Genomic DNA, 57,671 nt, shown 5'->3' with positions numbered 1-57,671 from the left:
CGTAGCCGGAGTACAGCTCCACAAGGCTGTCTGCGTCGGCAATGGCCTCTGCCGCGCCCTTGGCATCGTACTTGGAAAGGTTCAGCGCTGCGGTGGGGGCGTCAAAATCAAAGACAGCGGGGCCGGCAAGGTTGTTGGCCGGCAGCAGTCCGAGGATCTTGGAAACCGTGGCAGCCACTTCGGCAGCGTCCTTCACGACAACCGCAGCCACACCGGCCTTGGCGGCAAACTCCGAAGTGCCGGCTGCCTTGACCTTGTCCTCTGCATTGAAGGGTGCATTGAGGAACAGTTCCGCATCCTTGGCCATCACGCAGACATCCGCCGCCGCAGCCTGCACCGCGCTGGTGCCGGCACAGGTGCCGATCACCGCCGCGATCTGGGGCACAACGCCGGAGATCCGGGCAATCTGGGCCGTCAGACGGGAGTTGGCGTTGAGAAGTTCCAGGCCGCCCTCGATCTTGGCACCGTTGGAGTTGTAGAAGGTGACAACGGGGTTGCCGGTCTCGGCAGCCATCTCCAAAACGCGGATGGTCTTGTTGATGTCCTGCACGCCGACGGGTTCACCGTTCTGATACACCGCATAGACGCTCTGGCCGTTGGCACAGCCGAACGCGGCACTGACGGCGCCGTCGGTAAACAACGGAGAATAAGATCCCTCGTCAAAGAATTCTGCAAGGATGGTTTCCTTGCCGGGCTTTTTTGCTGCCATATACTGACCTCCTGTCGGTTCTATAAGCAAGATGGTTATCACATGCCATATGCTTTGATTATACTACTTTGTAGAAAAATAGACAAGAGACTTTTTACAAAATTCATCCCATTTTCCCGATTTTTTTGTAGAAATCAGGGGATCAGCCGCGCCGTTTGAGGGGGCCGGGCCGTGCAGCGGGGGCTGCGGAAGCCAGTTTTGCGCTGCCGGACTTGATCGCGGCATTCCGGAGTGCGGAGACTTCGGACCGCTTGAGTTCCCGGTATTCCCCGGGCTGGAGCATTCCCAGCTTGACCGGGCCCTCGGCGTTGCGCTTCAGGCGGATCACTTCCAGGCCGACCGCTTCGCACATCCGGCGGATCTGGCGGTTGCGTCCTTCATGCAGGGTGATCTCCATCACGGTGCGGCCCGGCTCGTCGGTGACAACATGGATCACCGCCGGCTTGGTCTTGACGCCGTCATCCAGCACCACGCCGCTGGACATCTTGACGATCTGTTCCTCCGTAGCGCGGGGCCGCACCGTGACACGGTACAGTTTGCCCACGCCGCCCGAGGGATGCGTCAGCAGATTGGCGAACGCACCGTCGTCGGTCAGAAGAAGCAGGCCTTCGCTGTCCTTGTCCAGCCGGCCCACCGGATAGACACGGCGGTCCAGTCCGGTCAGCAGATCCATGACCGTCTTGCGGCCGCGCTCATCCGAGGCGGTGGTGATGTAGCCGCGCGGTTTGTTGAGCATCAGATAGATATACTGGCGCTTGCGGACCACCCGGACATTCTTGCCGTCAATGCTGACCTTGTCGAAATCCGGGTCCATCTTGTCGCCCAGCGTGACCGGGTGACCGTTGACCTTGACGCGGCCTTCGTCAATGAGCTTTTCGGCCGCACGGCGGGAACACACGCCCTGATCCGAAAGCACTTTCTGAATTCGTTGCTGTGCCATAATACTCCTCTTCAGGATTCGCTTTTCGGCTCTTCGGCCTTGGCGGCATCCTCTTTCTTTTCTTTCTTGAGCAGTGCGGTAAGCTTGTCCACCAGCTCGGGCAGCGCGTTGATGGCGTTATCCAGCGGGCTGACATGCTCCATCAGCTGAACCGTCCGGACATTGCCGTTGCTGATGACGAGGAACGCGATGGGCGCCACCGAAACGCCGGCGCCGGAACCGCCGCCGAACATCTCCTTGGTCGCCTTCTGCCCCACGTCGGAGCCTCCCGACACAAACCCGAAGGTCACACGGGAAACCGGAATGATGATGGTTCCCTCCACCGTGATCGGATTGCCGATGATGGTGTTGGCATCCACCATCTGGCGGATTTTTTCCATCGTAATGCCCATCAGGCCTTCAATCGGATGTTCTGCCATTGTAAATTACCTCCCTAAGATTGGGTTTCTTGTGTTTTCGTGGAATCCGATCCCGGGTCCAGAATGGTGGGATCGCGCAGAATCTTGATGATCAGACGTGCTCCGATCGTCAGCACCGCAACCGGCGGTGCCAGGACCTCGAACGAAACACGCCGCTGATCGGTCTTCTGACCGGTAAAATCCGGTTCTATCCAGAGGCTGTCGGCATGAATCCGCAGATGGTCCCGGGCAATGGCCAGTGCGGTATTCCAGGCCGCCATCTCGGTCCCGTACAAAATGGCCGTGGAGGCCGCCGTCTCTCCGGTGACCGTCCAGAACACATACAGCCGCCGCACCCTGACCCGGCGCAGCATCCGGCCGCCGTGCGACATCAGCAGGCGGAACAGACCATGCAGGGTTTTGCCGGGATCGCTGCCCGCCGCGTCGATCATGCGGTCGGTCACATCCGGCTTGGGTTCCGGTTTTTCGGGAGCCTTTCCTTCCGTCTGCGGGGCAGGTTCTGCCGCAGGAGGCGCCGGTGTTTCCGGCTCTGCGGTTTCCGGTTCTGGCTTGCGGGCATGACGGGGATACATCCGTTTCCGCAAAGGGCCGAATTTGGCCCAGACCTCCACCGAACCCGGCCGGTAGGCAAAGCGGAACCCCATGGGCGTGACGAGAAAGACCGCCAGCGCCAGCAGAATCAGAAGCAGGACGATCCCCAGTCCCTTGCCCAGGATCAGAAGAACCGCCGCGGCGCCGTTCACGGGACACGCTCCGTTTCTTCGGTGTCCTCCTGAGGCTCCTCCTCATGCAGCGGCGGAAGGTCCGCCAGGCTGCCCAGTCCGAATACCCGCAGGAAGGTATCGGTCACGCGGAAGGCCACCGGCTTGCCCGGCAGGTCCAGCCGTCCGGCCTCCTCGATCAGTCCGCGCTCCATCAGTTTGGAGACTGTGGAGGAAGAATCCACCCCGCGGACCTGCTCGATGAAGCTGCGGCTGACCGGCTGGTTATAGGCCACGATAGCCAGTACTTCCAGCGCGGCGGCCGAAAGCGGCGCATTGCGGCGCGTATCCAGAATCCGCTTGACGACCTCGCCGTAATACGGGCGGGTTGCCATCTGCCAGCGGTCTCCGTCAAAATGCAGCAGCGTCAGGCCGCTCTGGGTTTCATCATAATGCTGCTGGAGCTCGGTCAGGATCTGCTGTGCCTCTGCCGGCTCCACCCGCATGGCTTCTGCCAGACGCGCCGTTTCCACCGGCTCCGCGTTGGCAAAAAGCATGGCTTCCATCATTCCGGTTTTTGTAGGATCACTCATGAGAATCAACCGATTCCTCCTTCTGTTTGCGGCGCGGATGTCTGGTACGATCCATCCGGAGATCGCCGTCTGCATCAATGCTCAGCCGTCCGGCCCGGATCAGTTCCAGCAGGGCCAGAAACGTTGCCACGTTGGTGCTGCGGCTCTCCTCTTTGCTGAACAGCTGCCCCATCCGGTGCAGGCTGCCGCGCAGCATTCCGCGCAGCATGAATGCCACCCGGCTTGCCACCGACACGAACGGTGCGGTCACCAGAGGTTCAAAGCGCTCCTGGGTGGGTTTTCGTTTGCGCAGACTGCGGCCCATCAGGCTGTACCACGCCTGAACCAGCCGGTCGGGGTCCTGCTTGCGGGAATACTCCGCCACGCCTTCAAGTTTCTGCGGCGTACGGACTGCCGTATACAGATCCCGCGCCCGGCTTCCCAGCTCGGCGGCGATCTTCTTGCAGGTGCTGTATTCGATGAGCCGCCCGGTCAGTTCCGCCTTCATCCGCTCGGCTTCCGGGCTGCGGGGCAGCAGCAGCGCACTTTTCATCTGGACCAGGTGTGCCGCCATATCGATAAAATCACTGGAAATTTCCATCCGGTTGTCCTGCATCGTCTGGATGGCCGCGGTGTATTGTTCGATCAGCTCCATGATATTGATATCATAGAGGTTCATTTTATTTTTGCCCACCAGATAGAGAAGCAAATCCAGCGGGCCCTCAAAATCTTCCGTTTTAAAGGTCAGAACTTCCATTCCTACTCCTTACCCAATTCCGAACAGGGGCTCCACAAAGCCCGTCAGCCGCAGCAACAGCTCCCAGACAGCCGAAACACAGACCCCCAGCGGCCGGTCCAGCACGCCGAAGAGAACCAGGAACAGCACAGCCGCCATGATATACCGCTCATACCGCTGTACCCGGAAATACAGTTTGTCGGGCAGGAAGAGCAGCGCAATCCGGCTGCCGTCAAACGGTGGGACGGGAATCAGGTTGAACACGCCGAGGCTGATGTCCATGGCGATCATGTAATACAGGAAATCCAGAACAACCTGCGGCGCACCGCCCCAGGTTGCGTAGAAAACACATTTGTAGACAATTATCGAGAGATAGGCCAGCAGCAGGTTGGAAATCGGCCCCGCTGCCGCGGAGATGGCCATGCCCCGTTTGGGATTGCGGAAACGCATCGGTTTGATGCCCACCGGTTTTGCCCAGCCGACACCGCCGACGATCATACAGATGGCCCCCAGCGGGTCAAAATGCCGCACCGGATTGAGAGAGAGTCTTCCCGCATTTTTGGCGGTGGGGTCCCCCAGCCGCCAGCTGACCAGGGCATGCGCTGCCTCGTGAAACGGGATCACGATCAGCATGACCACCGCACGGATCAGATATTGATACAGAACTTCCGGACCCAGCAGACCGTTCATAGCCACCTCGTCGTTTGGCCGCATACAGCGACAGTTATTTAGGATATTATACCGTACAAACCGCACAAGCACAAGGGCAGGCGCCGGTTTTTGCGGCAAAAATGCGGCGGGAATTGAAAAAAAGCACCTTCCCGGAAAGATTTTTTGGAAAAAACTCTTGCATTTTTCCGCAAAGTTTGGTATGATATTACAGCTATGTTAAAGGAGGTGCAAGCAGAATGGCCAAATGTGCATGTTGTGGCAAGGGTGTCGCTTTCGGCATCAAGGTTTCTCACTCTCATCGTCGGAGCAATCGTACCTGGAATCCCAACGTCAAGCGCGTCAAAGCGATTGTCGATGGTTCCCCGAAGTATATCTACGCCTGCACCCGCTGCCTGCGTTCGGGTAAGGTTACCCGCGCGGTCTGAGAAAGACGCAAAATTTGCCGGTCACGACGTATGTGGCCGGCATTTTTGTGTTTATATCCCATTGCTTTGGAGGTTTATATGCTGCCAACCGATCCCGTAATTCTGTTAAGCTATGTGAATACCAGACTCCGCGACCAGAACGAGAGTCTGGAAGATTTCTGCCTGTCGGAAAATGTTGAGGAAGATGGATTGTGTGCGAAACTCGCCCAGGTGGGGTATGAATACAACAAAGAGCGCAACCAGTTTGTATGATGAACCCCACGGTTGAGAGAGGATGTTTCGTGTGAATTTTGTATTTGTGTCGCCCCAGTTTCCCAAAACCTACTGGAATTTCTGTGATCGCCTCAAGCGCAACGGTGTGAATGTGCTGGGCATCGGGGACACGCCTTACGACGAAATCCCTGTGGAACTCAAGGCCAGTCTGACCGAGTATTACCGCGTGGACAGCATGGAGAATTACGACTCCATGGTCCGCGCCATGGGATATTTCACCTTCAAGTACGGCAAGATCGACTGGGTCGAGAGCAACAACGAATACTGGCTTGAACAGGATGCCGCCCTGCGCACCGATTTCAATATCACCACCGGCGCACAGAACGACTTTATCGACCGCATCAAATTCAAGAGCCGCATGAAGGAAAGCTACCATGCGGCCGGCGTGCCGGTGGCACGTCATCATATGGTCAGCGATCTGGCCGGTGCCAGAGAGTTTGTCAAGCTGGTGGGCTATCCGGTGATCGTCAAGCCGGACAACGGCTGCGGCGCCGAGGCCACCTACAAGCTGAAGAACGACGCGGACCTGGAGGACTTCTACAAGAATCTTCCCGAAGTTCCCTATATCATGGAAGAATACATCGACGGCACCATTGTGAGTTTCGACGGCGTTGCCGACAGCCATTGCGTACCGATTTTCTACACGTCCAACGTCTTCCCCACCCCGCTGATTGACATTGTCAACTCGCAGGGGGATCTGGCGTACTGGACCCAGAAAACCGTTCCCGCCGACCTGAAGGATGTGGGCTTCCGCACCATCAAGGCGTTCGGCGCCAAGAGCCGCTTCTTCCACTGCGAGTTCTTCCGCCTGAACCAGGACAAGCCCGGCATCGGGCAAAAGGGCGATTATGTGGCTCTGGAAGTCAACATGCGTCCCGCCGGCGGCTATACGCCCGATCTGATCAACTATGCCAACAGTGTGGACTGCTACCAGATCTGGGCCGACATGGTCTGTTATGACGAGGTGCGGCATCAGAAGCTCAACGGCCCGCATTACTACTGTGTGTATGCCGGCCGCCGCGACTGCCACACCTACAAGCACAGCCACGACGATATTCTGGCAAAATACGGCACCAAGCTGAAGATGTGCGACCGCATTCCCGACGTGCTGGCGCTGGACCTCGGCAACCAGATGTATGTTGCCAATGCCGAGACCGCCAAGGAGCGCGACGAATTCATCCGCTACGTCCAGGAACGGGCCTGACACCGTTTCTTCGCAGCTTCCGCCTTACAGAAAAAGCCCCCGGACAGGCAGAACCTGTCCGGGGGCTTTTGTCATGGCTGTTCCACCGTGACGGATTGTTTTCCGTAATATTCGGCCAGACCCCACTGGTCCGGTCCCGGCACCACATCGCTGAAATACAGCAGATACGGCTTCTCGTCCTCCGTCAGACAGCGGATTGTCACATCCGCGGTTCGGGGATCGCTCAGCAGCCCGGCCCGCTCGTCCAGCGCGCGGGCATAGGCCTGCGGTGTTCCCTCCGCCAGTTCATAAGCGGCTTCGAGACTGGTACCGAAATGGTTGTCCAGCCCTTCCTTGACGGTATGCCCGCCGATGCAGGCCATGCAGATCAGCATGGCAGCGGCTGCGGCGCCGGTACGACGTGGATGCCGGCTGAGCAGTGTCTCCGCCTTCCGGGTCTGCGGGAAGCCTTTCTGTGCCAGACGGATGACCTCCGTCATATAGAACAGCGACAATTCCAGCACGAAAGTCATCCAGACCACATTGATCAGCCGACCGGGGCCGATGCCGCCCATGGTGTAGGACGGCAGCCAGAGCATTCCCCACAGCACAAGGAATCCGGCCGCAGGAATCACCCAGGGGCGCGGCAGGCGGAAAGAATGACAGGCCGCCAGTTTCCATGCCGGCACGGTCAGCAGGGCGAGCAGACAGAGCAGCGGAACGTCCAGCCACCGGATCAGGCAGAAGAGAACCAGCAGAAAGCTCTTGACGATCGCTTCCGGCATGGATGCCGAGCTGAATCCGGCGTAGCGGACCGCCGTGCCCGGCGAATTGAGGTTGACAAGAAGTCCGGCAAGACCGAAGAAAAGGGGCAGCAACGCCCAGGGGCGCTTTTTGAAGAGCCCGTACAGCACCGCGTACAGTGTGAGCATCAGGTTCAGCAGGGCGGCAACCTGATGCCCGCCCGAGATCACAACGGCCAGCAGACCGGACAGCAGCATCCAAGCCAGCGGCCGCCGGCATCCGGCTGACACGGCAAAGAGGATGCCGGCGTTCAGCAGTGTGAGGGCAAAAAACGGCAGGTAATTCATCGCGCCGTTGAACCAGAAGAGCCCTTCCACCGGATTGGGCATTCCCTGCACAAACGCATAGGTGAAGAGCAGCGCAAGAGCCGGCGCCCACAGACGGCTGCCGGAAAACCGGCCGCGCACGACGAGGTGCAGCATCCCCCAAAGACAGAGGAAGAGGATGCCGACGACGAGAAAGGTCGTCAGTCCATACCACGATTCCCCGAAAATGGCGGGCTGCAGCGAGAGCAGGAACGCCGAGGAATACAACCCCTGCCAGGTATTGAAATAGGAGATATCGGTGTCGAGTGCCGCCCGGAGCAGCCTGCCGGGAGAGAATCCGTATTCCACCGCCACCGCATGGGTCTGCAGAGAATAGCCGAAATCGTCCGCTGAGGGCCGGTTGTAGAGTGCCACCGCAAACACCGGCAGCATGAGCAGCACGATCAGGATGACAAATCTCCAGAACGCACGGCGATCGGCCCGGGTGTTTTTGTGCTCCATCAGGCCTGTCCCAGCGTCATGCCCAGGAAGTAAACCCACTGCTTCTCCCACCAGGGCCAGTCATGCGAGACATCGGTGCCCCAGATGTCCACGATCGGATGGATGCCCTTGCTTTCCAGGATGGACTGCAACTCGCGCGTCGAGTTGAGCAGGTCCTCCTCCCAGGCGCCCTGACCGCAGCACATGATGAATTTATCGGCCTTGGCATAGAGTTCCTTGTAGGGATGGTCCTCCGGGAAGTTGCGCATATAATCGCAGGGGCTGTTGCGATAGACCAGATCATCCATGTAATCGCCGAAGAACATCCGGGACTTGTACAGGCCGCTCAGGGCAATGGTGCCGTTGAACAGATCGGGGCGGCGCAGGAACAGATTGACCGCGTGGCCGGCGCCCATGCTGGCACCGCCGGCGAGAATCCGGCCGGTATGGTCGGGGCCCTGCTCACGGTTGATCTCCAGGATGCGGGGAACCAGTTCCTCACAGATATAATTGTACCAGCGTTCCTGCATCTCGATGCGCGGACGCTCCGGGCCGTCATTGTCCCAGCTTTCGCGGTCAATGCTGTCCGCCGTGAAGATCTGCAGCTTGCCGGCGTCAATCCAGGGCGCCGCCAGGTTGCACATGTTGCGGTCCTCCCAATCATAGAACCGGCCGCTCTGGCAGGGGAAAATCACAATCGGGCGTCCGGCATGACCGTACACCTTGAATTCCATACCGCGATCCAGATAGCGGCTGTATTCCTTATAATAGCGAATTTGCATAGTGATACGCTCCCATCCCGCACGGAACCCCCGTGCGATTATTTATAAAAGAACTTCTTGTTGAGGCTCAGCAGGCCGACGAATGGATGCAGGAATCCGGTCCGAGAGGAACGGAACAGCCAGTAATAGACCACCGCCAGCGCTTCGCGCAGATAGCATGGCAAGATACTGCGCAGCGGAATACCGGCAGGCAGCGCGTGGGCCGTCTCAAAGCCGGCCATCTCGGCATACCGTCCGCCCCGATAGCAGTGGAACGCATTGGTCACATAGACGATCGGGTCGGATGCCGTGACGCCGTACCGGGCAAGAATCTGTTTGGAGAAGAGAAAGTTTTCCTCGGTGGAGGTCGACTTGCATTCCGCAATGACCCGGTCCGGGCTGAGGCCCTTTTCAATCAGATAGTCACGCATGGCCTGGCCTTCAGGCACCCATTCGTCCCGGCCTTGACCGCCCGAAGTCACAAGGATCAGATCGGGGTGTTCCTTGGCGTACTCATACGCCTTGTCCAGCCGGTAACGCAGCAGCAGGCTGGGTTTGTCGCGGCGCAGCCCGGCTCCCAGGACAATCATCGCCCGTTCCTGTCCGGTTGCGGGGTTGGTATAGCCGCTGACAGCCACAAACCCGACCAGCACAAGATACACCACACCGACGACGACAAGCACCCAGAAGGAAATCCGTCCCACGGTCGTTGTCTCGAACCAGCGGCAGAGCGGATCATGCCAGACGGCAAACACGGCCACCCCGGTCGTCAGCAGCCAGACCAGCAGATTGCCGGCGTTGAAGTTGCTTGTCATCGCCAGCATGACCGAATAGGCCACCAGTGCCGCTGCGAGCAGTCGCAAAACGATCATTGGCATTCCTTTCTTTGCGGGTTACTTCTGAATCTCGTCCCAGACGCCGCAGCCGTCCAGGCAGACCTGCACGCCCAGTGCGTCGCAGACCGTGTTGGCGATCGTGCCGAAGCAATACCGCGTGCCCAGGTCCACACCCTGACGCAGGGATTTGCCGTAAATCAGGTACGGAACATACTCGCGGGTATGATCGGTCGTCTTCTGGTAAGACGGGTCACAGCCGTGGTCCGCGGTGATCATCAGGATATCCTCTTCTCCCAGCTTGGCGAGGAAGCCGGGCAGCCAGTCGTTGAATTCCGCCGTAGCTGCCGCGTAGCCGCCCACGTCCCGCCGGTGGCCGTACAGCATATCAAAATCCACCAGATTGACAAAGGCAAGACCCTCGAAGTCGCGGTCTGCCAGTTCCATCGTGACGGCAAGCCCTTCGGTGTTGCCGGAAGTGCGGATGGTCTCGCTGACGCCGCGGCCGGCAAAGATGTCATGGATCTTGCCCACGCCGATGGTGCTCTTCCCTGCCTTTTGCAGGAGATCCAGCATGGTCTCGGCCGGCGGCTCGAGGCTGAAATCGTGGCGGCGGGAAGTGCGGGTAAAGTTGGCGGCGCAGTCACCCACAAAGGGCCGCGCAATGACACGGCCGACGCCGTACTTTCCCTTCAGCAGCTCCCGGGCCTGCGCACAGATCTCGTACAGCTTCTCGACGGGAACCACGGCTTCATTGGCCGCGATCTGGAACACGCTGTCTGCCGAGGTATAGACGATCAGGGCGCCGGTCTTCATATGCTCTTCCCCGTAGTCCTTGATGACCTCGGTTCCCGAGTAGGGTTTGTTGCACAGAACCCGGTACCCGGTCTTTTGGGTGAAGGCATCCAGGACCTCCTGCGGGAAACCGTCGGGGAAGGTCGGCAGCGGGTCGGAACTGACCAGTCCGGCAATCTCCCAATGCCCGATGGTGGTATCCTTGCCGGCGCTTGCCTCACGCAGCCGCGCAAAACAGCCGATGGGGGCCTGGGACGGCTGTCCGCAGTGCACACCCGCAATATTGAACAGGCCGAGCTCCGCCAGGTGATCCCCCTTGAAACGGGGATGACCGGCGATTGCGGCCAGCGTATTGGTGCCCGCATCGCCGAATGCCGGGGCATCCGGTTCGGCGCCGATGCCAAAGCTGTCCAGTACAATCAAAAATACACGTTTTGCCATGGGGAACCTCCTTTGTCCGGGGGACAAAAACATCAATTATCTGCATTATACCCCATTATTTCCGAAAAGTAAAATGGAACCTGCCCGTTTTCTGCCCGTCTGAGGCGTACAGTCCTGGTGAAAATGCGCAAAATCCGCCCGCAATATTTTACTTTACTCTTGTGTCGCCCACCCGATTTGTATTATAATGGGGTGTATATGAGGTTTAAATGATTGATCCAATCAGGAGGGGTATTATGCGTAAAACCAAAATTGTATGCACCTTGGGTCCGGCTACCGATCAGCCGGGCGTTCTCCGCGAACTGCTGGAGAATGGCATGAATGTTGCCCGTTTCAACTTTTCTCACGGCGACCATGCCGAACACAAGGGCCGTCTTGATCTGCTCCGTTCGCTGAGCGAAGAGCTCGGCGTCCCGGTTCCGGCCATGCTGGATACCAAAGGCCCTGAAATCCGTCTGGGCGAGTTTGTCAACGGCAGCGAAAAGCTGACGACCGGTCAGCATTTCACCCTGACTTCCCGCACGGTTGAGGGCACCAACGAGATCTGCTCCATCTCCTACAAGGATCTGCCGCACGACGTCACGCCGGGCGGCCGCATCATGCTGGATGACGGCCTGATCGCGCTGAAGATTGAAAATGTCTCCGACACCGACATTCTCTGCGTGGTCGAGAATGACGGCATCATCAAGACCAAGAAGGGCGTCAACGTTCCCGGCGTCCATCTCTCGATGCCCTATATGAGCCAGCGTGACCGCGACGATATCCTGTTCGGCATTGAGCAGGGCTTTGACCTGATCTCCGCCAGCTTTACCCGCAACGCGCAGGACATCATGGAGATCCGTCATCTGCTGGACGAACACAACGCCCACATGCGGATCATCGCCAAGATCGAGAACCAGGAAGGCATCGACAACATCGACGAGATCCTGACCGTGGCGGACGGCATCATGGTGGCCCGCGGCGATATGGGTGTTGAGATTGACTTTGCCGAGATTCCGGCCATTCAGAAGCACCTGATCGACCGCGCCATGCAGTGCGGCAAGATCTGCATCACCGCCACCCAGATGCTGGATTCCATGATCGTCAACCCCCGCCCGACCCGTGCGGAGATCACCGACGTTGCCAACGCCATCTACGACGGCACCGGCGCCGTCATGCTGTCCGGCGAGACCGCTGCCGGCAAGTACCCCGTGGCAGCCCTGAAGGCGATGTCCATGATCGCCGAGACCACCGAGAGCGATTCCAACTACGATTCTCTGTCCCATCACATTGACTTTGATTCCGCTCATCTGACGATCAGCGCCGCCGTCAGCCATGCCGCCTGCACGACGGCTGCCGACATTGGTGCCACCGCGATCATCACCGCTTCCAAGAGCGGCGAGACCGCCCGTCTGCTCAGCCGCTTCCGCCCCGACACCCAGATCATCGCCTGCGTGCTGGATGAGAGCACCTGCCGTCAGCTGAACGTCTACCGCGGCGTTACCCCGCTGATGATGGAATATGCCCATTCCACCGATGAGCTGATCTCCATGTCCGTGGACGTTGCCAAGAATGCCGGTCTGATCCACAACGGTGACCGCGTCGTCGTGACCGCCGGTGTTCCGGTCGGCGTTTCCGGCACGACCAACATGATCAAGGTTCACATGGTCGGCAACTCTCTGCTGGCCGGTGTCGGAATCGGTTCATGCAGCAATGCCAAGGGCGAGGTCTGCGTCTGCCGCAACGCCGCCGAAGCCGCAAAAAAGTTCAAGCCCGGCCAGATTCTGGTCGTTCCCTTCACCACCAATGATGCGCTGCCCTATATGAAGCAGGCTGCCGGCATCATCACCGAGGAAGCCGGCATGAACAGCCATTCCGCCATTGTCGGCCTGACGCTGGGCAAGCCGGTCATCGTCGGCGCCACCAACGCCATCCGCACCCTGAAGGACGGCATGATGGTCTCGATGGACTGCGCCCGCGGTGTCGTGGAGGAAATGTCCGAGTAAGGAGTACCTTCATGGAACGTATTGCAAGTTTCTGCGTTGACCATACCACGCTGGAGCCCGGTATGTATCTGTCCCGCAAGGACGGCGATGTGCTGACCTGGGACATCCGGATGAAAAAGCCCAACTGCGGTGTATATCTCTCCCCTGCCTGCGCTCATACGATTGAGCATCTGTTTGCCACCTATGCGCGCAACAGCCAGTGGAGTTCCCATGTGGTCTATGTGGGCCCCATGGGCTGCCTGACCGGCTTTTACCTGCTGACCACCGGATTGACCGATGCGCAGGCCCTCGCGCTGGTACAGGAATCCTTTGCCTGGATGGCGGACTATGACGGTCCGATTCCCGGTGCTTCGGCCACCGAATGCGGCAACTATCTGATGATGGACCCCGTTGCCGCCCGTGTGGAGTGCCGCGCAATGAAAGCGGTTCTGGACGGGTTGGACGCCGACCATCTCCGGTACCGTTCCGAGCAATAACAGAAGAACGGCCCGTGCTTTTCTTGCGGAAAGGCGCGGGCCGTTTTTTGCAGCCTATGACAAAACCCTCCCCCGTGCACCCGGCACAGGGGAGGGTTTTCTGTCTCAGCGAATGTTCAGATTCAGATCAGGGCAGCGGTGATGAGGCTCATCTTGTAGACTTCCTCGGCGTCGCAGCCGCGGGACAGGTCGTTGATGGGCGCATTCAGGCCCTGCAGGATGGGGCCATAAGCGGCGAAGCCGCCCAGACGCTGGGCGATCTTATAGCCGATGTTGCCGGCATTGATGTCGGGGAAGATAAAGACATTGGCCTGGCCGGCGACGGTGGAGCCAGGAGCCTTCAGCTTGCCGACCTCGGGTGCAACGGCGGCGTCGAACTGCAGTTCGCCGTCAACCTTCAGCTCGGGATGATCGGCCTGCACGCGCTGGGTGGCGTTGCGCATCTTATCGACGGAGTCGCCCTTGCCGGAACCCTTGGTGGAGTAGCTCAGCAGAGCCACCTTCGGGTCAATACCGAAGATCTTGGCGGTGCGGGCGGTTTCCACGGTGCACTCCACAACCTCGTCCTCGGAGGGATCGATGTTGATGGCGCAGTCGCCCATGGCCAGGGTCTGGTCCTCACGGACCATGATGAAGCAGGAGCTCACGGACTTGATGCCGGGCTTGCACTTGATGAGCTGCAGCGCCGGACGAACGGTATCGGCCGTGGAGTAGGTGGCGCCGCCCAGCAGGCAGTCCGCCTTGCCCATCTTGACCAGCATCGTGCCGAAGTAGTTGGACTTGGCCAGCGCGGCGCGGCACTGCTCTTCGGTCATCTTGCCCTTGCGCAGTTCGACCATCTTGGCGACCATTTCATCAAAGCCTTCGTAAGCGGTCGGATCGCAGATATCTGCGCCGGTGATATCAAAGCCGCCTTCCGCGGCAGCCTTCTTAACGGCCTCCGGCTCGCCCAGCAGCAGAACCTTCAGAGACTTCTCTGCCAGCAGCCGTGCCGCGGCAGACAGGATACGGGCATCCGTACCTTCGGTGAATACGATGGTCTTGGGATTCGCCTGCAGCTGTTTTTTAAAGGTTTCAAAAACGTCCATGACAATACCTCCGTATCTATTCCTTATGCGGCAGAAAACTTCCGCACAAATCTACAGTATGATTATAGCACCCTTTGCTTCCTTTGCAAATGGTAGGAACAAATTCCTTCCACGTTTTTTGCAAAATTGGTGCGAATGCACATAATTCAGCAAAATACATTTCTGTTTTTCATAAAAAGTGCAGCCGATTTGTTAAATTCTTGTTGAAGTCTCCAAGTCGTCCGTTTCTCCGGGCGCCGGATAGCCATATGCGTGGTAAAACGCACGGATATCCTCTTCGCTGCGGACAATCACGGCCTGCAGCAGTCGTCCGCTGCCCGGGTCCTGGAATCCGATCAGGGTCTCACCGGTGCAGATACTGCTCTGTGTGGCGATGTGGCGCCGCCCGAGGCCCTGCGGCGGGTCCTTCGGCGGCGTTTTTCTGCGTTTCCAGAACATAAAGCGCCTCCTTTCTCCTTCTGAGTTTACTATACGCGGAAACCTGAGCCATTGCAAGCAGAATCTGTGGGTTTCCTATTGCATTCCGCGCCGTGTTCCGCTAAGATTACCTTAGAGTATTGGAAAAGGATGGAGACATATGGCGAATTCAGCGCAGGCGGCCGCCGTCAGCCGCCGGGTCGGATACCTGACCTTCTTTCTCAGCGGCATCTGCGCCATCAGCAGCGGCGTGATCGTGAGCATCCTGCAGGAGCAGTACGGGCTGGCGTACGGTCTGACCGGAACGCTGATCTCCTGCATGAGCATCGGCAACCTGATCGCCGCTTTTCTGGCCGGCGTCCTGCCCGGCAGAATCGGGCTCAAGCACACAATCCTGCTGTTGGGGCTCGGGTACGGCATCGGCTATGGCATCATGGGATGCACCGGTCTGGCGATTCTGCTGGCCGCCGCCTTTTTTCTGGTGGGGCTTGCCAAAGGCAGCGTGCTGAATGTCTGTACAATCTTAGTCAGCTCCAACGTTTCCAACCGCACCCGCGGAATGAATGCCCTGCATTCCTGTTACGCTTTCGGCACACTGCTCTGTCCCCTGATTGCGGCCGCGGCGTTGGGTGTGGGCGCCTCGCTGCCCATGCTGACGCTGGCAGTGCTCGGTCTGGGGATGTGGGGACTCTTTTGCTTTGTCCCTGCGGATACCGGAGAAACCAAAGCCGCTGCCCGACAGACGGACTGGAGTTTCTTCCGCAGCCGCAAATTCTGGCTGCTGACGGCGCTTCTGTTCTGTCAGAACGGTGCCGAGACCAGCGTAACCGGATGGCTCGTAACCTATTTCAAGGACTGCGGCATTCTGAGCGCTTCGGTCAGTCCCTACACCGTCACAATTCTGTGGGGTGCCACGATGGTGGCACGCCTGTTCCTGTCCTTTGTCTGCCCGCCCAAGAACAGCTACCGCGCCATGATGGTGATGGGCCTGGGCTGCACGGTCTTTTACAGTGGTCTCATGCTGGCGCACAGCCAGCTTTTTGCCCTGCTGCTCCTGCTCTTCTTCTCGCTGTCCATCGCCGGCATGAACCCCACCGCCGTCGCTGCGGCGGGACGCATGACCAGTGTGACGAGCATGGGCGTCATGCTTCCCTGTGCCAGTCTGGGGGCCATCGTCATGCCCTGGCTGATCGGCATTGTGGCTGAATTCGCCGGCATCTCCGCCGGCATGGCGGTGAACGTTCTGCCCTGCCTCGGCATGTTCCTGTTTGCCTGGCTGGTCAAGCGCACCTCGGAACGCCGGGAGGAACGCGAAGCCGTATAAGGGTTTTAAACGGAAAGGATTGTTTTCAGGAGGGAATCGATATGATACAGCATTTCAAATTCGGTCACATGCTGCCCACCGACAGTGTGGTTCTGGATCTTCCCGTTCAGTCCGGAGAGATACCGTTCCTGACGCGCGACGGGGACGGCTGGCGCTACGCAATGGATGAGCGCGACATCGTCTATGGTCTGGGCGAGATGGTCCGCAGCATCAACAAGCGCGGCTGGCATTATCTGACCAACAATTCCGACCAGCCCCATCACACCGAGGACAAACAGTCTCTGTACGGTGCGCACAACTTTTTTATTGTGAACGGCACCGGCGGACGTCCCACCTTCGGCGTATTTGTGGACTTTGCCGGCTGTGTGGCGTACGACATCGGCTATACCGAACATTCGGTGCTGACATTCCGGACCGCAGAGCCTGACTATGACCTCTATCTTCTGACCGACGACAGTCTGGCCGGGATCTGCCGGGAACTGCGTCGTCTGGTCGGGCGCAGCTACATTCCGCCCAAATGGGCGTTCGGCCTCGCTCAGAGCCGGTGGGGCTACAAGTGCGAGGAAGATGTGCGCCGGGTTGCCGATGAATACCGCCGCAATCATCTGCCGCTGGATATGATCTGCATGGATATTGACTACATGCAGGATTTTGCGGACTTCACCGTCAACCGGGAGCGATTTCCCGACCTGCCGGCCCTGGCGGCGGACCTGAAAGAGCGCGGCATCCATCTGGTTCCCATCATTGATGCCGGCATCCGGGCGGACGGGCAGAACGATGTCTGCCGGGAAGGGCTTGCAAATGACTATTTCTGCCGCAAGGAGGACGGCACCCCCTTTGTGGCGGCCGTCTGGCCCGGAGACGCCTACTTCCCGGATTTTCTGCGTCCGGAAGTCCGGGACTGGTTCGGCCGGAAGTATCAGGCGCTGACCGATCAGGGCATTGACGGATTCTGGAATGATATGAACGAGCCTGCCCTCTTCTACACGCCCGAACATCTGCAGGACGTTGCCCGGGAAGCCGGCGCACTGGCCGCCAAGGGAAATCTGGACATGTATGATTTCTTCCGGTTGCAGGAGCTGTTCGGCAGTCTCTCCAACAATCCCGACGATTACCGGAGTTTCTATCACCTGATCGACGGGAAGCCGGTGCGCCATGACCGTGTACACAATCTGTACGGCTATCAGATGACCCGGGCGGCCGGCGAGGCCTTTGCTGCCATCCGCCCCGGCATCCGCACGCTGCTGTACAGCCGTTCCAGCTGCATCGGCTCCCATCGCTACGGCGGCATCTGGCTCGGTGACAACGATGCCAGCTGGGCACAGCTGCTGGAAAACGTCCGTCAGATGCCCAGTGTCCAGATGTGCGGATACCTGTACAGCGGCGCCGATCTCGGCGGTTTCGGCGGGGACACCACCCCGGACCTGGCTCTGCGCTGGCTGCAGTTCGGATTGTTCACCCCGCTGATGCGCAACCATTCGGCGCTGGGAACGCGGGATCAGGAATACTACCGGTTCCGGGATCTGCTGCCCGCTATGCGCCGGATGCTGGAACTCCGGATGGCCTTGCTGCCCTACCTGTACAGCGAATTCATGAAGGCCGCTCTGCGGGACGGGCTGTATTTCCGGCCGCTCGGTTTTGATTTTCCGGAGGACGAGTGGGCCCGCCATACCGACGATCAGCTGCTGCTGGGCGAAGGGCTGATGGTGGCGCCGGTCTGCACCCAGAATGCCATCGGACGCTCGGTCTATCTGCCCGAGCCGATGAAGATGCTGCGCATCCGCAGCCTGACCGATTACGACGAGGAAGAGCTGCCCGCCGGGCATCATTATGTTGCCTGCGGTCTGGAGGAAGTCCTGATTTTCCTGCGGCCGGGGCATCTGGTACCGCTGGTCAGACCGGCCGAATCCGTTGCCGCACTGGATGAAAGCAGCTTTACCTTCTGGGGGTATCTGCCCGAGGGACAGGATACGGGTTCCTATGAGCTCTACACGGATGACGGCAACACGACGGACTACGACCGGCCTGAACACTGGCGGATTCTTCGCGCCTGAAAACGTATCTCCTCCATGATGAACAGAAAAAGCCTCCCGGCTTTCGCAGATGCTGCGATGCCGGAAGGCTTTTTCCTGTATAGAGGGAATCGATTAATCGAGAAACGCTTCGTTGAGCTGGACGCCAAAATCATGTGCAATGGCACGCAGGGCATCATCCGTGATGGTCTGCAGGATCGGGCGGCCGGTGGAGAGCACCTTGACATAGATCTCTGCGCTCTTCTCAATGGTATGTGCGAGACCGAACGCCGTGTCGTAGTCCGGGCCGGACACGAACAGGCCATGCTGCGCCCAGACGGCGGCCTGATAGGTCTTCATCTTTTCGGAGGTTGCCATTGCAATGGCGGCGCCGCCCGGAACCATCCAGGGGCAGACGCCGACGCCTTCCGGGAACACCACCGGGCACTCGGTAGCGCTCTGCCACAGCGGACGGGTGAAGTCGCGGTCATTGAGGGGCAGGACGTAGGTCAGCGCGATGACGTTGGTGGCGTGGCAGTGATAGATCACGCGGTTGGCACCGTTGGTGGCTTCCTTGCGGACGCTGTGGTTCATGAAATGGGACGGGAACTCCGACGTGGGTTTCGCACCGTTTTCAAGGCCCCAGACAATGCGCCAGCTGTCGCCCTCGTCATTGATCTCCACGATGCCGATGTTGGCGGCGGGGTCCAGAATCACATTGCGGAAATACTTGCCAGAACCGGTGGTGATGAAGTACTCCCCGGCCAGGTTCTTGGCCTGAACGCCCATCTTGACCCAGGGACGGGGCTGCGCGTCAAAGTAAGGGCGGCAGGCGGCCACGTCCTCTTCCGTCATGCGGTAGGTCAGATTGCCGCCGTTGCGCTCGTGCCAGCCCTGCTGCCAGCCGTCGTCACACATCCGGATAAAGCCCGCCATTGCGGGAACCTGATACAGTTCGTTCATCGAAATACGCTCCTTTATATATTTCAGATCATCAGAATCAAACACGCTTCAGCAGAACTTCCTGCTCGTACTTCTTGACTTCGTCGTACCATTCGCGGCCCGTGGGAACGCCCTGACGGCGGCAGTATTCCTCCCAGACATCCGCAAACGGCAGCGTCTTGACCTCTTCCTGAAGCATCAGACGGCCCGTAAAGTCGCCGGCATTCTGCATCGCCTTGAGCTCAGTATCCGGCTGCAGCAGCGCGAACAGCAGGCTCTTCTCAAAGTTGCGGCTGCCGATGACCCAGGCTGCGATCCGGTTGATCGAGGCATCAAAGAAGTCCAGGCCGACCAGAACGCGGTCTATGGCATCGTTGCGGACAATCTCTTTGCAGATCTCGCGGGTCTCATCGTCAAAGGCAACCACATGGTCGGAGTCCCAGTTGACACCGCGGGTCACATGCAGCGGCACATATTTGAAGAAGCACAGCATGGCGCTGATCTTATCGGAAATATATTCCGAGGGATGATAGTGGCCGGCATCCAGCAGGTTGTACACGCCGGGATGCTGCGCAGCGTATGCGGTGTAGAATTCATTGGAACCGGTCGTGTAGCTCTCGACACCCACGGCGAAGAACTTGGACTCGACACAGTCGATGACATTGTCGTAGTGCTCGGAGAAGATCTCATCCAGAGACTCCTTCAGCCACTTGCGGGGCTGCATCCGGTCTGCCGGGGTGTCCTTGTAGCCGTCGGGAATCCATATATTGTTTTCGACGGTATCGTTCAGGGCCAGGCCGATTTCGTGGGCGATGCGGCGGCTTGCCTTGCAGTGGTCAATCCAGAAACGGCGGACCTCCGGGTCCGGGCTGGACAGGCTCAGGCCGTCCTTCATCATGGGATGGCTGAAAATCGTGGGGTTGAAGTCAATGCCGAGGCCATGTTCCTTGGCGAACTCCACCCAGGGTGCAAAATGCTTGTATTCCAGCTTGTCGCGGTCCACCCAGGGATTTTCCTCGGTGAAAATTGCATAGCAGGCATGCAGATTGATGCGCTTCTTGCCGGGGATCAGGCGGATGGCCTCAAGGAAGTCCGACTTGAGTTCCTCAAAGTTCCGGGCACGGCCGGGATAGTTGCCGGTGACCGCCAGACCGTTGCCGGCGCCGCCCTCGGGGTTGTCGAAACCGGTGACATCATCGCCCTGCCAGCAGTGGATGGAAACCGCCTTCGCCGCAATCTTTTCCAGTGCCGCTTCGGTATCCACGCCGTATTCGGCATATTTCCGTTTTGCCTCTTCGTAACTCATTGGGGAAGTACCTCCTTGATTTCAAAGCTGTTTTTGATCGCATCGCGTGCGGACTGCAGATCCGGATAAATTCCCGCCGCGATGAATTGTACCATCAGGTTTCCGAGAGCCGTTCCCTCGGTGGGGCCCGCAAAGACCGGCAGTCCTGCGGCGTTGGCGGTCATCTGGTTCAGGTACATATCCTGGCTGCCGCCGCCCACAATATTGATGCTCGTATACCGTTTTCCGGTCAGCGTCTGCAGTTCATCAATCGCCTTGCGGTAATCGCGCGACAGCGAATTGTAGATGGTCTGCATGACCTCGCCGACGGTTGCGGGGACCGTCTGTCCGGCGTCGGCGCAGGCCGCCTTGACTTCCTCGATCATGGAAGCGGGCGCCAGGAAACGCTGGTCTCCGGTGCTGACAATTCCGGCAAAGTCGTGTGCGCCTTCCGCGGCGGCAATCAGTTCCGGGAAGCTCGGCCGGGTACCGGTCTGCTCCCCGAGTTCGCGGCGGACCGACTGAATCATCCAGAGGCCCATAATGTTTTTGAGATACCGGTACCGGTATTCATAGCCGCCCTCATTGGTGAAGTTGGCAGCTTCACTCTCAGGGCCGGTGATCGGGGTGAGATTCTCAACGCCGAGCAGGCTCCAGGTACCGCTGGAAAGGTAAACCGCCTTGTCATCCCGGGCCGGAACGGCGAGGAACGCGGAGCCGGTATCATGGGTGGCCGGCAGAACGACCTGGCAGTCAAAGCCGACATAGCGGCTGACTTCTTCCCGCAGATGTCCGAGCACGGTACCGGGTGTCCGGATCGCGCCGAAGATCTTGCGCGGCAGGCCCAGTTTCTCGATCAGCGCGTCGTCCCAGGTCTTGCTTTCGGCGCCGACCAGGGCCGTCGTGGAGGCATTGGTATACTCGTTGGCCATCACACCGCACAGGCAATAATTCAGGTAATCCGGAATCATCAGGAAATGCTCCGCCGCCTGCAGCTGTTCGGGATGTTCGTCTTTGAGCGCGCAGAGCTGATAGATCGTATTGAACGGCTGGTACTGGATGCCCGTGCGGCGGTAGAGTTCCGCAAAAGGCACCACCGGTTCCAGCTTCCGGCGCTGGTCTGCGGTACGCTTGTCCCGATACGCGACGGCATCTCCCAGGCGGTTGCCCTGGCCGTCAAGCAGCACAAAGTCCACGGCCCAGGTATCGATTCCCACCGTGACCGGCGCAAAGCCCTGGTCATGGGCTGCCTTGAGGCCTTCCACCACCTGTTGGGCAAGGCCGTCAATGTCCCAGCAGAGATGGCCGTTGCGTTCCTGCAGGCGGTTCTCGAACCGATAGACTTCCTGCAGCTTCATGCGGCCGTCCTGGACGGTTCCGACAATATGCCGGCCGCTCGACGCGCCAATATCCACGGCTAGATAACAGGATTGCATCTTTTGCTCCTTTTTGGTAAAATGATTTCAGATTCATTTCACCCGTAATTCTTTCTGTCTTTCAGTATACGCGCCGCGGAACAAGGTTTCCATGGCTTGAATTGTACTGTTTTTTGTGAAAAGTCTACTCGACCGGAGGGCTCTGGATGCTGACCTACAACATGGATGTGGAACCGCGCAGCCGATGGCTGCGCACAACCCCCGGCGCGGCGGCACTGGCTCAGCCATATCACTGTTCCGAGGCCGGTTTGTTTTACGGTCTGGAGCGGTTTGCCACGGCCCGGACCGACAAGGAGAGCTACATCCTCTTTTATACGCTGGAGGGAGCCGGCCTGATCGAACAGAACAATACCCAGGTCACGCTGGAAAAGGGCAACATGCTGTTGTTGGATTGCCGGACCCCGCAGAGTTACTGCACCGCCCCCGGCCAGAGCTGCTGGTACCATTACTGGGCACATGTGGACGGACCGGGTGTCAAGGCCTTTGTTCCCCTGCTGATTCCCGGGCAGCATCTGTGCGCCGTTCCGCTTCCCGGCATGGATGTCCGCAGTTCCTTTGACCGCGTATTGGATGGCGTCCAGGCCGAGACCAGCGTTTCCGCCATTGACAACGCTCTCGCCATCCACCAGATGCTGGCCGCCATGGCACGCCAGCGGCTGAGCGGCGGAACCGGTTCCAACCGCGCCACCGTCGAGAGGGCCGCCAACTACCTGCGCGAACATTATTCCGAACCGCTTTGCCTGGATGAACTGATCCGTGCCGCCCATATGAGCAAGAGCTACTTTCTGCGGCTGTTCCGGCAGTACATGGGTACCACCCCCTACAATTATCTGCTGTGCTACCGGATCACCCAGGCCAAGGATCTGCTGGTCCTGACCGATCTGCCGGTCGGTACGATTGCGCGCCAGGTCGGGTTCGCGGATGAGAGCAACTTTTCGACCCGGTTTTCCGCCATGGCCGGGCAGAGTCCGCTGCAGTATCGCCGCAGTGCCCTGCTGAAAAAATAAAACTATAACAAAAAGAGGCTTCCCTTGCGGGAAGCCTCTTTTGTTGGGGTTACTGGAGGATACCGGTCACAGGATCGAAGGTGTAGGAGACATCGTCGATTGTGGTTGTACCCTTTGCCATGGCACCGGTGAGATAATCGAAGTAGTAGGTACCGGCTTCGGTTGTCTGCCAGCCCTTGACCATCTCGCCGTTCTCATTGTAGCGGACCCACTTGCCGGTTCCGTCCGGACGGTCGGCAAACTGTCCTGCGAAGGACTCCTGATAGACATCCTTCGACACGGCTTTCTTGCCCTGGTCAATCGCATCCAGCCAGAACCAGGCGTCAACCGCGGGATCATAGATTTCCTTGCCGCGGCCTTCGGTGCCCTGACGGATACCGCTCTCATACCAGTAGTCATTGCCGTCGATGGTACGCCACTGCAGATTCAGGCCAATGCCGGTGATCTCATCGAACCAGCAGTCGGTCTGCGTTTCGGTGCCGTCCTCTGCCGTCTCGATGACGGTGCGGTGACCCTTGAGCATTGCGCCGTAGATCGGATCGAAGTAGTAGGCAACGTCCTCCTGCGGCACATACCAGCCCTTGATCATCTTGCCGTCCGGGCCGTAATGGCACCATTTGCCGGTCATCGTTTCGGGATCATCGGCATACTCGCCGGCAAAGCTGTCCTGATAGACATCCTTGTCAACGGCCATGGCACCGCCGTCAATGGCATCGAGCCAGTACCAGCCGTCGGTCTCGGGATCATAGATCTCCTTGCCGCGGCCTTCGGTGCCCTGCTTGACACCGTTCTCGTACCAGTACATCCGGCCGTTCTCTTCCTGCCAGCCCATCGACTCAATCGGGGCGGGGGTCGCAGTCGCTTCGGGGGTCGGGGTAGTACCGGGTTCCGGCGTGGTGCCAGGCTCCGGCGTCGTACCGGGTTCCGGCGTCGCACTGGGTTCGGGAGAAGCGCTGGGCGTAGGCGTGGGCGCGGCCTCGTAGCTGTACCGATAGCCGTTGTCCTTGGCCCACTGTTCCGCATAGCTGCCTTCCTCGACAACCAGCGTCAGGAGCTCCTTGTCGCAGCGGTCGAACGCGTAGGTGTCGATCGAGGTGACGGAAGCGGGGATTCTGACCGTTTCGAGGCGGCTGTCGCTCAGGAAGGCGCGGGAGCCGATCGTGGTCAGGCTTTCGGGCAGCGTGACATCCTTCAGATACCAGTTGCCGCCGAAGGCATGATGGTTGATCTGCGTGATCTGAGAGGGTTCCTCAAAGACCAGCGTCTCGCAGTGAGACAGATGCCAGAAACCATAGTTGCCGATGTTGGTCAGGCCCTTGCCGATGACCAGTTTCTTGACCTGATCGTTTTCGAGCCAGGGGTTGACGCTCATCGACGCATCGCCGATCAGCGCACCCTCGCCGTCCACCTTCATGGTGCCGTCCGCGTACAGGACGAACTGGATGTTGTCACCCTGTTCGCCGCAGACACCGGCATCGAGGATCTGATCGTTCGGAACGAACTGGCCGTCCTTGAACTCACAGTTCTCGCCCAGCAGTTCGTAGGTTCCGTCGTAGACATAGCCGTTACGATCGAAGTAGTAGCGGGTGACCACAGCTTCCTCCGACAGGCGCAGGTAACCGGTGGAGTACTCACCGGCAACAAAGTACATCTTTCTGCCGGATTCCTTCTCGGTGAACCAGCCGTTGCACTTGGCGTCGGTGGCCTTCATGGTCGTGCCGCAGATGTCGCAGGTGACCGTGCCGTCCTTGGCATCATAGACGCCATTCCAGGTATGGCCATCCTTGCAGGGAGCCTTATGGGTGATTTCGCAGGTATCGATGATCGAGCCGTCGGCGTCCTTCGCCGTGATGGTCATCACGCCGTCATCCGTCGTGGAGGAGCTCGTGGCGGTGACATCCAGGTACAGCGCGCTGTAATCCTGGCTGATCATGTCGAAGTTGAACTCCGGCGTGTCAACCGCCGCGTAGTTGATGTCGCGGCTCTTCTCGCCCAGGTCGCCGCAGATGAAGTAGGTCGTGCCGTTCTCTTCATCGACCTGACCCGCGGTCATGGGTTTGGTTCTTGCGTAAGAATGGTCGTGGCCGGAGAAGACGACATCAATGCCGGCTTCATCCGCCGCAGCGGGAACAATCTGGTTGAAACGGCCGCTGCCGCCGTTGACGTTGGTGTAATACGGAGGCTGATGGATGGACAGGACCTTCCACTCCGCATTGCTGGCCTGCGCGTCATTCACCAGCCAGGCAAGAGCGGACTCCCAGTTGGCGCCGTAGTTGATGGTGGCAACGTAGACATTTCCGTAGGTGTAAGAGTTGTAGCTGGCGTTCTGATAGCTGAACAGCTTCTGGGCCGCAACACCGTTCTCGTCGCCATAGTATTCATGGTTGCCGAGCGTGTGCATCATGTCGATGCCGGCGAACTGCTGGCCGAAGACATTCTGGATCTCTTCCCACATCGCGTAGTTGCCGCCATTATCGACATAGTCGCCGGTCTGGACGCCGAAATCAGCGCCCGCCACGGCCGTGCCGATCTTGTTGAGCAGATCCAGGGATTCCTGATCGCTGTCGATGTTGCCGCTCATCTGGGTATCACCGATGACGAAGAAGCGCGTGCTCTCGGTATTGTTCTCGGTCTTGAAGGTCGCCACGTCGGACCAGTGCTCTTCCTGGCCGTCGCCGACGCGGTAAGAGTAGGTCGTTCCGGGAGTAAGGCCGGTCAGCTGGACCGAGTTGATGTAGGCAGCACCCTTGTCGGTCGTGAAGGCCTGGACCTCCGACGTACCGGTGGTCTGGGACTTCTCTCCGTCACCGATCCAGTATTCGACAACGGCCTTGTTGTCACTGGCGCTCAGGCTGCTCAGCCAGGTGATGTTCTGGGTGGTGGCGGGATCGGCGGAGGCGGGCAGAGAGATGCCGGCCGGCTTGCCGTCTTCACTGCCGGAAGCAGCCATCACCGTGATCTTGGTGGTGAAGGAGGAATGCTGATCCTTCTTGGCATTGACCTGGAAGCTGTCACCAGCCTGCAGGGTCTTGGTGATTTCGGCACGGATCTGACCGTTGTCGTCCGTCGTGCCGATGGAGCTGCCGTTGACAAAGACTTCGACGCCCGCCTCGGGACCGTTGGGGCCTTTGACGGTGAGCAGCGTGTCATAGCCGGCAACCGCCACAGCGGCTTCCACCGTGTAGTAGGCGCTGATGCTCAGCTTGACATCGGGCTGCGCGCTGGAGCCCTTGCTGCCGTCGGCGTTCACATAGTTCGTGGACGTCACCGTATAGGTGAAGAAGTCAATCTCGGGGTCAACCGTTGTGGGAACGCTGAAGGTCAGCGTCGCGACTTCGGTCGCATCCGCGTTCGATGCACCGTTGTTGGTGGCCTCAATGTACATCTTGGCCTTCTTGAAGCCGGTGACCTCGTAGGTGGCCTTGCCTTCCCAGCCGTTGGTGAAGTTCACAACCGGCTCACCGAAATCGGAATTGAGCTGGAGGACTTCCATCGTGAAGGACTTCACGGAACCGGTGGTGGTGATGGACATCGTGTAGTCGTTGCCCATCGTGACCGTATCGGGACCGGAAAGCGTCACGCTGCTGTTGGTGCCGGTGCCGCTCTGGATCGTGAAGTAGGCCGTCTTGGTGCCCCAGTTGCCGAAGGCATCGTAGACGGTGACCTGCACACTGTGCAGACCGTTTTCGAGATTCAGACGGGTCAGGGCGGAAGTCGTGCTGCCGTCCAGCGTCACGCTCTCGCCGTCCACCTTGATGGTGGTGCGGGCGGCATCGATGCCGGAACGGTTCTGGCTTTCCTGATCGTCAAAGTTCGTGGAGATTTCCACATCGTTGGTATCGATGACAACATCGTTGCTGTTGGAGATGTCAACACCGTTGACCTGAATGTCCGAAACATAGGGGTTCACAAGGTCATCGAGGTTGGTACCGTAGACAAAACGGTAGTTGTCAAAGTAGAGCGTACCGGCATACCGGCCGCCACGGCCGCTGCCCGGCTGGTAGCTCAGCCAGAACAGACCCTGGCCGGGGATGATGGCCATCGGGTGGTCGTCGTAGGCGTACTGGGCCAGGCTGCTCATATCGGCGCAGCAATATTTCCATCCGGTCCAGTCAATGTAGCTGTACTTGTACTTGCCCTGCTCATCCTTTTCGCGGTCTGCCGGGACAAGGGACAGGTTCTTGGTAACATAGTCGCTGCCGTTCCACACCATGACATCCGCGTACAGTGCGTAGCCGTAGGCACTGCTGTCCGCATACACCCAGACGCCGAGTTCGGTGGGGGCGCCTTCGATGTCGTACTTCTCACCGCAGTAACGGATATAGAAGTTGGCGTTGGAGGACTTATCGTAGCTGGCGTAATCATAGTTGAGTTCCAGCGCATAATCGCCGAAACGCACCTGGCCGCCTTGTTCCACGTTGGTGGTCGTCACACTACCGGCCTCGTAGGTGGTAATGGAGCTGTTGGGCCAGAGGTAGAAGGAATAGCCGTTGGCACGGAAGATGTCCGCGGCCGGGACGGCGTTATCCCAGTTGCCGGTGAACACGAAGGGAGGCTGATCCGTGGCATACTGGGGATTTCCGGTATAGGTGCCCGAAGTGATGACGTCTACCGGTTCGCCGTTGCCCATATAGCCCTGGGTATCACCGGAATTCACAAACGTCGGGCTGCCCCAATGATAATGCGCACCGGTCAGCGGGCCATTTTCGTTGGGCTCAAAATCCATGGCGACGATCGGCATCTTGCCGACCTCCACCTCGATGCTGGCGGTCAGTTCTTTGCCGTCCTGGCGGCGGTAAGAGACGGACACCGTGCCCTTCTGGGTGGAGGTTCCGTTCACGGCCGTGAAGATATTGCCGCTCATCGTGCCGAGCGTTCCGGTATCCCAGGTAAAGCCGGCCGCCGAGAGGTTCAGCTCACGGTTGTCGCTGCGAGCCTTGAAGCCAAGGTCGTTCTGTTCGCCGAAGTCCAGGCACAGAGAGGGAGAGCTGAAATAGATTTCATCCGGCTCCACGATCCTGACGGTGCTTTCGCCGACATTCTTGCCGCCCTGCATCAGCTGAACCGTCACGTCGCCGAGTTTGCCGTTGGAAGTAAACACACCGCTCTGGGCATCAATCTGGCCCTTGTCCTTGGAATCGTCGGCCAGCTGCCAGACCAGGTCGCCCGGCAGTTCGGCAGGGTTGCCGCTGGCGTCGACACCATCCGCCGTAAACTGCACCGTACCGCCCGGCGTATACCACTCGTTCTTCGGGCTCACCGTGGCATGCTCAAACACGCCGTCACCCTTGGCGGTGGAGACAACCAGCAGCGCCGAGGAAACCGCGCGCTCGCTGCCGTCGGAGGGGCTGTTCTTGATGGAGAGCCGGCCGCTGCCTTCACGCTCGGTCAGAAGCGTGGCAGAGCCGCCGCCATCCAGGTACAGCGCATCCTTGACGCCCTGGGAGATCAGGTAATCGGCCAGGTCGTACAGCGTCATACCGACGGATTTGGGTTCCTGACGGCCATCCGCCAGGAACAGAACGACAGTGCCGTCCTCTTTGATGCCGATGCTGTTGCGGGGCATCAGCGAAGTATCACTCTTGTTCTGAACGTTCTTGCCGTTTTCGACCAGCGTGAAGGGGCCGGAGATGGACTCCTCCACGTCGCTGCGGTCGGTGCCGGCCTTGCGGATCACAGGCGTACCGTCCTTGAGGACCGCAAAATACGGCTCACGGTTCGCGTTGTTGGGGTTCTGCTCCACACCGTTCATGATCATGGAGCCGACAGGCTGGCCGGTCTGCATGTTGAAGTAGTCGCCGTTGGTCGCAGCCACAACATTTTCGCCCGGGTTGGACTTTTCGTAGGCCGCCGCCTGATCGGAAGTCTTTTCAAGACCCCAACCGGAAACCGCCCAGCTGGAGCTGTCCGTTCCGTTGTAGTAGCCCTTGTAGCTGGACTTGAGCTTGACCGTCGAGTTGGACAGATCAATCGTGGTCATGTAACCCATGATCTGGCCATCCGAGCTGTTCAGGATCACGTCCGTTTCCGTCACACCGGGGGCAACCGCATAATTGGTGGAAGCCACCACGTCAATGCTGCCGTCGTTGGCCATGTACGTGGTGCTCTGCGTAACGGCAGTTTCCGGAGTCTCCGCCAATGCAGCGGAGGGGAACAAAACTGCCATCATGCACAGCGCCATAACCGATGCGACAAAGCGATGGAACTTTGTATTCATCCTTCTTCTCCTTTGTCTTTTGTTATCTATATGAACCGCCAGGGCGGGAAAACCGGAGATGAATTCTTGGCTTTCCGATTTTTCCAAAAGCTCATACGGATTTCACAAAATGTACATAAAAAATATTAGCACTATTTCCGACTCCTTTCAATTGCTTCTTGTTAATATCTGCCTAAATTTCCTGTTTTACACAAATTCCGTTCCCGCTTTTTGTGGTTTTATTTTGCCATTTCAGGCAAATCCGGCGACAAAAAATGACCCGACGGTCAGAGACCGCCAGGTCACGAGAAAACTTATCAGGATTCGCTGCTTTTTTTCTGCATTCGGAGCAGACTGTACGGCATCAGCGGGGCGGTGCAAGGGATGGTAAACCGCATCATCGGGTGCGGTGTTGCCTCGATTTTCTCCCCTTCCTCGTTCCGGATCCACTCGGGTGTCAGCGTGAGCACACTGCCATCCGGCTGCAGGACTTCGAGGGTATCTCCCAGGCAGAACTTGCTGCGCTGCGTACAGGAGGCAATGCCCCCTTCCCAGGAATCCACCGTGCCGATAAAATCCCACTCCCGCACATAGGAATGGCTGGGCGTCTGCAGCGCCTGTTCCCTGCCGAAATAGAATCCCGGCGAATAGTGGCGGTGGCTGGTCCGGTTGAGCTCCTCGAGCGCGTCATCCGGCAGGGTGAAGTCCTCCGCCATGGGATCGCGCAGATAGGCATCCAGCGCCTTGCGGTAGGCCGCCGTGACGGATGCCACATAATAGAAGGTCTTGGCGCGGCCCTCGATCTTGAGGGAATCCACCCCCGCCTTGCAGATCAGGTCCAGGAACGGCGCCGTGCACAGGTCGTTGGCGTTCAGAATATAGCTGCCGTCCTTGTCCTCCCCGATCTGCATATACTGGCCGGGGCGTTTTTCCTCCACCAGGTAGTATTTCCAGCGGCAGGGCTGTGCGCATTCGCCACGGTTGCCGCTGCGCCCCGTCAGATAGCTGGACAGCAGGCACCGGCCCGAGACACTCATGCACATTGCCCCATGGACAAAGGCTTCGAGTTCCAGTTCAGGCGGGGTATGGTCGCGGATCTGCGCAATATCGGTCAGCGTCAGTTCCCGTGCCAGCACCACACGCCTGGCGCCCATCCGGTACGCCTGGGTCGCGGCCGCATAGTTGGTGATGCCCGCCTGGGTGGAAAAATGGACGTCGGTATCCGGCGCATACTGCTTGGCGAGTGCCAGCACGCCCAGGTCGGCGATGATGAAGGCGTCCACCCCGGCCTGTGCGGCATCGCGGATATACGCGGGCAGCTCGGCCAGCTCGTCATTGGTGGGCAGCGTATTGAGCGTCAGATAGACCTTTTTGCCCCGTGCATGGGCGAAAATGCAGCCCTCCTGCAGTTCTTCCATGGTCAGGTTGACCGGGGCCGCCCGCATGCCGAACTGCGGCAGTGCACAGTACACGGCATCGGCACCATAGAGGACGGCGTATTTGAGTGTTTCGAGGCTGCCGGCCGGCGACAGCAACTCCGGGCGTGAAAGCATGAGCAGTGCTCCTTTATAATCAATGTTACCAGCCTGCCTTGGCGCAGTTGGCGAGATGTTCGTCCGCCGTCTTGGCGTAGAAATACTGTCCCGGGTAGTCTCCGTTCGGATTGCCCGTCACGAAGAAGTAGTAGCCCTCGGCCATGAATTCCTCGTCGGGATTCAGTGCGGCATCGATCGCGGCATATCCGGGGTTGGAGATGGCGCCTGCAGGCAGTCCGCTGATCCGGTAGGTGTCATAGGCGTTGAGCACATCCTCCGGGATGGCGCCCGCCTCGGGCCAGCCGTAATACTCCGCCGTCGGCGAGTTCCACAGATAGTTGTTGTCGGAATCCTGCATGATATAGCTGCTGGCGTTGGATTCCAGCTTATGATCCGCCCATTCGGGATCGGTGGATTCCAGACGGTTATGGAAGCAGGCCGAGACCTTGGCATCCTCCTCCGGCAGACCGGCCTCCTCCTGGATGAAGCTGGCCAGAATGACCACATCATTCATCGAGGTACCCTTTTCGTTGATGGTATCCCAGAGTCCGCTGGTCTTGGCGTCAAATTCCTTATAGAAGGTATTGACGTAATTGTAGACGGTATCGTCCTGATAGAATTCATAGGTGTCGGGGAACAGATACCCTTCGCACTTCATCAGGCGGCCGGGAGAATCGGGGATCTCGGTCCAGAACCGGTACTGGCTGAAGTCCGAACCGTCATCGCCGTTGGCACATGCCAGGAAATCATCGACCGAGCACAGACCGCTGTCCTCCATCTTCTGGGCGATGGCCACTGCAGTGGAGCCTTCCGGGAAGGTGATCTGGACGGTCTTGCGCTTGACCTTCTGATAGGTCAGCTCATGCAGAATATCGTTGTACGGCATTCCCGAACGGAGTTCAAAGTCACCGTACTGCAGTTCATTCGCCTTTCCGCTGTACTTGGCATACAGTTTGAAAAGCCAGTCATATTCGATGATGCCGTTTTCCTTGAGGACGTTCGTGATGTCCGCCACCGTGGAGCCCTGTTCAATCGTGATGGTCTTGCTCTCGCCGAGTTCCCGGTCACCGTCCACCTCTCCGTAGAACTGGGTCACTTTCCAGGCGCCGAAGGCCACCAGCGCAAGCAGAATCACAATCACAAGACAGCCGACCGGGAACCGCTTTTTCGGCCGTTCCTCTTCCTCGGGTTCCTCACTCTGCGGGAGAGTCTCCTGCGGCACCTCCGGTTCGGCGGGCTGCTCCGACGGCTCTTCGTAGTGGGGCGCAGCGGGTTCCCGGGTCGGGAAATCCTCCGGTTTGGGGATGTCCTCCGGCTCCGGTTCGGGGATGGGCCGTGCTTTCGGTTTGACGGCCGTTTCCGGCTGCGGCTTCGGGGCAGGCTTTGGCTGCGGTCTGGCGGCAGTTTCCGGCTGCGGGGCCGGCGGCTCTTTCGGTTCGGGCGCCGGCTGTGCCTGCGGCTCGGGAGCGGCTTGCGGCGCCGGCTCGGAGGCAGCCTGCGGTTCGGACTGCGGCGTTGCCTGCTTGGCTTTGGCCGCCTGCGCCGCCCGGTAGGCCGCCAGCTGACGCAGCTTTTCCAGCTGTTCCGGGGTCAGCTGTGACAGAGCCTCCCGGATCTTCGCCTCACGGGCCGCAGCGGCCGCCTTCTGGTCCTGAGTCGGCGTGCTCTGCCGGGAATCGTCGGTGGTTTCGTGGGACGGGGCGGCCGGAGACGGCGCTGCGCGATGAGAGCCGGCCCGTGACTTGCGCGACGAGGCAAACGGTACCTGTCTGCCCTGCGACGCCCCCGTGTTCTGTCCTGCATGGTATACCTGCCGTTCCGGCTGGGAACCATCGTTTTGCGGGGTACCCGCAGTCTCTTCACGATTAATTCTCATAATACTACTCCTTTTACTTCCCGGTCAGAAGCACAATCCTGTTCTTTCCGGTTCCGCCATTCAGAGCAGAAGGCGGAAGTAGACATCCGTTACCGGGAACGGACGATTCAGAAAACAGATCATTCCGTAACCGCAGCGCTTGCCCTCCCCCAGATACAGTGTCTGGTTTTCAGCAAGGAGAATGCTCGCCCGTGTGGCACCCGTCTGCTCGCGCGCGGCTTGCAGCAGGATGTCGGCGGAATGGTCGTTGTCCGCCTGCAGTTCAATAAACTGCAGGACATCGTCATTCTGGCAATACAGGCCGTATCCCCTGGGATTGGACACGATGGTCAGTCCCTGCCGGTACAGCCGTTTGATCATCTCACTGATCGAGGACTCGGGCAGCAGCACGCAGCCGGGCTGATAGCGCTGCCGGGTATCAATCAGGCGGCGCACCGTCATGGCGTCAAAATCCGCCCGGGCCCAGAGATTGTGGGCAATGGGTTTGCGGATGATGCGCAGCGGAAAGCGGTTTTCAAATCCCATCTCTCCGAGCTTTCTGGCGGCGCGGGAGTTTTCCGGCGCCGTCACCGCAAAATCACAGCCGTTGGCTCCGTAGGCACGCATACAGGTGCTCAGCAGCTTTGTCATCAAACCGCGGCCGCGCAGTTCGGGGATGGTTGCCATCCCGCAGAACCACACCCCGCGGTGATGCCCGCATTCCACCGGCACCGCGCCCAGCATGGCGGCGATCCGGGGTTTCTGCTGTGCCACATCCTTGGCGAGCAGCAGCAGATTGTCCAGCCCGATGATCCCGCACAGCCAGTCCTCGGCCTGCTGCCGGCTGCCGCCAAATGCCTGACGGCGGAAAGCAATCAGTTGTTCCAGGTCCGCCTCAGTCGCTTTGCAAAGCATGGTGTTTCCTCTTCCTGTATCCAGCACAGTTTACAATATTTGTTCCAGATTCGCAAGTACCTCGGCATGAATTTCCTCCATGTTGCGGATGGTCTTGATGCCATCCTCCATCTTGGTGCATTCGATGCGCTTCCAGCCCAGCTTGCGTGCGCAGTATTCCGCCGCGGCGCGGGAACGGGCCAGGTACTCGGAGTCCCGCTCCTGAATATCCATCTTGGTATCATCGCCATGGTAGCGCGCATTGAGCAGACGATGGCTGACCTCGGGGTCCACGGCCAGATAAATCACCGCGTCGGGCGCCGGCAGGCCGAGTTTCTTGTACTCGAAGTCAAACAGCCATTCCAGGAATCCGTCCCAGTGCATCGGCGGGAGTTTAGAGCACTGGTGCACGGCATTGGAGGTCGTGTACCGGTCCGAAATGATCAGCCCGTTCTGCCGGTAGCTTGCGCCCCAGTCCGTCTTGTAGCTGGCATACCGGTCCACCGCAAAGAAGGTGGATGCGGCATAGGCGTTGACGTCATCGGGCTTTTTGCCGAACTTGCCGGAGAGATACATCTTGACGAGCGCCGAAGAGTCGCTTTCATAATCCGGGAAGGTGATTTTGAGCGGGTCATACCCTTTTTCCTTGAGGCTCTTGCAGGCCAGTTCGGCCTGCGTCGCTTTGCCGGACCCGTCCAGCCCTTCAAAAATGATCAGCTTACCCATTTGCTTGTACCTCCCGTTTCAGTTCCATGTATTTCCGGCGTACCGCCTCCTGTTCCCCGCAGCACATCTGTCCTTCGGGGCAGGGACCGGTCAGGCAGCGAGGCCCGGCCGCGGCAAAGATATGCGGCGCCAGCGGATAGACAAGCCGCAGCATGGCATCCGCCACGGCGCGGATCTCCCACTGGGCGCGGTTGCAGCAGCGCAGGTTGAAAAAGTTCAGCAGGCTGCGGCAGTTCATCGTCATGACCATCTTGGTTTCACAGGCGTTGGGGAGCACAAAGCGGGCATCCTCGTTGGCTTTCTTGCTGGCTTTGGCGCGGGCCTGCTGTTCGGTCATCCCCTGCTCCATCAGGGTCCGGGTATGCTGTTCTTCCAGCGTATGGACCAGAGAGAGGTATTGGGCAGCGTCCTCATTCATGGCATCTATAAATTTCTGTTTTGCCTCGGGGATGGCTTGGATCTCCGGCGGAATCACATACCGGAAATCCTCCAGCCGCACATAGCGCTGGCTCTGCACGCTGAACGAGGCAATCCGATGGCGCGTGACCTGCGCCAGAAAGGTCCTGGATACGCCCTCGATGCCAAAGGTGAAACTGGCGTGTTCGATCGGGCTGGCATGGCCCATATCGCTGAGCTTTTTGAGGAACGCCGCCGTCTTGTCGGGCGTCAGCCCCTCCAGAAGGGTCTCGATATGTGCATCGGAGTAGCACAGTTTTGCCGCAGCGGCAACGGTTTTTTCGGGGTCGTTGGTGTGGGCGATCAATGTCACCAGCATGAATTTTCCCTCTTTCTTGCTGAACTTATTTTTGGCTGAGTTTGGTCAGAGGCGCATAGTTGGCCATCGTCTTTTTCACGCCCACACGGTCGAACTGAATCTCGACGATACAGTCGCCGGCCACCGGCGTGACTTTGAGCACCTTGCCGCGCCCGAACACCTTGTGATCCACAAAGTCTCCGGGTGCAAACGATGCCGCTTTTTTGCGGGGTTCGGCCACCGGGGTACGCTGCAGCGTCGAGCCGCCGCCCGCCGGGGCTGCCGGGGTGCCGGAATGGGTGTTGACGCGGGAGGAACCGTATCCGGCACCGAAGCCGCTTTCCTGTACAGTATGGCGTCCGCCGGGATAGTTGGGGCTTTCATGGCCGCCCGAGGCAAACCCGCTGCGGAAACCGCCGCTGTACCGCGCACCGAAACCGCGGTTGTACTCGCTGTTGAGATACCCGCGAGAGGCGCCCGAGTAGCCGCTGCGTCCGCCGGGGACGTTCGTGCTGTACGTCCCGTAGCCGGCACCGAACCCGCCGCTGTAGGCAAGTTCGGGGCTTTCCGTCTCATCCATGACGGAAGGGTCGATCTCGCTCAGGAAACAGGACGGCGGATTGCGCCGCGTCTGGCCGAAGATCATCCGGCTGCGGGAGGACGAGAGATACAGCTCCTTCTTGGCGCGGGTGATGCCCACATAGCACAGGCGCCGCTCTTCCTCCATTTCCTCCTCACTGTACCGCGCAAGGTCTCCGGGGAACACGCCGTCCTCCATGCCGATGATGAAGACATATGGGAATTCCAGGCCCTTGGCACTGTGCATCGTCATCAGCGTCACGGAGTCCGCCTCCTCATCGTAGGAGTCAATGTCCGCGATGAGCGCCACTTCCTCGAGGAAGCCCGAGAGGGTGGCTTCCTCACCGTTCTGGTCCACATAGGTCTTGACGGAGGACACCAGCTGGCCCAGGTTTTCCAGGCGGGTTTCCCCTTCTTCCTTCTGCGCCTTGAGCATTGCTTCATAACCGGTTCTGCGGATCACTTCGCCGGCGAATTCATCCAGCGGCAGCGTTACCGACAGATCGCACAGTTCCCGGTACATCGCATAAAAGCTGCCGAGTGCCGAGGCCGAGCGCGCCAGTGCCGGGAAGGTTGCGGCATCACGGATGATTTCCAGCATGGGAACCCCGCGGGAGGACGCCAGCTCGGCAATCTTGTCCACCGTAGTGGCACCGATCTTGCGGGCCGGTTCGTTGATGATCCGCCGCAGACGCACATCGTCGCGGGGATTGACGACAACCGCCATATAGGAGTTGATGTCCTTGACTTCCTTGCGGTCAAAGAAGCGCTGGCCGCCCACAATGCGGTACGGGATGCCCGCGCGGGCAAAATATGTTTCGATCGGGTTGGACTGCGCGTTCATCCGGTACAGGACGGCATGATCTTTCAGGCTGGCGCCGGCACGCAGGTTCTGACCGATGATCTCGGCCACATGGCTTGCCTCGTCCTGCTCGGACGCCGCCGTGTAATGATGCACCTTATCGCCCTCGCCGTTCTGGGTCCACAGGGTCTTGCCTTTGCGGCCGTTGTTGTTGCGGATGACGCTGTTGGCCGCATTGAGAATGTTGGTGGTGGAACGGTAATTCTGTTCCAGGCGGATGGTCTTGGCGCCGGGAAACACCTTTTCAAAGTTCAGGATGTTCTCGATCGTAGCACCGCGGAACTTGTAAATACTCTGGTCGTCATCGCCGACCACACAGACATTGTTGCTGCCGCCCGCCAGCAGGCGGACCAGATGAAACTGCGCCACGCTGGTGTCCTGGTATTCGTCCACAACGACGTAGCGGAATTTCTTCTGGTAGTATTCCCGCGCTTCGGCATCGGTTTTCAGCATCTGGACCGTATGATAGATCAGGTCGTCAAAATCCATGGCACCGGCCGTGCGAAGACGTGCGGCATAGGCCGAATAGATTTTGCTGACAAGCGCCGCCTTGGTGTCTCGCGGTGCCTCTGCCGCCACATCCTTGGGGGAGAGCAGCTTATCCTTATACCCACTGATCTGGGCGATGGCGGATTTGATCGGCAGGAATTTGTCGTCGATCATCAGTTCCTTGTAGACCTGTTTGATGACGCGCTGCTGATCGTCCGAGTCGTAGATCGTGAAGCTGTTGGGGAACCCGATGCGCTCAGCGTCCCGGCGGAGAATCCGCACACAGGCCGAGTGGAAGGTGGAGGCATTCACGTCACCGCCCATCGTGTCGCCGAGCATCGTCTTGAGGCGTTCCTTGAGTTCCCCGGCCGCCTTGTTGGTGAAGGTGATGGCCAGGACATTCCAGGGACGGGCCGGTGCAACGCTGAGCAGCGGCATCAGGGACTGCGGAACCGGTTTGCCGGAGTCAACGGCGGTGCGCAGCTGGTCGACATCGGACTGGGTGACGGGACGGCTGAGTTCCGTGGAGCCGTAGGCACGCCCGAAGCGGATGATATTGGCAATCCGGTTGACCAGCACGGTGGTCTTTCCGGACCCGGCGCCGGCCAGAATGAGCAGCGGGCCTTCGGTGGTGAACACCGCCTGCTGCTGCATCGGATTGAGTTTTGTGAAGCAGGACGCAATATATCGGTTGCGAAGAGACAGAAATTCGGAAGTGATCGTATCGGGCATAGTCAACCTGTCCTTATCATTTGATAGAGATCTGTTTGCGTACAGTATAGCACATTTTTTCAGCCGGAAAAAGAAGTCAGGCCATTCTGCAGACGGCTGTGCCACACCTTGGGCGTGGCATCCCGGAATCCGGCCGTGAGATACTTGCCCAGCGAGAGGCTGGCGGCGGTGCCCCGTGCAACGCAGTTGAGGGGATCGGGCGCAATGGCCACATCGACGTGCAGTTCACCGGCCAGATATCCGGCCAGGCCGCGCAGCATCGAACCGCCGCCGGTGAGCAGGATGCCCGTCTTGGACACATCGGCCGCCAGTTCGGGCGGGGTGCTTTCCAGAACATTATGGGCCGCCGCCACAATCCGGGCCGCCAGTTCCCGCACCGGTTCATAGAGATCGCGGGTATAGATCAGGCGGCGGGCGGGCAGATTGGTTTCCCACGAATGGCCGCGCACCTCCATGACCCCTTCAAATTCGCTGATGGAGCAGCAGGCCACCTGTTTTTTGAGTGCCTCGGCCGTGAGCGGGCCGATGGCAAGGTTGAATTTTTCCTGGACATACTGGGCGATGCAGTTGTCGAAGGCATTGCCCGCCACCGGCAGGCTGGCCGCCCGGACGCGGCCGCCCATACTGATGACGGCAATGTCGGTGGAGCCGCCGCCGATGTCGATGACCATGCAGCCCATCGGTTTGCGGATATCGAGTCCCGCGCCCAGCGCGGCGGCCACCGGTTCATCGACCAGGAACACCTGCCGTGCCCCGGCCGACATGACCGCTTCCACGACAGCGTCCGCCTCGATCCCCGTGATGCCCGCCGGGACGCAGACTGCCACCCGGGGTTTGATCAGGCGGGAGCGGCACACCTCGTTGATGAACCGCACAATCAGCTCGTTGGTCATGCGGTGATCCTGAATGATGCCATCCCGCAGCGGGCGTATCAGATCAATATAGGAAGGCGCCCTGCCGACCATCCGCAGTGCTTCCTCCCCCACCGCCAGCACCGTATTGCTGCGGGTATCCACGGCGCCGATGCTGGGCTGATGAAACACCACGCCCTGTTCTTCCGTTGCAATGATGATGGAGGTTGTTCCCAGATCCAGACCGATGTCATACTGTTTCATCAAAGGTTGTCTCCTTGCATTTGGAAAAATGAAGTCACGCCGCGCTGCTTGTCCCGCGGCAGTTCCTCGTCGGCGGCAAAACAGACAGCGTCCACCGACACCGCCCCGGCCGCGATCAGCGCCAGCGCACAGGCCGAAACCGTGGACCCTGTGGTGATCACGTCATCCACCAGAAGGACGCGCTTGCCCGTCAGATCCGTCCCGGCCCGGCAGCCGTAGGCGTCCAGCGTGTTCCTGCGGCGCTGTGCCGCGTCAAGGGATTTCTGGGGCCGGATCTTCCGGGTCAGGATGAGCGGATGCTCGACCGGAATGCCGAGGGTCTGACCCAGGCGGCGGGCCAGCAGTTCGGGAAGATTTTCTGCCAGTCGGCGGCGCTGCCGCGGCGGGACCGGCACAATCCGGTGATAGAGCGGAAACCCTTCCACCGCGCCGTACCAGGGACGCCTGCCCGGAAATTCCGCCGGATCGGCGCCAAAGACCAGCACCGCCATCAGATCTGCCATCTCACGCGCATACCATGGCCGGCCGAACCGCTTGCAAAGCAGAATACTGTGCCGCACACAGCCATGGTAATAGAATGCTCCGGCCGCCGATGTCAGCGCATAGAAGAAATGTTCGGTGTCCGGCAGGCGGGGCGGTGCATGGCGCAGACGCTCCGCTTCGGATGCACAGCGGCGGCAGACCGCTCCGTTCCAGGTATCGCCGTGCAGGACCTCCCCGCACAGGACACACCGGCGCGGATACAGCGCGGCCAGCAGCCTTTCGCCATATTTCGATACCGCCGCGGCGTTCACGATTTGCCTCCGGCTGCTTCTTTCAGCAGATAGCGCAGGCCGCTGTACCGCATATTCTGCCGCACATTGGCGATCATACTCTGTTCGGTGCGGCGGGTCCCGGCCAGAATGCAGAGTTTCCGGGCACGGGTCACGCCGGTATACAGCAGGTTGCGGTAACACAGCCGAGCCGGCACATCGGCCACCGGCAGAATCACCGCCGGGAATTCCGAGCCCTGACTCTTGTGGACCGTCACCGCGTAGGCGGGTTCCAGCTCGTTGAGCTGATCGGCGCCGTAGACATATTTGCGGTCATCCATCAGCACTGTGACGGCGCGGCTGTCGGGGTCCACCGCCGTGACGATGCCCATATCGCCGTTGTAGGCCCCTACCCCGGCTTCGGCGCCCTCCCGTTCATAGGGAATGTCATAGTCGTTTTTGATCTGCATGACCTTGTCGCCGCAGCGCAGAATCCGGCCGCTCTGTTCCCAGCTGATCTGGGGTTTGTCCGGCGCCGGAGGGTTGAGAATCGCCTGCAGCTTCCGGTTCAGTTCCAGGCTGCCCGTGGGCCCCACCTTGGTGGGACAGAGCACCTGAATATCCTTGACGGGGTCCAGGCCGTAGGTTCTCGGGAGCCGGACGCTGACCAGGTCGCAGACCAGTTTCTGACAGGCCAGGCCGGAGGACTCGATCATGAAAAAGTCATCCTCCTTGCCTCCCCGCTCCGGCATTTTTCCGTTGACGATGCGGTGGGCATTCTGGACGATCAGGCTTTTGCGGGACTGGCGGAAAATTTCGGTCAGCCGCACGGTGGGCAGCACATCCGCCTGCAGGATTTCTCCCAGAACGCTGCCAGGTCCCACGCTGGGCAGCTGATCGGCGTCGCCCACCATGATGATGCGGGTATGGTACCGCATTGCCGCCAGCAGTGCCTGAAAGAGCTTGGCGTCCACCATGCTCATCTCATCCAGGATGATCACATCAAACGGCAGCAGATTCTTTTCGTTATGGATAAACCGGACCGTGCCCGTTGTGTAATCCACCTCCAGCAGGCGATGGATCGTCGAGGCATTGTGACCGGTCAGTTCGCTCAGTCGTTTGGCAGCCCGGCCGGTCGGGGCGCAGAGCGCCACCCGGTCGTAGATGCCTTCGTACAGGCTCAGGATGGCCCGGACGGTGGTGGTCTTACCGGTGCCGGGGCCGCCGGTCAGCACCATGACCCGGGAGGACAGCGCCAGCCGGATGGCTTCCCGCTGCAGCGGCGCATAGGCAAATCCCTGCGTCATTTCCAGCACGCGGATGTCGCTGTCCAGCGTGGGCGGTGGCTCTGTCGGGTAGGAGGACAGCTCCCCCAGCCGCGCCGCAATGTCCTGTTCGGCGCTCAGCAGATCGGGCAGATAGATGTAATCCACGCCCTCAAAGGTCCGGCGTCGCATCTCTTCGCGGTCGATGAGATCCTGCAATGCGGTGCCGACCTGTTCCGGCCCCACCTTGATGAACCGGGACGTGGTCTCGATCAGTTTGGCCTCGGGCAGGCAGGTATGACCGTTGTTGGCGTTGTGGCGCAGCGCGTAGAGCAGTCCGGCTTCCAGACGGATCTCGGTTTCCTGCCCGAATTCCAGCTGTGCCGCAATGGAATCCACCTGCCCGAACTTGAGGTTGAGCGGTTCGTTGCACATCAGATAGGGGTTCTGTTTGAGAACCTCGACCGTATGGGCGCCAAAGGTACGGTAAGCGGTGACCGCCATCTGTGCCGACAGCCCGATCCCTGCGAACCAGGCGATCACCTCCCGCACACCGAACATCCTGCGGAACTCGGCGGAGATGGCCGCCGCTTTCTGGGGTGTGATTCCCTTGAGTTCGCAGAGCTTTTCCGGCGTGTCGGCAATCACGTTGAGGGTCTCCTCGCCGAAGCGGGCAACGATCTTTTTGGCCGTGGAGGGTCCGATATAGGGCAGGACGCCGCTTGAAAGATAACTGAGCATCGCGGCGGTATCCTGGGGGAGCGAGGCTTCACAGGTTTCGGCATGGAACTGTTCCCCGTAATTGGGATGGGTGACCATGTAGCCGTAGGCCGTGACGGACATGCCGTTGTCCACACTGCCCACATTGCCCGAAACCACGACGTCCGTTCCGCCGGCATCCACTTCAAAGACCGCGTAACCGCTGTCCGGATTTTCGTAGATCACATGCTCCACAACGCCTTCCAGCTTGAGCAGTTGTTCCGGATGCTCCGACGCCATGCAGCGCTCCTCCTTTCCCGACAGGACACAGTGTCCCAAATTATCCTATTTATTATAGCCCATTTGTCCGTGTTTGGCAAACCGTTGACTTTTTTGGCGCTTTTCGCTATGATAAGGAAACCGTTTTCTGTTTTTTACGCAGCTGCGAAAAGAGGACTTATGAAAATTGCAATCATCGGGTTTTCCGGCAGTGGAAAGTCCACCCTGGCGCAGGCTCTGGCAAAAAAATTTAACATTCCGGTTCTTCACTTTGATCAGATACAGTTTCTTCCCGGCTGGAAGGAACGGACCGGGCCGGAAAAGCTCGCCATGACCCGGGAATTTCTGGACCGGAACGCCGATTGGGTCATAGACGGCAACTACACCAACCTGCTGTATGAACGGCGGATGGCGGAGGCGGACCAGATTGTGCTGCTGGCCTTCAACCGGGTGAATTGTCTGTTCCGCCTCTGGCGCCGGTATCGCCGGTATCGCGGCCGGACCCGGGAGGATATGGCGCCGGGCTGTCCCGAAAAGCTGGATGCCGAGTTTCTGCGCTGGGTGCTCTGGGACAGCCGGACCGGCAAACGGACCCGGAGTTACCGGGATGTCCGGAACCGCTATCCCGAAAAGCTGGTGATCCTGCACAACCAGCGGGAGCTGGACCGATATGCCCGGTCCCTGGGACTGCAATAAAAAAGGAAGCCCTTCCCGACAGGAAAGAGCTTCCTTTTTATGATACAGAACCGGTGTCACAGCAGTGCCGAGAGCGCCGCCCAGACCGGCGGCACGAGGAGAGCGGGCAGGAAGTTGGCCGTTTTGATATGGAAGGTTCCGAGAAAGTTGACGCCGATGCAGGCAACCAGGACATATCCGACCGCGCAGAGCTGGTGCAGCAGCGTTCCCTGAAGCACCGGCGCCAGAACTCCCGCCAGCAGCGAGATGCTGCCCTGATAGAGCATCACCGGGATACAGGCGAAAATCACGCCGGGGCCCATCGTCGCGCCGAGAACAATGCTCGAGATGCCGTCCAGCGTACTTTTGACCAGCAGCACGCTCGCATTGCCGCGCAGGCCGTCGTCGATGGCACCGATGATGGCCATGGCGCCGACACAATAGATGAGTGTGCCGTTCACAAAGCTGGCGGCGAAACCGGTCAGATGCAGACGCTTCTCCACCAGGTCGGAGAGGCTGGACAGATGCTCCTCAATCCGGAGGGTCTCCCCCGCCAGAACGCCGAGCACGAGACTGAACACGAGCACCAGTTCCCCCGAGGAGGAAAGCGTGCCGTCCGCATTGGCTGTGACCATGTTGGTGATGACGCCGTTCATGCCGATGACGATCACCGCCAGACCCATGGCCTGATGCAGCGCCCGCTCCAGGTGCGCTGGGATTCCCTTCTTCACAAGCAGTCCTGCACCGCCGCCCGCCACAATGGCCGCCGCATTCACGATTGTACCTAACAATATCCCCATCCCCATCTGGTAATTTTTATGCAAAATATTATACAGTTTTATGGGGCGTTTTGCAAGGGCAAGCAAAGACCCCGGCCCGGGATGTAATTCCCGGGCCGGGGCTTTTGTTTCATTCTGAAACTTTTTTACAATTCTGCCAGCGCAGCCTTCAGAGCCTCGACGCGGTCGGTATTTTCCCACTTCACACCGAGATCCTCGCGGCCCATCTGGCCGTAGGCTGCGAGTTTGCGGTAGATCGGCTTGCGCAGATCCAGGTCGCGGATGATGGCCGCCGGGCGCAGATCAAACACCTTGCGCACCGCCGCCTGGAGTTTGTCCTGGTCCACCGTGCCGGTGCCGAAGGTCTCCACCATGACGGAAACCGGTTCCGCCACGCCGATGGCGTAGGCCAGCTCCACCTCGCACTGATCGGCAAGGCCGGCTGCGACCACATTCTTGGCCACCCAGCGGGCTGCGTAGGCCGCCGAGCGGTCCACCTTGCTGGGGTCCTTGCCGCTGAACGCACCGCCGCCGTGGCGCGCATAGCCGCCGTAGGTATCCACGATGATCTTGCGGCCGGTCAGGCCGGTATCGCCCTGCGGGCCGCCGACGACAAAGCGGCCGGTCGGATTGATGAAATACTTGGTGTTCTCATCCAGCAGCTCGGCCGGGATGGTGGTGCGGATGACCTGTTCCAGAATATCGGCATGGAGCTTTTCCTGGCTGACATTGGGGCTGTGCTGGCTGGAAATGACCACCGCGTCAACACGCACCGGTTTGCCGTCCTGATATTCAACAGTCACCTGGCTCTTGCCGTCCGGGCGCAGATACTCCAGCGTGCCGTTCTTGCGGACCTCGGTCAGCCGCTTGGCGAGTTTGTGTGCCAGGCTGATCGGCAGCGGCATCAGTTCGGGGGTCTCGTTGCAGGCATAACCGAACATCATTCCCTGGTCGCCGGCACCGGCCACCTCATCGTTGGTGCCCAGCGCAATGTCGGGGCTCTGGCCGTCAATGTTGGTGATGATTCCGCAGGTGTCGCAGTCAAAGCCATACTTGGCGCGGTCATACCCGATGTCGCGGATGACACCGCGGGCCACGGCCGGAATATCCACATAGCAGTTGGTCGTGATCTCGCCCATGATGTGGACGAGGCCGGTGGAGCAGGTCGTCTCACAGGCGACGCGGGCACCGGGGTCTTTTTCCAGGATAGCATCCAGAATGGCATCGGAAATCTGGTCGCAGATTTTGTCGGGATGCCCCTCGGTGACGGATTCGGACGTAAATAGAACTTTGGACATAATGCTGCCTCCTATTTTGATTCAGAAAGGCAACTTGCTGAGAACAAAAAAGCACGCGCCGAATTGCAAGCGCGTGCCAAACGCTTATCTTTCGGTTCCCCGCAGGAATTGGCACCTTGCGCTCTCGCGTAGGTTGTCGGGCTTCACAGGGCCTGTTCCCTCTGCCGCTCTTGATAAGTTGCTATTCTGATGTAACGGTACTTATACTATCACAGTCATTCGTCAGAGTCAACGATGTCCGATTGTACAGTTTGTCAAAACTGCACAAGTTCTGTCATTTCAGTGCCGGCCGTGGAGGATCGGGGAAAGAGGCTTATAGATTGCAAAGCAGATGACCGAGTCCAGAAGTCCCTTGACCAGTGTGAAGGGCAGATTGAAGATCAGCAAGCATTCCAGCAGGCCGTTGACGCCGGGGTTGATCTCCTGATACGCTGCAATGATCAGGTCAATGCCGCCGAACATGCTGGCATAGACCGGATAGGTAAGGTAATAGTTGACCGGCACGCTGACGATAGCCATTGCAACCGACCCGACCAGGCAGGCAAGAACCGCCATTTTGCGGCTCTTCTTGCGGCGATACATGAAGCCGGCCACGCCCACAAAGACGGCGCCGAGCAGGAAATTGCACACCTCACCGATACCGTTGGTCGTGCCATGGAAGAGGACATCCAGCAGGTTCTTGATCAGGCAGACCGCAATGCCGCTGACGGGGCCGAGGCTGAAGGATGCCAGCAGGGCCGGCAGCTCCGACACGTCCATCTTGACAAAGCTGGGGATGATCATCGGCAGGCTGAAGTCCAGGAACATCAGCACGGTGGCCACGGCGCCAAGCATGGCCGTGACGGTGAGTTCGCGAATGTGGTTTCTGGTTTGCATACAAAAGTACCTCCCGGGCGTTTTGCCCAAATTATTCTGTTGAAAGCCGGTCACAGCCGCAGCGGGAGGCTCTGCCACACAAAAAAATGCCCTGCTGACATGGGATACCATGCAACAGGGCATAAAAACAGCAATAGCAAAAGCTTTCCGTTTCTACCATCCGGACTATACCGTCGGCTTCGGAGTTTCACCGAATCAGCAACTGCAAGGCAGTTGGTCGCGGGCTTTACCGCCGGTGGGGAATTGCACCCCGCCCTGAAACAGACTTTCTAGGCAATAGTATAGCACAGGTTTTACAAATTGCAATAGGATATGGTATAATGAATGCAATTCGGGGAAAGGAGATTTTCCATGGGTGAATTTCTGGGAAGCTTTATCCTGTTTGCCAACACCAACAGTATCTGGCTGCGTCTGGGGCTGGCAGGGATTCTTTTGCTGTGTGCCGTCTTCGGAACCCGGCTGCTGCGCCGGCTGACCGACCGGCTGCACGTCACACTGAACCGGTTTGCACCGGAATGGTTCTGCATCATCAACGACGGGTTCCAGGCACCGCTGCTGCTGTTGCTGCGCTGCACGCTCCTGCTGCTGGCGGTGATTGCCCTGCCGCTGCCCTGGCCCACATCCATTGTCCTGGCAACCTCCTGGCGGCTCTACACCGCCTGCGTGATTGCCCTGCTGGCATGGGGCATGTGGCGCTCGGCCGGGCTGTGTCACCTGCTGCTGCGCAGTGCGCAGAACAAGCTGGACCTCAACAGCAACAAGACGATGATCCGCTTTTTCGAGAAGATCTACCGCGCTCTGATCGCGCTGCTGGCGGTTCTGTCCATCATGGAGCTGTTCGGGATTCCGGTGGGCGGCATCATCACCGGCGCCGGGATTGCAGGTCTTGCCGTTTCGCTGGCCGCACAGTCCACCCTCTCCAATCTCATTGCCGGCGTGACGCTCGTGCTGGAGCGGCCGTTCGGCATCGGGGATTACATCTCGCTCGGGACCTTTGAGGGGACCGTGGAGGAGATCTCCTTCCGTTCCACCAAGCTGCGCACCCCCGATCAGGTGGTTATCACGGTCGAGAATTCCAAGGTCTGCAGTGAGTACATCCAGAACGTGACGGAGCGGAGCAGCCGTCTGTGGCAGTTCACCATCGGCGTCACCTACGACACAACCCGTCCCCAGATTGAAAAGCTGATTGCCGATCTGACCGAGCTGCTCCGCCACGATGCCCAGATCCGCTCCGACACCGTGTCGGTGACGGTTTCGGAGTTCGGGGCGTCGAGCATTGATCTGCTGGTGCGCTGTTATGTGACGGCGCTGGCCTATCCGGAGTATCTGGCGCTCAAGAGCCGGCTGAACCTGACCATCATGGACCTGATGGAGCAGGATCACTGCGCTTTTGCCTTCCCCTCCACAAGCGTCTATCTGGAAAGTGTTCCGGAATCCAACAACCCCTGATTGTCCAACAAAAATCCCGCCGCTGCGGGCTGTCCGATCAGCCTGCGGCGGCGGGATTTTTTTCATTATAGCCGTCCCGCGAGCAGGAAAGAAGAAGCCGATCGGTCTTCTCCCCGTCCGTGACGGTGATTGCGAAATTGTAGATGGTATCGAACCGGTATTCCGTGGTACCGTCGGGCAGCTCGGTGGGAATCATGTCCACCTGTTCCACCGGGAGCGCTTTTTCATACAGCGCGAAGCCGTCCCCGGCAGCGTCCGCAAAAGTAACCTCAATCTGGGATTTCGGTGCGTCAATCCAGAGAACCGGCGCGCCCTCCTGTGCATAGAGGCAAAGAACCTGCTGTTCGGTATAGGTCTGACCCGACAGGAACCGATAGTTGACATCGGCCGTCTGTACGGTACAGTTGGAGAGCCGGACCTGGGTCCCGGTATTGTCCAGCGTCGTCTGCCAGACCACTTCTTCGGACGGCTTGCAGCCGGTCAGCAGCACCGCCAGACAGAGCAGCGGCACAAGCAGATGCCTTTTCATGGATACGCGCTCCTTTATTCGTAGGGATCATAAGGACTGCGCGGGATCTCCTCCTCCAGCGTCAGGGTACGCGGGCAGAGCCCGGTGGCCGCCTGCACAAACCCCATCAGCATTCCGAGGTGAAGGTGCCAGTGCCGGTACTGCGCCAGAATCAGGGTGAACCGGGTCCATTCACAGTTTTCCGGGCACTGAAGAAGGTCTTCGTCGTGAAGCGACGTGAGATAGAGCGAGAGCTTGGCCTTGATGGTGTAGAAGTACTCCCCCACCTGCGCACGGTCCAGCCGCGATGCCGGGTAGATCTGCAGGTCCTGCAGCCGGGGTTCATGGATGGGCGGTTCGACAAAGTCCCGGTCCCGGGGATTGATGAACCACTGGTCCAGCTCATGCAGCATATGATAGACATGCTGCCAGAGCGGTGCCCCGCCATACAGGTCGTTCCAGATTTCATCGGGAATGCAGTCCAGCACGTTCTGGGTCTCCCACAGCGCACGGACCGTCATCTCGGCAATCACGGCATGATAGGATGTCTGCCGCATACTGCGCCCCCTCCCACAATTCTTGGGATTAGTATTTCGCACAGCGGACAGATTCATACATCATTCAGTTGTAGTGTTCGATTTCCCGGATGGTCTTGCGGCGGGCCGCCAGGCTGGCCAGCGGTTCCAGCAGACGCCGTTCCTCCGGTGCCGCGGCATGGCTCTTGGCCTGTGCCATCAGCCAGCTGATTTCTCCGGCGGCCGCCCTGCCGTAAACCTGGGCCTGGTACCCGTTGCAGCAGACACCCAGTTTGGCGGCCTCGATCTGGGCCGCGTCCGCCCCTGCATACCGGCGCAGGATGCCGTCCTGTGCCGCCGGGCTGGAGAAGATCGTCTTGATCAGCTGGGCATAGGCCGCCACAAAACGGGGCGGCATGCTGTCCGCCACCCGCAGCACAATCCCGTCCTGCAGGCTGACATCAAAGCAGAACATGGACAGTACCTGTTCCACGTCGCCCTTGCCCATCACCGAGGGGTACACCTCAAAGGCAGACTTGCGCCCGACCCCCACAATGCGGCTGCCATGGCGCGCCACGACAAGCGGTTTTTGCAGAATCTTGTTGGCATAGCCCGAGAAGCCGAAGCCGGAATCCATGACATCGGGATAGATGCCGCAGCGGTCCGGGTCCACATCGTTCCAGACGTGGGTGCGGACGCTGTAACCGTGATTGGTGGAGCCATGGTAGAAGGGCGAGTTATCGGTGAGCAGCGCCAGCAGCGGCACAATCAGGCTGGCGACGCGGTATTTCCGGATAAAATCCGATTCGCTGGAATAGTCGATGGAGACATGGGTGGCGGCGGTGGCGCGGAGCATCAGTCCGCCATGGCCGCCGGTGTTCTTGAAATAGCGGTCCAGCGTCAGCCAGCGGCTTTGCGGGATGATCGGGAGCAGTTCCGCCCGGCGGGAAGGATGCACGCCGAGGGTATGTGCACGCATACCGGCCGACGCCAGCGACGTGCACAGTCTTGCGTAGCAGGACTCGTAAATCAGCATCAGTTCCCGCACACTGTTGCGCGGTGCCATGCGGATGGCCAGCTGGCCGCCCGGACCGAGGCACACCGTGTACAGCGAATTGCGGTACCCCAGATACAGGCCGTCGGCCAGCAGGGGATCATCTTCGACGCGCTGCATGGTGTGCAGAACATGTTGCAGCTGCTCATAATCCACCGGACTGTTGTCCAGTTTGGTAATAAAATGCTGCACCTCCAGTCCCAGGCGGATGGTCCCGGGTCTGGTGCAGTGGGATTGAAAATAAGCTACCAGTGTATCAATTTGTCGTTGCAGATTTGCCAAGGTGTCCTCCTTCGCCGGAACGTCAGCGATGTTATACATGTGTCATTTTACACTATTCTTCTGGTAAAAGCAACACAAACACCCCGCATCCCACAGGATTTACAAAACCTTCGCCGCATTTTCGTTTTCCCGACAAAAAAACCGCAGCGGAAACCGATGTCCGCTGCGGGCTGCGTTTTCTTGGATTACAGATCTGCGGCGCCGGGATGACCGTATCCCGATCCGCAGGAGCGAACCGCGCGCAGGATGGCCTCGCTCATGACCCGTGCCGCCAGTGCGCCGACCATATCCTGATCGGCCGCCACGGTTCCCAGCGACACCGCATAGATGCTGTCGCCGTCCGCCGTCGTGTGAACCGGGCGGATCGAGCGGGCATAGCCGTCATGCGCCATGCCGGCAATCTTGCAAAGCTGGGTTTTGGCAAAGGCCGCGTTGGTCACCACCACGCCGATCGTGGTGTTGCCGACGAACTTGTTCTCGACAACTTCGTAGTTGCGGAAAACTTCCTCCTCGCTGTCCAGGAAGGTATGGCGGTCAGGTGCCAGCAGTCCCGCCACCTTGCGGCCGGTCTTCCAGTCGTAAATGTCCCCCAGGGCATTGACGGCCACAATCGCGCCCACGCGCAGTTCCCCGATCTGCACCGCATAGGAGCCGATGCCGGATTTCATACAGGTTTCCATGCCGGCCAGTTTGCCCACCGTCGCGCCGGTTCCGGCGCCAAAGCTGCCGTCCCGGTAATTTCCCGCTTCGGCACCCTCGCAGGCAGCGTATCCCATGGCGGCATCGGGCCGGACCCCCGCATCGCCGACCGTCAGGTCAAACAGGCAGGACTCACAGACAAGCGGCACCCGGGTGACACCCACTTCAAAGCCGATGCCGTGCTGCTCCAGATACCGCTGCACGCCGCCCGCCGCATCCAGGCCGAAGGCACTGCCGCCGCTGAGCAGGATTGCATGGATGACCTGAGCAGCCGCCATCGGTTTGAGCAGCTCGCTTTCCCGGGAGGCAGGTCCCCCGCCGCGCACGTCCAGGCCCGCCGGGGCACCGTCCGGGCCAAAGAGCAGCACCGTGCAGCCTGTGGCGGCCTGCGTGTTCTCGGCATTGCCGATCTTCAGGTTTTCAAACTCGGTGATTGGAATTTCCTTCATCGCCATGAGCGTTCTCTCCTTCTGTGTCAGAACAGGTCTGTTCCTGTTTGTTCTCGATCTTGGAGGCTATGTATTCCGGCATGTCCGCCTTGTCCATTCCCAGCACGAAGGCGAGTTCCCCGTACAACTGTTCCTCCGCCATTCTGAAATAGCGCTCGTCGATGGCCGTCCCCCGCTTGCCTTTGCGGGCCCGGGCCTCCTTGCGCCGGCGCAGCGTCTTGATGATGCGGACCAGTTCCCGGCAGCTGCAGGTGTGCAGTGCATCCCGGTACTGGGTTTCCCGTTCCTTCTCGTTGGGAATCCAGACGGTCTCGATCTCGGGGATCTCCTCGATCAGCTTCTCCACCTCCGCCCGGGAGAGCGGCTCACGGATGACAATCTTCTGATTGTCCACCGGAGCATAAATGACCATTTCCGGCGAATAGTACGGTCGAAGCGTATAGTACTGGCGGGATTTGTCGGCAAACGACATCGGCAGAGGGCCGATGGCATCCACTTTGCAGATTCCCTGTGTACCGTAGATCACAATATCCCCAACGCTGAACATGAAATACCTCCGTTTCCGTCAAATAGAAAGACTACCCGATTTTTCCTCGTATCACAGTAATATTATAGCACCTTTTCAAAAGCAGGTGTAAGGCTTTTGAAAAGGTGCCATCATTTTTGTGCATTCTTGCGAAAAATATCGGAAGGTTTCCTGACGTTTTTCAGCAGTTTCCGAGTCTCAGCGTCCGGTTTTCTTCTTTTCGCCGAACCGGTATTCCGTTCCGCTGCGAAGGCGCTGGATATTGGAGCGATGCAGCCAGATCACATAAATTCCCATCATCACGCAGCAGACCGTGATGAAGACAAGGGACGGCAGATCAATTCCGCGCCACACCCAGTAGCAGAGCGTGACGATCGGATAGAGTCCCGCAATGATGATGCTGCCGAGGCTGACGATCCGGGTGACCGCAAACTCCACCAGAAAGACCAGAATCAGCATCAGGCAGACCATCGGCTCGGTGGCGAGTGCCGCACCCGCACCGACCAGGACGCCCTTGCCGCCCCGGAAGCCGAAGAACACCGGGCGGCTGTGGCCCAGCGTGCAGAAGATTGCCGCCAGGTAGGCCCCGCAGATCGGCTGGATCATCGGCTGGAAATCCGTCCCGGCGCTGCCGACCAGCGCATCGAAGATCATCCGGCCGATCTGGACCGCCAGAAAGCTCTTGCCCACGTCGCCGACCGTGGTAAAGACTGCCGCCGCCTTTCCGTAGGTCCGCAGTACGTTGGTCATGCCGGCATTTCCGCTGCCGTGAAGGCGGACATCGTCATGATAGACCAGTTTGGAGATCAGCACGCCGAACAGAAGACTGCCCAGCAGGTAGCTCTCCAGCGCCGTGAACGCGCTGGCCAAAAACAGCTGCGTTAACATGATTCCTCAATTCCTCCCCTTAGCGGGCCGAGCCGTCCCCGTGTTCGCGGATCATCATGCGAATCGGGGTTCCGGTCAGGCCGAAGTTTTCCCGGATCTGGTTTTCGATATAGCGCTGGTACGAGAAATGGAACAGCGCTTTCTGGTTGACGAAGGCCACAAACGTCGGCGGGCGCGTCGAGCTCTGGGTCATATAGAAGATCTTCAGGCGCTTGCCCTTGTCAGAAGGCGGCTGAACCCGCGATGTGGCGCGGGCAAGCATCTCATTGAGGGCACCGGTGGGGATGCGGGTGCCGTTCTGGACATCCACATAGCGGATCATCTCGAACAGCTTGTCCAGGCGCTGGCCGGTCTTGGCGCTGATGAAGAGGATCGGCGCGTAGGACATGAAACTGAAGGATTCCTCCAGGTCCTTGCGCATGGTGTCCATCGTGTAGCTGTCCTTCTCGACGGCATCCCATTTGTTCACCGCAATGACGCAGCCCTTGCCCTGTTCATGGGCATAGCCGGCCACCTTGGAATCCTGCTCTGTAAATCCGACGGTGGCATCAATCATGATGACGCAGACACGGCTGCGCTCCACCGCCGCAAGGCTGCGCAGCACGCTGTAACGCTCGACACCGCTCTCGACGCGGCCGCGCTTGCGCAGGCCCGCCGTATCGGTGAAGATGAATTTGCCGAAACGGTTCTCGACCAGGGTATCGATGGCGTCCCGGGTCGTTCCGGCTTCGTTGGCAACGATGAGGCGGTTCTCGCCGAGAATCCGGTTGATGAGGCTGGACTTGCCCACGTTGGGCCGGCCGATGACCGCGACCGGAATCCGGTCCTCTTCCTCCTCTGCGGTATCCGAAAAATCCAGATGGGCGCAGACGGCATCCAGCAGGTCGCCGGTGCCGTGGCCGTGAACGCTGGAGACCGGGATGACCTCTCCCAGACCGAGACTGTAAAAATCATACAGTTCCAGCGGAGGTTCTCCCACCTTATCGCATTTGTTGACGGCCAGAATGACCGGCTTGCCGCTGCGCATCAGCATACCGGCAATATCCTGATCCTGCGCGGTGACGCCGGCTTTCAGGTCGGTGACCATCACGATGCAGTCGGCGGAGTCAATCGCAATCTGCGCCTGTTCCCGCATATGCGCCAGCAGGCCGTCGTCGATGTTCGGCTCAATGCCGCCCGTATCGACCAGCAGGAATTTGTTCCCGCACCATTCACAGTCGCAGAAAATCCGGTCCCGGGTTACGCCGGGAGTATCTTCCACAATCGCCAGGCGCTGGCCGGTCAGTTTATTGAACAAGGTGGACTTGCCCACATTGGGCCGGCCCACGATTGCCACGATCGGTTTTGCCATAGTCTGATTCCTCCTTTATCGCAAGAATCCAAAATCAGCTGCCGCTGCCGAAGGACAGATGCAGCTTTTTGCGTTTGGGACGGGGCTTGCCGAAATAGGCCTTGCAGCAGCCCCCGCCGTCCGTGGGGATCACTTCGACGCAGCAGCCCAGCTCCTGGCCCAGCTGCTCGGCGGACATATCGTCCAAAAAGATGCCCTTCTCGTCCCGGAGCATGACCTCCGGCACGCAGAGCGTATCCCCTGCCAGGTTTCCCCTGCACTGGCGCAGAATGTCGGTGGCCGTCACAAGGCCCGTCACGCTGACATTGCCACCGAAGAAGTCGTTGCGGATCGCATGGACCGTGATCTCAACTTCCGGGAATTTCTGATGGAACCGCTGTGCCATCTCTTCAATGAGCGGCGCGGCCAGCGTACCGGTCGCGACATCCAGCCGGCGGGGCTGGGCCGGTCCTGAAAGGCTGTCCAGCTGTTCGAGGAAGGTATCCCGGTAAAGGCGCCACATGCCGACGCCATCCTCCAGCTGGGCGTACTCGTCATAGAACTCTGCCGGAGGAATGGGGCGTCCTGCCGTCAGATACCATTCATCGCTGGGATAGACAATACTGCGGCCGTAGTCACGGCGGCAGCGGCGGCTGTACTCCTCGAGGATGTCCAGCGTCTCAGCAGCCGATGCGGCATCGTAGGGCGTGAGCTTGTAAAGACCTTTCCGGTAATCGGTCACACCGGCCGGAACCACCGCGATGCTGCCTACATGGGGGTAAAGCCGGAGCAAATCTTCCAGCGTGCGGCGGAGTTCGTCGCCGTCATTGACACCGCGGCAGAGAACCAGCTGGCAGTTCATCTCGATACCGCCTTCGGCAAAGACATCGAGGTAACGCAGCGTTTCGGCCGCGCGTTTGTTGGCCATCATCCGGATGCGGAGCTGCGGATTGGTGGTGTGCACCGAGATGAAGATGGGGCTGATATGCAGCTTGACGATGCGCTCCACCTCCTGATCGGAGAGGTTGGTCATCGTGATATAGTTGCCGTACAGAAAGGAAAGGCGCTCGTCGTCATCCTTGAAGTAGAGCGGTGCCCGCATACCGGGGGGCAGCTGGTCAATGAAGCAGAACATGCAATGATTGGCACAGCTGTGTTTTTCGTCTCCGAGATAGGTTTTGAAGTTGCATCCGAAGGGTTCGTATTCCCCTTTTTGGACGGAAATCTCCCGTGTGGTGCCGTTCTCGCAGACCGTAAGCCGGAAAGACGGGGCCGCGGTATAATACTGATAATCCAGCGCGTCGCTCAGTTCATTGCCGTCGATGGCAACAAGCAGCGTTCCCGGGCTGAGGCCCAGGCGCTGTGCGGGGGAATTTTCATCTACACTGACCAGCTGCAGCGGCATAGAAAAGCTCCTTTCGTTCCGGTTTCCGGGGAATACAAGAAAAAGGGAGAGGCAGTGCCCCTCCCCTTTAAGAGACTGTTACGCCTCTTTGCTGACCTTGACAACTTCAACGCCCTTGTAGTAGCCACATTTGCCACAAACCTGATGGGGCACTTTCAGTTCGCCACACTGAGGACATTTCACCAGCGTAGGAGCCTCCAGTTTCCAAACATTGGAGCGGCGTTTATCGCGGCGGGCTTTGGATTGTTTTCTCTTGGGTACTGCCATTTTTAAGCACCTCCTTGGTGAAATTTCAACTAAGCAGTTGTTTTAATATGCTAAGCCGTGCATCGGCGGGGGCGGCATCGTCCGCGGGCCGACAGGTACATCCTGCCGCCTTTCTCTTGCCGCAGATGGGGCATAGGCCTTGACAATCCGGGCTGCAAAGCAGCACCTTCGGGATCTTGAAAATCAGTTCCTGATAAGCAAGCTCCCGCAAATCCAGACAACCTTTTTCATCCATCGGCAATTCAAAATCGGGGTCCTGCAGATCACGTTCCCGGACAAAATAATCCACCGTGAAATCGTAGGTTTCCCGCACAGGAGCGAGGCAGCGCGCACATTCCGCGTCGGCCGCAGCCTGCACATGCAGCTGCATGGCAACACCGTCGGTATCGGGTGTCGCTTCAAAAGAGCACACAACAGGATCGGTCACCCGGCTGCCGTCAAAATCCTCTTTTGAAAAATCTTCGGAAAACTGCGCTGTATAGGGCGTTTTTCCATTTTTGAAATAGCTGCGAATATCAAATTGCATAGTTCACCTCAAAAGGTTGCTTATCTAGTATACACAAGTACCGCGGGCTTGTCAACTGAAAATCGCAAAAAAATGGAAGAAAATCTTTTTGTGCCCTCTGCAGCGCCGGGCTGCAACGCAAAAGGGCAGGACGCCTTCGGCGCCTGCCCCTGTGGGAATGCACGGACGGCCGTTTTCGGCGTCCGGATGAGTTACATATACTTCTTGATGCTGTCGGGCAGAGCCTCGGGCGAAGCGGAAACGGTCACAACGACCTGAATCGCATTGCCGGCAATCTTGTCCACATCGGCCAGCACCTTGGCAGCGGCGTCCATGTTGTGATCAACGATCTTCAGGATGCCGTCCAGGAACAGTTCGGTGATATCGTAGTTGCCAGCCAGCACACCGGCGATGAAGCCGTACAGCATTTCGGCACCCTGAATGTGGTACTCGTCCACATCCAGCAGACGGGCTGCATGGTTGATCTCGGTGGTGAGCTTCATGGATTTTTCAATCACAACGATGTTGCCGGAAGTCGTCTTGGTGGCGTCGTTGATCATGTCGATCATGGTCTTGGTTTTGCCGGAGCCTTTGGCGCCAACGATGAGTTTAATCATAAGAAGGAACCTCCTTTAATATTCAAAGCGCGGAATCATCGGGATCTCAACCCAGTTTTGCTTCCAGTTCCGCTTTGCGATCCTCGTAGCCGGGTTTGCCCAGCAGCGCGAACATATTCTTCTTGTAGCTCTCAACACCGGGCTGGTCAAACGGGTTGACCGAGAGCAGATACCCGGAAACCGCGCAGGCTTTCCAGAAGAAGTAAATCAGGTAGCCGACGTTGTAGGCATCCAGCGAATCAACTTCGATCACACCGATCGGCACACCGCCGTCGGTATGGGCCAGGATGGTGCCTTCCATGGCCTTGCGGTTGACAACGCTCATATTCTGATCGGACAGGAAGTTCAGGCCGTCAAAATTGCCTTCCAGCGGCTCAATGTAAAAATCTTCGCGGGTGTTCTTGATGTCCACATAGGTCTCGAACATCGCACGGCTGCCGTCCTGCAGGAACTGACCCATCGAATGCAGATCGGTGGAGAAGATGCAGGAAGTGGGCATCAGGCCCTTCTGGTCCTTGCCCTCGCTCTCGCCGAAGAGCTGCTTATACCACTCGTTCATCATCGAGAAATCCGGCTCAAAGGCGGCCAGCGTCTCGACGACCTTACCCTTGCGGTACAGGATGTTGCGGGTCATGGCATAACGGTAAGCGTCATTGTCCTTGCTGCAGACGCTGAAGCGCTCCCGCGCATCCGCGGCGCCCTGCATCAGGGCATCAATGTCGATGCCGGCGCAGGCGATGGGCAGCAGCCCCACTGCAGTCAGCACCGAGTAGCGGCCGCCCACATCGTCGGGAACGACGAAGGTGGGCCAGCCCTGCGCGTCCGCCAGCTGCTTGAGGGTGCCCTTGCAGCGGTCGGTCGTGGCATAAATGCGCTTGTTGGCTTCCTCGGGGCCGACAGCGTCCTCGAGCAGCTTGCGCAGAACACGGAACGCCAGGGCGGTCTCGGTGGTGGTGCCGGACTTGGAAATCACGTTGATGGAGAAACGCTTGCCCTTGGTGATCTTGATGATATCATTCAGGTAGGTGGGCGAGATCGTATTGCCGCAGAAATAGATCTTCAGGCCCTCTTCGGTATCGTTATGGAACTGTCCCTTGACAGCCTCCACAACCGCGCGGGCGCCCAGGTAGGAGCCGCCGATACCGGCGACGAGCAGTACATCGGAATCCTCACGGATCTTTTTGGCCGCTTCCTTGATCCGGACAAACTCTTCCTTATCATAGTTTACAGGGAGATCGAGCCATCCCAGAAAATCATTGCCGGCGCCGGTGCGGGCTTCCAGCTGCTGATGCGCAAGTTCAACCTGCGGGAAAATATGATCATATTCTTCAGGTCGGATAAACTTTGCCAGATGTTTGCCATTGTAGTTGACACTCATCAATAAGTCCTCCTCTTCAAATTTTGTAACTTCATGATACCGTTTTCCCGTCTTGTTGTCAAGTAAAACGCTGTCCTTTTTCATCCGTTTTGCACAAAATTTTCCGGCAGCAGCAAGAATCCATCGACAAGGCGACGGAAGCAGAAACCGAAGTCCCGCACCCCCACATCCTGGGCCGCCGTGATCGGACAGCTCTGCAAAATACCGGCATCATTGCGGATCAGCAGGCTGCCCACAACCGCACCTTTTTTGACCGGGGCTTCAATGGCGTCCGGCAGGTCGATCTGCCCCACAATCGTACTGCCCTGCCCTTTCGGCATCAGGCAGCGTTCGGGGGCCTGATAGTCAAGTTCCAGCTCCACACTGTCGCCGTGCAGGACCTTCAGCGTGGCGGGGGCATCCTCGGGAACGGGAACATCGGCACTTTCAAAAGCCGCAAACCCGTAATCCAGCAGCA

52 protein-coding genes and 2 riboswitches (2 of these 54 only partly in view) are annotated in these 57,671 nt (G+C 59.1%); of the genes, 10 read left to right on the top strand and 42 right to left on the bottom strand.

The window, feature by feature from the left end:
- The 7 genes from U0L91_RS08880 to U0L91_RS08850 form a co-directional block, all read right to left on the bottom strand.
- Positions 1–709 carry the 5' portion of a carboxyl transferase domain-containing protein gene (locus U0L91_RS08880; RefSeq protein ID WP_330046176.1) on the bottom strand. The gene continues 614 nt to the left of window position 1, outside the view, so the window shows 709 of its 1,323 coding nt (coding positions 1–709); its start codon is at positions 707–709; its stop codon lies beyond the left edge, outside the window.
- Positions 710–851: 142 nt separating this feature from the next.
- Positions 852–1,649 (bottom strand): pseudouridine synthase, encoded by a 798-nt coding sequence (locus U0L91_RS08875; RefSeq protein WP_330046175.1) that lies wholly within the window; start codon positions 1,647–1,649, stop codon positions 852–854.
- Positions 1,650–1,660: 11 nt separating this feature from the next.
- Positions 1,661–2,068: a GerW family sporulation protein gene (gene ytfJ / locus U0L91_RS08870; RefSeq protein ID WP_330046173.1), complete on the bottom strand. Its 408-nt coding sequence runs from the start codon at positions 2,066–2,068 to the stop codon at positions 1,661–1,663.
- Positions 2,069–2,082: 14 nt separating this feature from the next.
- On the bottom strand, positions 2,083–2,811 hold the full coding sequence (locus U0L91_RS08865; protein ID WP_330046171.1) for a hypothetical protein: 729 nt from the start codon (positions 2,809–2,811) through the stop codon (positions 2,083–2,085).
- Entirely contained in the window at positions 2,808–3,362 is a 555-nt protein-coding gene (gene scpB, locus U0L91_RS08860) for an SMC-Scp complex subunit ScpB (protein WP_330046169.1), read from the bottom strand. Before scpB ends, U0L91_RS08865 begins: the two co-directional genes overlap by 4 nt.
- Positions 3,355–4,098: a segregation and condensation protein A gene (locus U0L91_RS08855; RefSeq protein ID WP_330046168.1), complete on the bottom strand. Its 744-nt coding sequence runs from the start codon at positions 4,096–4,098 to the stop codon at positions 3,355–3,357. Before U0L91_RS08855 ends, scpB begins: the two co-directional genes overlap by 8 nt.
- 9 nt (positions 4,099–4,107) lie before the next feature.
- Complete coding sequence (locus U0L91_RS08850) at positions 4,108–4,767, bottom strand: site-2 protease family protein (RefSeq protein WP_330046166.1); 660 nt, start codon at positions 4,765–4,767, stop codon at positions 4,108–4,110.
- A 218-nt stretch (positions 4,768–4,985) separates the two neighbouring features.
- On the opposite strand from U0L91_RS08850, the gene rpmB reads away from it, so the two are divergent.
- From rpmB to U0L91_RS08835, 3 genes are all read left to right on the top strand, one after another.
- Positions 4,986–5,174, top strand: a complete 189-nt coding sequence (gene rpmB, locus U0L91_RS08845) for a 50S ribosomal protein L28 (protein ID WP_330046164.1) — start codon at positions 4,986–4,988, stop codon at positions 5,172–5,174.
- 78 nt (positions 5,175–5,252) lie between these two features.
- The gene (locus U0L91_RS08840) at positions 5,253–5,426 is read left to right on the top strand and encodes a DUF4250 domain-containing protein (RefSeq protein ID WP_330046162.1); all 174 of its coding nucleotides are present in this window, start codon (positions 5,253–5,255) and stop codon (positions 5,424–5,426) included.
- Positions 5,427–5,457: 31 nt separating this feature from the next.
- Positions 5,458–6,651, top strand: coding sequence for an ATP-grasp domain-containing protein (locus U0L91_RS08835; RefSeq protein ID WP_330046161.1), 1,194 nt, complete (start codon positions 5,458–5,460; stop codon positions 6,649–6,651).
- A gap of 71 nt (positions 6,652–6,722) precedes the next feature.
- Here the strand turns inward: U0L91_RS08835 and U0L91_RS08830 are convergent, their stop codons facing one another.
- From U0L91_RS08830 to U0L91_RS08815, 4 genes are read right to left on the bottom strand one after another with little or no spacing between them, the layout of a single operon-like run.
- Positions 6,723–8,201 carry a hypothetical protein gene (locus U0L91_RS08830; RefSeq protein WP_330046160.1) on the bottom strand — a complete coding sequence of 493 codons (1,479 nt, stop codon included), beginning with the start codon at positions 8,199–8,201 and terminating at the stop codon, positions 6,723–6,725.
- The gene (locus tag U0L91_RS08825) at positions 8,201–8,962 is read right to left on the bottom strand and encodes an esterase family protein (protein WP_330046159.1); all 762 of its coding nucleotides are present in this window, start codon (positions 8,960–8,962) and stop codon (positions 8,201–8,203) included. The genes U0L91_RS08830 and U0L91_RS08825 overlap by 1 nt, the downstream gene beginning before the upstream one ends.
- A 38-nt stretch (positions 8,963–9,000) precedes the next feature.
- On the bottom strand, positions 9,001–9,813 hold the full coding sequence (locus U0L91_RS08820) for a YdcF family protein (RefSeq protein WP_330046158.1): 813 nt from the start codon (positions 9,811–9,813) through the stop codon (positions 9,001–9,003).
- Between the two features lie 21 nt (positions 9,814–9,834).
- Positions 9,835–11,010, bottom strand: a complete 1,176-nt coding sequence (locus U0L91_RS08815; RefSeq protein ID WP_330046157.1) for a phosphopentomutase — start codon at positions 11,008–11,010, stop codon at positions 9,835–9,837.
- A 236-nt stretch (positions 11,011–11,246) separates the two neighbouring features.
- Between U0L91_RS08815 and pyk the strand changes: the two genes are divergently transcribed.
- Together pyk and U0L91_RS08805 are read left to right on the top strand one after the other, a co-directional pair.
- Positions 11,247–12,995 carry a pyruvate kinase gene (gene pyk / locus U0L91_RS08810; protein ID WP_330046156.1) on the top strand — a complete coding sequence of 583 codons (1,749 nt, stop codon included), beginning with the start codon at positions 11,247–11,249 and terminating at the stop codon, positions 12,993–12,995.
- Positions 12,996–13,006: 11 nt separating this feature from the next.
- On the top strand, positions 13,007–13,471 hold the full coding sequence (locus tag U0L91_RS08805; RefSeq protein ID WP_330046155.1) for an S-ribosylhomocysteine lyase: 465 nt from the start codon (positions 13,007–13,009) through the stop codon (positions 13,469–13,471).
- 122 nt (positions 13,472–13,593) lie between these two features.
- Here U0L91_RS08805 and pta read toward each other — a convergent pair whose 3' ends face one another.
- Together pta and U0L91_RS08795 are read right to left on the bottom strand one after the other, a co-directional pair.
- Complete coding sequence (gene pta, locus U0L91_RS08800; protein ID WP_330046154.1) at positions 13,594–14,559, bottom strand: phosphate acetyltransferase; 966 nt, start codon at positions 14,557–14,559, stop codon at positions 13,594–13,596.
- 192 nt (positions 14,560–14,751) lie between these two features.
- Positions 14,752–14,997, bottom strand: a complete 246-nt coding sequence (locus tag U0L91_RS08795; RefSeq protein WP_330046153.1) for a hypothetical protein — start codon at positions 14,995–14,997, stop codon at positions 14,752–14,754.
- 139 nt (positions 14,998–15,136) lie between these two features.
- Here U0L91_RS08795 and U0L91_RS08790 point away from each other — a divergent pair, with 139 nt between their 5' ends.
- On the top strand, positions 15,137–16,300 hold the full coding sequence (locus U0L91_RS08790) for an MFS transporter (RefSeq protein ID WP_330046152.1): 1,164 nt from the start codon (positions 15,137–15,139) through the stop codon (positions 16,298–16,300).
- Between the two features lie 41 nt (positions 16,301–16,341).
- Entirely contained in the window at positions 16,342–18,354 is a 2,013-nt protein-coding gene (locus U0L91_RS08785; protein WP_330046151.1) for a glycoside hydrolase family 31 protein, read from the top strand.
- A gap of 93 nt (positions 18,355–18,447) precedes the next feature.
- On the opposite strand, the gene rhaD is transcribed toward U0L91_RS08785, so the two are convergent.
- From rhaD to rhaB, 3 genes are read right to left on the bottom strand one after another with little or no spacing between them, the layout of a single operon-like run.
- Positions 18,448–19,275, bottom strand: coding sequence for a rhamnulose-1-phosphate aldolase (gene rhaD / locus U0L91_RS08780; RefSeq protein WP_330046150.1), 828 nt, complete (start codon positions 19,273–19,275; stop codon positions 18,448–18,450).
- 37 nt (positions 19,276–19,312) lie between these two features.
- On the bottom strand, positions 19,313–20,560 hold the full coding sequence (locus U0L91_RS08775) for an L-rhamnose isomerase (RefSeq protein WP_330046149.1): 1,248 nt from the start codon (positions 20,558–20,560) through the stop codon (positions 19,313–19,315).
- Positions 20,557–21,975, bottom strand: a complete 1,419-nt coding sequence (rhaB, locus tag U0L91_RS08770) for a rhamnulokinase (protein ID WP_330046148.1) — start codon at positions 21,973–21,975, stop codon at positions 20,557–20,559. Before rhaB ends, U0L91_RS08775 begins: the two co-directional genes overlap by 4 nt.
- A gap of 146 nt (positions 21,976–22,121) precedes the next feature.
- Between rhaB and U0L91_RS08765 the strand changes: the two genes are divergently transcribed.
- The gene (locus U0L91_RS08765; RefSeq protein ID WP_330046147.1) at positions 22,122–22,982 is read left to right on the top strand and encodes an AraC family transcriptional regulator; all 861 of its coding nucleotides are present in this window, start codon (positions 22,122–22,124) and stop codon (positions 22,980–22,982) included.
- A 49-nt stretch (positions 22,983–23,031) separates the two neighbouring features.
- Here U0L91_RS08765 and U0L91_RS08760 read toward each other — a convergent pair whose 3' ends face one another.
- The 10 genes from U0L91_RS08760 to recD2 all read right to left on the bottom strand — a co-directional run bounded on the left by U0L91_RS08760 (position 23,032) and on the right by recD2 (position 41,735).
- Positions 23,032–29,199: a phosphodiester glycosidase family protein gene (locus U0L91_RS08760; RefSeq protein ID WP_330046146.1), complete on the bottom strand. Its 6,168-nt coding sequence runs from the start codon at positions 29,197–29,199 to the stop codon at positions 23,032–23,034.
- A gap of 296 nt (positions 29,200–29,495) precedes the next feature.
- Positions 29,496–30,731 (bottom strand): peptidase U32 family protein, encoded by a 1,236-nt coding sequence (locus U0L91_RS08755; RefSeq protein ID WP_330046145.1) that lies wholly within the window; start codon positions 30,729–30,731, stop codon positions 29,496–29,498.
- Between the two features lie 25 nt (positions 30,732–30,756).
- A complete protein-coding gene (gene mltG / locus U0L91_RS08750; RefSeq protein WP_330046144.1) occupies positions 30,757–32,589 on the bottom strand; it encodes an endolytic transglycosylase MltG in 1,833 nt (610 codons plus the stop codon).
- Positions 32,590–32,649: 60 nt separating this feature from the next.
- Positions 32,650–33,483, bottom strand: coding sequence for a GNAT family N-acetyltransferase (locus U0L91_RS08745; protein WP_330046143.1), 834 nt, complete (start codon positions 33,481–33,483; stop codon positions 32,650–32,652).
- A gap of 30 nt (positions 33,484–33,513) precedes the next feature.
- Complete coding sequence (locus U0L91_RS08740; RefSeq protein ID WP_330046142.1) at positions 33,514–34,188, bottom strand: dTMP kinase; 675 nt, start codon at positions 34,186–34,188, stop codon at positions 33,514–33,516.
- Entirely contained in the window at positions 34,181–34,963 is a 783-nt protein-coding gene (thyX, locus tag U0L91_RS08735; protein ID WP_330046141.1) for an FAD-dependent thymidylate synthase, read from the bottom strand. The genes U0L91_RS08740 and thyX overlap by 8 nt, the downstream gene beginning before the upstream one ends.
- Before the next feature lie 25 nt (positions 34,964–34,988).
- Entirely contained in the window at positions 34,989–37,604 is a 2,616-nt protein-coding gene (locus U0L91_RS08730; protein ID WP_330046140.1) for an ATP-dependent helicase, read from the bottom strand.
- A 59-nt stretch (positions 37,605–37,663) separates the two neighbouring features.
- Complete coding sequence (gene mreB / locus U0L91_RS08725; RefSeq protein ID WP_330046139.1) at positions 37,664–38,719, bottom strand: rod shape-determining protein; 1,056 nt, start codon at positions 38,717–38,719, stop codon at positions 37,664–37,666.
- Positions 38,719–39,513, bottom strand: coding sequence for a ComF family protein (locus U0L91_RS08720; RefSeq protein WP_330046138.1), 795 nt, complete (start codon positions 39,511–39,513; stop codon positions 38,719–38,721). Before U0L91_RS08720 ends, mreB begins: the two co-directional genes overlap by 1 nt.
- Positions 39,510–41,735, bottom strand: a complete 2,226-nt coding sequence (gene recD2 / locus U0L91_RS08715) for an SF1B family DNA helicase RecD2 (RefSeq protein WP_330046137.1) — start codon at positions 41,733–41,735, stop codon at positions 39,510–39,512. The genes U0L91_RS08720 and recD2 overlap by 4 nt, the downstream gene beginning before the upstream one ends.
- Before the next feature lie 159 nt (positions 41,736–41,894).
- Between recD2 and U0L91_RS08710 the strand changes: the two genes are divergently transcribed.
- A complete protein-coding gene (locus U0L91_RS08710; protein ID WP_330046136.1) occupies positions 41,895–42,410 on the top strand; it encodes a DNA topology modulation protein in 516 nt (171 codons plus the stop codon).
- A 56-nt stretch (positions 42,411–42,466) separates the two neighbouring features.
- Here the strand turns inward: U0L91_RS08710 and U0L91_RS08705 are convergent, their stop codons facing one another.
- From U0L91_RS08705 to U0L91_RS08695, 3 genes are all read right to left on the bottom strand, one after another.
- Entirely contained in the window at positions 42,467–43,180 is a 714-nt protein-coding gene (locus U0L91_RS08705) for a DUF554 domain-containing protein (protein ID WP_330046135.1), read from the bottom strand.
- Between the two features lie 134 nt (positions 43,181–43,314).
- The gene (gene metK / locus U0L91_RS08700) at positions 43,315–44,466 is read right to left on the bottom strand and encodes a methionine adenosyltransferase (RefSeq protein WP_330046134.1); all 1,152 of its coding nucleotides are present in this window, start codon (positions 44,464–44,466) and stop codon (positions 43,315–43,317) included.
- Positions 44,467–44,547: 81 nt separating this feature from the next.
- A riboswitch (SAM riboswitch) is annotated at positions 44,548–44,646 on the bottom strand.
- A gap of 99 nt (positions 44,647–44,745) precedes the next feature.
- Complete coding sequence (locus U0L91_RS08695) at positions 44,746–45,342, bottom strand: ECF transporter S component (protein ID WP_330046133.1); 597 nt, start codon at positions 45,340–45,342, stop codon at positions 44,746–44,748.
- A gap of 144 nt (positions 45,343–45,486) precedes the next feature.
- Positions 45,487–45,609: riboswitch (FMN riboswitch) on the bottom strand.
- 84 nt (positions 45,610–45,693) lie between these two features.
- Between U0L91_RS08695 and U0L91_RS08690 the strand changes: the two genes are divergently transcribed.
- Positions 45,694–46,791 (top strand): mechanosensitive ion channel family protein, encoded by a 1,098-nt coding sequence (locus U0L91_RS08690; protein ID WP_330046132.1) that lies wholly within the window; start codon positions 45,694–45,696, stop codon positions 46,789–46,791.
- A 37-nt stretch (positions 46,792–46,828) separates the two neighbouring features.
- Here U0L91_RS08690 and U0L91_RS08685 read toward each other — a convergent pair whose 3' ends face one another.
- From U0L91_RS08685 to U0L91_RS08625, 13 genes are all read right to left on the bottom strand, one after another.
- A complete protein-coding gene (locus U0L91_RS08685; protein ID WP_330046130.1) occupies positions 46,829–47,320 on the bottom strand; it encodes a hypothetical protein in 492 nt (163 codons plus the stop codon).
- A 14-nt stretch (positions 47,321–47,334) separates the two neighbouring features.
- Complete coding sequence (locus U0L91_RS08680) at positions 47,335–47,856, bottom strand: hypothetical protein (RefSeq protein WP_330046129.1); 522 nt, start codon at positions 47,854–47,856, stop codon at positions 47,335–47,337.
- 64 nt (positions 47,857–47,920) lie between these two features.
- Positions 47,921–49,150 carry a glutamate-cysteine ligase family protein gene (locus tag U0L91_RS08675; RefSeq protein WP_330046128.1) on the bottom strand — a complete coding sequence of 410 codons (1,230 nt, stop codon included), beginning with the start codon at positions 49,148–49,150 and terminating at the stop codon, positions 47,921–47,923.
- A gap of 185 nt (positions 49,151–49,335) precedes the next feature.
- Positions 49,336–50,298, bottom strand: a complete 963-nt coding sequence (locus U0L91_RS08670; RefSeq protein WP_330046209.1) for a P1 family peptidase — start codon at positions 50,296–50,298, stop codon at positions 49,336–49,338.
- Entirely contained in the window at positions 50,270–50,845 is a 576-nt protein-coding gene (locus U0L91_RS08665) for a CarD family transcriptional regulator (protein WP_330046126.1), read from the bottom strand. Before U0L91_RS08665 ends, U0L91_RS08670 begins: the two co-directional genes overlap by 29 nt.
- A 177-nt stretch (positions 50,846–51,022) precedes the next feature.
- Complete coding sequence (plsY, locus tag U0L91_RS08660; protein WP_330046125.1) at positions 51,023–51,712, bottom strand: glycerol-3-phosphate 1-O-acyltransferase PlsY; 690 nt, start codon at positions 51,710–51,712, stop codon at positions 51,023–51,025.
- 19 nt (positions 51,713–51,731) lie between these two features.
- Positions 51,732–53,063 carry a ribosome biogenesis GTPase Der gene (gene der / locus U0L91_RS08655; protein WP_330046123.1) on the bottom strand — a complete coding sequence of 444 codons (1,332 nt, stop codon included), beginning with the start codon at positions 53,061–53,063 and terminating at the stop codon, positions 51,732–51,734.
- A 34-nt stretch (positions 53,064–53,097) separates the two neighbouring features.
- Positions 53,098–54,447: a DUF512 domain-containing protein gene (locus tag U0L91_RS08650; RefSeq protein ID WP_330046121.1), complete on the bottom strand. Its 1,350-nt coding sequence runs from the start codon at positions 54,445–54,447 to the stop codon at positions 53,098–53,100.
- Positions 54,448–54,525: 78 nt separating this feature from the next.
- Positions 54,526–54,714 carry a 50S ribosomal protein L32 gene (gene rpmF / locus U0L91_RS08645; protein ID WP_113999801.1) on the bottom strand — a complete coding sequence of 63 codons (189 nt, stop codon included), beginning with the start codon at positions 54,712–54,714 and terminating at the stop codon, positions 54,526–54,528.
- 25 nt (positions 54,715–54,739) lie between these two features.
- The gene (locus tag U0L91_RS08640; RefSeq protein ID WP_330046119.1) at positions 54,740–55,240 is read right to left on the bottom strand and encodes a YceD family protein; all 501 of its coding nucleotides are present in this window, start codon (positions 55,238–55,240) and stop codon (positions 54,740–54,742) included.
- A 191-nt stretch (positions 55,241–55,431) separates the two neighbouring features.
- Positions 55,432–55,836 (bottom strand): hypothetical protein, encoded by a 405-nt coding sequence (locus U0L91_RS08635; protein WP_330046117.1) that lies wholly within the window; start codon positions 55,834–55,836, stop codon positions 55,432–55,434.
- A 46-nt stretch (positions 55,837–55,882) separates the two neighbouring features.
- Complete coding sequence (locus tag U0L91_RS08630) at positions 55,883–57,214, bottom strand: glucose-6-phosphate isomerase (protein WP_330046116.1); 1,332 nt, start codon at positions 57,212–57,214, stop codon at positions 55,883–55,885.
- 80 nt (positions 57,215–57,294) lie between these two features.
- Positions 57,295–57,671, bottom strand: partial view of a D-alanyl-D-alanine carboxypeptidase family protein gene (locus U0L91_RS08625; RefSeq protein ID WP_330046113.1) — the 3' portion only. Its footprint extends 808 nt past the window's final position; 377 of the gene's 1,185 nt are visible here — the last part of the coding sequence; its start codon lies beyond the right edge, outside the window — the gene reads right to left on this strand; its stop codon occupies positions 57,295–57,297.

This window comes from Gemmiger sp., from assembly GCF_036306485.1.
Lineage (GTDB): Bacteria > Bacillota > Clostridia > Oscillospirales > Ruminococcaceae > Gemmiger.
This window is presented reverse-complemented; position numbering and strand designations above follow the sequence as displayed.

Excerpts from the sequence above, each read along its gene's own strand:
- plsY (WP_330046125.1), bottom strand. The coding sequence starts at position 51,712 with ATGTTAACGCAGCTGTTTTTGGCCAGCGCGTTCACGGCGCTGGAGAGC.
- U0L91_RS08775 (WP_330046149.1), bottom strand. The coding sequence starts at position 20,560 with ATGAGTTACGAAGAGGCAAAACGGAAATATGCCGAATACGGCGTGGAT.
- U0L91_RS08665 (WP_330046126.1), bottom strand. The coding sequence starts at position 50,845 with ATGTTCAGCGTTGGGGATATTGTGATCTACGGTACACAGGGAATCTGC.
- der (WP_330046123.1), bottom strand. The coding sequence starts at position 53,063 with ATGGCAAAACCGATCGTGGCAATCGTGGGCCGGCCCAATGTGGGCAAG.
- U0L91_RS08855 (WP_330046168.1), bottom strand. The coding sequence starts at position 4,098 with ATGGAAGTTCTGACCTTTAAAACGGAAGATTTTGAGGGCCCGCTGGAT.
- U0L91_RS08785 (WP_330046151.1), top strand. The coding sequence starts at position 16,342 with ATGATACAGCATTTCAAATTCGGTCACATGCTGCCCACCGACAGTGTG.
- U0L91_RS08850 (WP_330046166.1), bottom strand. The coding sequence starts at position 4,767 with ATGAACGGTCTGCTGGGTCCGGAAGTTCTGTATCAATATCTGATCCGT.
- U0L91_RS08790 (WP_330046152.1), top strand. The coding sequence starts at position 15,137 with ATGGCGAATTCAGCGCAGGCGGCCGCCGTCAGCCGCCGGGTCGGATAC.
- U0L91_RS08650 (WP_330046121.1), bottom strand. The coding sequence starts at position 54,447 with ATGCCGCTGCAGCTGGTCAGTGTAGATGAAAATTCCCCCGCACAGCGC.
- metK (WP_330046134.1), bottom strand. The coding sequence starts at position 44,466 with ATGTCCAAAGTTCTATTTACGTCCGAATCCGTCACCGAGGGGCATCCC.
- U0L91_RS08685 (WP_330046130.1), bottom strand. The coding sequence starts at position 47,320 with ATGAAAAGGCATCTGCTTGTGCCGCTGCTCTGTCTGGCGGTGCTGCTG.
- pyk (WP_330046156.1), top strand. The coding sequence starts at position 11,247 with ATGCGTAAAACCAAAATTGTATGCACCTTGGGTCCGGCTACCGATCAG.
- U0L91_RS08635 (WP_330046117.1), bottom strand. The coding sequence starts at position 55,836 with ATGATTAAACTCATCGTTGGCGCCAAAGGCTCCGGCAAAACCAAGACC.
- U0L91_RS08670 (WP_330046209.1), bottom strand. The coding sequence starts at position 50,298 with ATGAAGGAAATTCCAATCACCGAGTTTGAAAACCTGAAGATCGGCAAT.
- rpmB (WP_330046164.1), top strand. The coding sequence starts at position 4,986 with ATGGCCAAATGTGCATGTTGTGGCAAGGGTGTCGCTTTCGGCATCAAG.
- U0L91_RS08840 (WP_330046162.1), top strand. The coding sequence starts at position 5,253 with ATGCTGCCAACCGATCCCGTAATTCTGTTAAGCTATGTGAATACCAGA.
- U0L91_RS08695 (WP_330046133.1), bottom strand. The coding sequence starts at position 45,342 with ATGCAAACCAGAAACCACATTCGCGAACTCACCGTCACGGCCATGCTT.
- U0L91_RS08875 (WP_330046175.1), bottom strand. The coding sequence starts at position 1,649 with ATGGCACAGCAACGAATTCAGAAAGTGCTTTCGGATCAGGGCGTGTGT.
- U0L91_RS08805 (WP_330046155.1), top strand. The coding sequence starts at position 13,007 with ATGGAACGTATTGCAAGTTTCTGCGTTGACCATACCACGCTGGAGCCC.
- U0L91_RS08710 (WP_330046136.1), top strand. The coding sequence starts at position 41,895 with ATGAAAATTGCAATCATCGGGTTTTCCGGCAGTGGAAAGTCCACCCTG.
- U0L91_RS08740 (WP_330046142.1), bottom strand. The coding sequence starts at position 34,188 with ATGGGTAAGCTGATCATTTTTGAAGGGCTGGACGGGTCCGGCAAAGCG.
- rhaD (WP_330046150.1), bottom strand. The coding sequence starts at position 19,275 with ATGAACGAACTGTATCAGGTTCCCGCAATGGCGGGCTTTATCCGGATG.
- U0L91_RS08825 (WP_330046159.1), bottom strand. The coding sequence starts at position 8,962 with ATGCAAATTCGCTATTATAAGGAATACAGCCGCTATCTGGATCGCGGT.
- mltG (WP_330046144.1), bottom strand. The coding sequence starts at position 32,589 with ATGAGAATTAATCGTGAAGAGACTGCGGGTACCCCGCAAAACGATGGT.
- rhaB (WP_330046148.1), bottom strand. The coding sequence starts at position 21,975 with ATGCAATCCTGTTATCTAGCCGTGGATATTGGCGCGTCGAGCGGCCGG.
- rpmF (WP_113999801.1), bottom strand. The coding sequence starts at position 54,714 with ATGGCAGTACCCAAGAGAAAACAATCCAAAGCCCGCCGCGATAAACGC.
- U0L91_RS08765 (WP_330046147.1), top strand. The coding sequence starts at position 22,122 with ATGCTGACCTACAACATGGATGTGGAACCGCGCAGCCGATGGCTGCGC.
- U0L91_RS08820 (WP_330046158.1), bottom strand. The coding sequence starts at position 9,813 with ATGATCGTTTTGCGACTGCTCGCAGCGGCACTGGTGGCCTATTCGGTC.
- mreB (WP_330046139.1), bottom strand. The coding sequence starts at position 38,719 with ATGAAACAGTATGACATCGGTCTGGATCTGGGAACAACCTCCATCATC.
- U0L91_RS08730 (WP_330046140.1), bottom strand. The coding sequence starts at position 37,604 with ATGCCCGATACGATCACTTCCGAATTTCTGTCTCTTCGCAACCGATAT.
- U0L91_RS08795 (WP_330046153.1), bottom strand. The coding sequence starts at position 14,997 with ATGTTCTGGAAACGCAGAAAAACGCCGCCGAAGGACCCGCCGCAGGGC.
- U0L91_RS08760 (WP_330046146.1), bottom strand. The coding sequence starts at position 29,199 with ATGAATACAAAGTTCCATCGCTTTGTCGCATCGGTTATGGCGCTGTGC.
- ytfJ (WP_330046173.1), bottom strand. The coding sequence starts at position 2,068 with ATGGCAGAACATCCGATTGAAGGCCTGATGGGCATTACGATGGAAAAA.
- U0L91_RS08755 (WP_330046145.1), bottom strand. The coding sequence starts at position 30,731 with ATGCTTTCACGCCCGGAGTTGCTGTCGCCGGCCGGCAGCCTCGAAACA.
- recD2 (WP_330046137.1), bottom strand. The coding sequence starts at position 41,735 with ATGGCGTCGGAGCATCCGGAACAACTGCTCAAGCTGGAAGGCGTTGTG.
- U0L91_RS08830 (WP_330046160.1), bottom strand. The coding sequence starts at position 8,201 with ATGGAGCACAAAAACACCCGGGCCGATCGCCGTGCGTTCTGGAGATTT.
- U0L91_RS08815 (WP_330046157.1), bottom strand. The coding sequence starts at position 11,010 with ATGGCAAAACGTGTATTTTTGATTGTACTGGACAGCTTTGGCATCGGC.
- U0L91_RS08640 (WP_330046119.1), bottom strand. The coding sequence starts at position 55,240 with ATGCAATTTGATATTCGCAGCTATTTCAAAAATGGAAAAACGCCCTAT.
- U0L91_RS08745 (WP_330046143.1), bottom strand. The coding sequence starts at position 33,483 with ATGCTTTGCAAAGCGACTGAGGCGGACCTGGAACAACTGATTGCTTTC.
- U0L91_RS08690 (WP_330046132.1), top strand. The coding sequence starts at position 45,694 with ATGGGTGAATTTCTGGGAAGCTTTATCCTGTTTGCCAACACCAACAGT.
- scpB (WP_330046169.1), bottom strand. The coding sequence starts at position 3,362 with ATGAGTGATCCTACAAAAACCGGAATGATGGAAGCCATGCTTTTTGCC.
- pta (WP_330046154.1), bottom strand. The coding sequence starts at position 14,559 with ATGGACGTTTTTGAAACCTTTAAAAAACAGCTGCAGGCGAATCCCAAG.
- U0L91_RS08680 (WP_330046129.1), bottom strand. The coding sequence starts at position 47,856 with ATGCGGCAGACATCCTATCATGCCGTGATTGCCGAGATGACGGTCCGT.
- thyX (WP_330046141.1), bottom strand. The coding sequence starts at position 34,963 with ATGCTGGTGACATTGATCGCCCACACCAACGACCCCGAAAAAACCGTT.
- U0L91_RS08630 (WP_330046116.1), bottom strand. The coding sequence starts at position 57,214 with ATGAGTGTCAACTACAATGGCAAACATCTGGCAAAGTTTATCCGACCT.